Raw genomic sequence first — 55,373 nt, 5'->3', positions numbered from 1 at the left:
AGGCGGTCGGATCCCGGTCGCTCGTTACACTGCACCAGCAATGAGACGGATTGAGCGAGGAGCGCACGTGGGCCTTGTCGTGCAGAAGTACGGAGGCTCCTCCGTAGCCGATGCCGAGGGCATCAAGCGTGTTGCCAAGCGGATCGTGGATGCCAAGAAGAACGGCCACCAGGTGGTCGTCGTGGTTTCCGCGATGGGCGACACGACGGACGAGCTGATCGATCTCGCCGAGCAGGTATCTCCGATGCCTGCCGGGCGTGAGTTCGACATGCTGCTGACCGCCGGAGAGCGGATCTCCATGGCCCTGCTGGCCATGGCGATCAAAAACCTGGGCCACGAGGCCCAGTCGTTCACCGGCAGCCAGGCAGGCGTGATCACCGACTCGGTCCACAACAAAGCGCGCATCATCGATGTCACGCCGGGCCGTATCCGCACCGCGCTGGACGAGGGCAACATCGCCATCGTCGCCGGCTTCCAGGGTGTGTCCGCGGACTCCAAGGACATCACCACCCTCGGTCGGGGCGGCTCGGACACCACGGCCGTCGCGCTCGCCGCGGCGCTGGACGCCGAGGTCTGCGAGATCTACACCGACGTCGACGGCGTCTTCACCGCGGACCCCCGCGTCGTGAAGAAGGCCAAGAAGATCGACTGGATCTCCTCCGAGGACATGCTGGAGCTCGCGGCCTCCGGTTCCAAGGTGCTGCTGCACCGCTGCGTCGAGTACGCGCGCCGCTACAACATCCCGATCCACGTCCGCTCGTCCTTCTCCGGACTGCCGGGCACCTGGGTCAGCAACGAGAATCCGCAAGGGGACGCGCAGGTGGAGCACGCCATCATCTCCGGAGTCGCGCACGACGTCTCCGAAGCCAAGATCACGGTCGTCGGTGTCCCGGACAAGCCGGGCGAGGCCGCGGCGATCTTCCGTGCCATCGCGGACGCCGAGATCAACATCGACATGATCGTGCAGAACGTGTCCGCGGCCTCCACGGGCCTCACGGACATCTCCTTCACCCTCCCCAAGACCGAGGGCCACAAGGCCATCGAGGCGCTGGAGAAGGCGAAGGGCGCGATCGGCTTCGACTCCCTGCGCTACGACGACCAGATCGGCAAGATCTCCCTGGTCGGCGCGGGCATGAAGACCAACCCGGGCGTCACCGCCTCCTTCTTCCAGGCGCTGTCCGACGCGGGCGTGAACATCGAGCTGATCTCGACCTCCGAGATCCGCATCTCGGTCGTCACCCGCCAGGACGACGTCAACGAGGCCGTCCGCGCCGTGCACACGGCCTTCGGCCTCGACTCCGACAGTGCCGAAGCCGTCGTCTACGGAGGCACCGGACGATGACCCGAACCCGGTCCTCCGGCCCGGCACTCGCCGTGGTCGGGGCGACCGGAGCAGTCGGTTCGGTCCTGCTCCAGATGCTGTCCCTGCGGGCGGACGTCTGGGGCGAGATCCGCCTGATCGCCTCCGCGCGCTCGGCCGGCCGCATGCTGGTCGTCCGCGCGGAGGAGACCGAGGTGATCGCCCTCACCGAGGACGCCTTCGACGGCCTCGGACCGGGCGACATCGCCCTCTTCCTCACCCCGGCCGACATCTCGGCCCGGTGGGCCCCCGTCGTCACCGCGCGCGGCACGGTCGTCATCGACCTGTCCGCCGCCTTCCGGGAGGACCTCGAGGTCCCGCTGGTGGTCCCCGAGGTCAACGGGCACGCCGTACGGATCCGGCCGCGCGGGATCGTCGCCGGCCCGGATTGCGTGACCGCCACCATGATCGCGGCCCTGGGCGCGCTGCACTCCGAGTACGCCCTGCGCGACCTGGTCGTCTCCTCGTACCAGGCCGCGAGCGCCGCCGGGCGGGCCGGTTCCGAGACGCTGCGCCGCCAGCAGTCGCTGGTCGCCGGGACCTCCCTGGGCGAGCAGCCCGGGGACGTACGACGCGCCGTCGGCGAGGACACCGGCCCCTTCGCGGCCCCGCTCGCCCTCAACGTCGTGCCCTGGTCCGGTGAGTTGCGCGCGGACGGCTGGTCCTCGCACGAGCTGGCGGTACGCGGGGAGACGCGCCGGATCCTGCAGCTGGAGCAGCTCCCGGTGTCGGTGACCTGCGTCCAGGTGCCGGTGCTGACCGGGCATTCGCTGACCGTGCGGGCCCGGTTCGAGCGCGAGGTGGAGGCCGCGCACGCCCGGGAGATCCTGGAGGCCGCGCCCGGCGTGGTCCTCGTGGACGACCCCGCGGCCGGGGAGTTCCCCACCCCCGTGGACGCCGCCGGGACGGATCCCGCCTGGGTGGGCCGGGTGCGGGTCTCGCTCGACGATCCTTACGCCCTGGAGTTCTTCGTGTGCGCGGACAATCTCCGCAAGGGCGCAGCGCTGAATGCCGCACAGATCGCGGAACTGATCGCAGGTGAATTTGCGTAATTCGCTTTGTAGGATCGGTGCTGATCCCTTGATCAAGGTGATGGCCCGACTGCCGTCTCGATAAAGACGGGGCAATCGGGAAGAGCGGGTACGCATGAGGGCAAGAGGGATTTTGCTGGTGAGGATGCCTCGCGCGTACAACCCTGATGGGGGGACGCGTGTCCAACCGGCGTGGCAGACACACTGCTCGAACCGGCCGTCCGTCCGGCGCAGATCGGGATCATCCCGTCGCGCCGGGGTCTCCGTGCGCCCGGCGGCGGTTTTCCCGTGATCGTGCCCGTCCCGCCGGTGGGGCCGACAGAGGCGCCCGTACGCACGGCCGTGACGATCCGGGGCGGCCTCGTGCCCGCGCCGCGCGACAGCGCTGAGACGGACGGGAGCGGCAACAGCGAGGCGGAGAAGGCGGAGACGGCTGAGACGGCTGTTCCCGCCGAGGTGGTGGCCGGCACCACCGTCGACCACCTCACCGCGACCTATCAGGCGCACTACCGCTCGCTCCTGGGCCTGGCCGCGCTGCTCCTCGACGACACCGCCTCCTGCGAGGACGTGGTCCAAGAGGCCTTCATCCGGGTGCACTCCGCCCGGAACCGGGTCCGCGACCGGGAGAAGACGCTGGCGTACCTGCGCCAGACCGTCGTGAACCTCTCGCGGTCCGCCCTGCGTCGCCGCATCCTCGGCCTCAAGCTGCTCTCGAAGCCGATGCCGGACATGGCCAGCGCCGAAGAGGGCGCGTACGACCAGCTGGAGCGGGACGATCTGATCAAGGCGATGCGTGGACTGCAGCGCAGGCAGCGCGAGGTACTGGTGCTGCGCTACTTCGCGGACATGACGGAGTCCCAGGTCGCCGAGACGCTCGGCATATCGCTCGGCTCGGTGAAGGCGTACGGATCGCGGGGCATTGCCGCGCTGAGGGTGGCGATGGAGGCTGCGCAGTCATGACGGACGACCACACCCCGCCGGGCGGGGTGAGCGGGGAAGAAGAGCTGCGCATCCTCCTGCGCGGGGCCGTCGAGGGCCTGCAGCCCTCCGCGAACGCGCTGGAGCGACTACGGGACGCCGTCCCCGCGCGCCGGACCCGCAACCGTCGGGCCGCCCTCGTCGGCGCCGCCGCGGCCGTGCTGCTCGCCGGGACGACGATCCCGACCGCACTGCACCTGTCCGCCGCCGACGGGGCGGCCACCGACCACCCGGCGATGGCCGGGCACGGCTCGGCCACGGGCGACCAGCACGCCGCACTGCCCTCCGACCCGCACCAGAACGGCTTCGGATCCCTGCCGAGGTCGACCCACTCCTTCGGCGAGATGCCGTCCGCGGGCGGGGGCACCGGGCAGCCGAGCGCCACGGCGGGCCCCCCGGTGAACGGTCTGACGGCAGGCCCGTCGGGCGCCGGGACCTCTGCCGGACCGGCCGGTACCGGCGGCCCGGCGGTCGGCTCGGGCCCGCTGCCGCCGGTTGCGGCGCCGGGAGTGCCCGGATGCGGCGCGGACCAGCTCGGGGTGGTGGGCTCGGCCCGGGCCCCGGAGACCGACGGAAGGGTCTACGGCAGCTTCCGGGTCACCAACGTCTCGGCGCAGGGCTGCGTCGTCAGCGGCCAGGACACCGTGACGGCCGCCCCGGCGCCCGGAACGGGGACCGGCGCGGCCTCCGGGGTCGCCGTGGTCGGCCACACGGCCGGGGATCCGGCGAGCGGGCTGCTGCCCGACCCGGCGGCCGCCGCTCCGGCGCTGGTGCTCCCGCCGAACACGGCGTACGAGGTCCGCTTCGCGTGGGTGCCGTCGGGGGAGACCTGCGCGCCGGCGAACCCGGACGCGGGCGGCAAGGCCCCGCAGAGCGACGCGGCGGGTGCCACGGGCGGTACGGGGAGCGGAACGGGCGCCGAACCGCAGGCGGGCGCGTCCTCGGCCCCGGCCGGTGTGGCCGTCTCGCACACCCCGCAGTCGGGGGCCGCGACCACGCGGACGACGATCCCCGAGGCCTGCGGCGGAACGGTGTACCGGACAGGCGCGATCCCGCTGTCCTAGGGGGTGTCCTGCCCCGGGGCCGGTCCGAGCGAGCGCCCGGGGGCCCTCCCGGACGGCGGGGCTACTGCGCGGCGGGCTCCAGCAGGCCGGCCTCGGCGTCGCGGATGGTCTCCACCTCGCGACGGTAGAGCCGGAACCACATGAAGAGCACGAAGGCGACGAAGACGAACCACTCGCCGGTGTAGCCGAGGTTCTGGAAGGCCTTCAGGTCGAGCCCGGTGTTGGTCGGCGCCTGCGCGGGCACCGGAGTCATCCCGTCCGACGGGGTCTGCACGGTCAGCCAGGCGTCGTACAGGTCGTACGGGACGATGTTGACCAGCGCGGCCGCCCCGATCACCCCGAGCTGCCCGGCCGGCAGCCCGCCCTGGGAGTGGACCCCCTTCGTCCCGGAGTTCTCCGCGGACTGCAGGGCTCCGGCGACCTCGACCCGACCGGTCGGCGGGGCGGGCGCCTTCGCGGGATCCGCCACCCCCGGCAGCCAGCCCCGGACCACCGGGACGGCCTTGCCGGAGTCGGTCTTCAGCAGGGTCAGCACGTAGAACCCGGACTCGCCGTCCAGCCGCCGCTCAGGCACCAGCAGCTGGTCCGCGTACTCCCCGGCCGTGGAGGCCATCCGTCCGGAAGTCGTCTGGTCCACCGGAAGCAGCGAGTCCAGAGGCGCGGCCACCTGGTCCGCGGGCTGCTGCGCGTTCGCTTCCTTGTGGCTGTCGACGCGGTCCTCGAACCGGCCGAGCTGCCAGGACCCCATGTACAGGCAGAAGGGAACGGCGAGCGCGACGAAGACGTTGATCCCCCACCAGCGCGGGGTCAGGAGAAACCGGTGCACCCCACCACCGTACGGGGGGTGCACCGGTCGCCCTCCCGCAGGGTCAGTGCGGCAGGTGCTTCAGCGCGAACTCCAGCTCCATCCGGACCTGCTTGATCCGCTCCTCCACCACCAGCGAACCGTGCCCGGCGTCGTAGCGGTACACCTCGTGCACCGCCCCGCGCGCGGCGAGCCGGTCCACGTAGTTCTCGATCTGGCGGATCGGGCAGCGCGGGTCGTTCACCCCGGCCGCGATGTGGACCGGCGCCGTCACGGCGTCCACGTACGTCAGCGGCGAGGACGCCTCGAACCGGTCCGGGACCTCCTCCGGGGTACCGCCGAAGAGGGTGCGGTCCAGCGCCTTCAGCGCCTCCATCTCGTCGTGGTAGGCCGTCACATAGTCCGCGACCGGTACGGCGGCCAGGCCCACGGCCCAGGCGTCGGGCTGCGTGCCCAGGCCCAGCAGCGTCAGGTACCCGCCCCAGGAACCGCCCGAGAGCACCATGCGCGCCGGGTCCGCGAGGCCGGATGAGACCGCCCACTCCCGGACCGCCGCGATGTCCTCCAGCTCGATCAGCCCGACCCGGTGCTTGAGGGCGTCGGTCCACTCGCGGCCGTATCCCGTCGAGCCGCGGTAGTTGACCCGCACCACGGCGAAGCCGTGGTCCAGCCAGGCCGCCGGGGCCGACGCGAAGGAGTCGCTGTCGTGCCAGGTCGGCCCGCCGTGGATCTCGAAGATCGTCGGGAAGGGGCCCTCGCCGTGCCCCGCCGGCCGCTGCGCCAGCGCGTGGATCCGCCCGCCCGGGCCCTCCACCCACACGTCCTGGACCGGCACCGAACCGGGCGCCCGGAAGCCGGGCGGATCCAGCACGATCCCGCCCGCGGTGGACCGTACCGTCGAGGGCTCGGCGGCCGAGGACCACAGGTACTCCACCGTCCCGTCGGGCCGTGCGGTGGCTCCCGACACCGACCCCGCAGGCGTATCCACGCGGACGAGCTCCCGCGCGGCCAGATCGTAGCGCCACAGCTCGCTGCGCGCCTCGAAGCTGTGCGCGACCAGCAGCGCGGACCCGTCCGGGTACCACTCGGCGCTGACGTCGCCCGGCAGGTCGATCGCGAGCTCCTGCTCGGCGCCGGTGGCCACGTCCCAGACCATCGGCTCCCAGCGGCCGCGCCGCTGGTGACCGACGAGCAGCCGGGTGTCGCCCACGACCGGCGCGAAACCGAGGACCTCCAGGCCCAGCTCCTCGGACCCGCCCCGGGTGTCGTCCAGCTCGGCGACGGTGCTCCCGTCCAGGGCCAGGACGCGCAGGGCGGAGTGCATCGCGTCGCCGTGCTCGGTGTGCTCGACGGCCACCAGGGTGCCGTCGCGGGACAGGTCGCCGACGCCGGCCGACTCCCGGTGCCGGTAGATCACGGTGGGCGCGGAGCCGTCCGGCCGGACCACGTGCACGGTCGAGCCGTCCTCGTCGGTGGAGCGCCCCACGACCGCCGTCCCGTCCCGCCCGATGGCCAGCCCGGCCGGGTACGAGGGCTCCAGGCCCGGGGTGGCCGGTTCGTCGGGGCCGCCCGCGAAGGGCTGGCGCACCCAGGTGCCGAACTCGTCGCCGTCGGTGTCGGAGAACCACCAGATCCACTCGCCGTCGGGGGAGAGGGTGCCGTCGGTGGTGCCGTTGGGGCGGTCGGTGGCCTGCCGCTGCTCGCCGGTGGCACGGTCCCACGCGTAGATCTCGAAGGTTCCGGTCGCGTTGGAGACGAAGAGGGAACGGTCCGGGGCGTCCTCGGCCCAGTCGGGGAGCCCGACGCGCGGTGCCCGGAACCGCTTCTCCCAGTCGGGCATGTCGGGGGTCATCTCGCTGTCGCTGGTCATGCGCCCCATTGTGGCCGCAGCGCTCCCCGGGATGCCGACCGCCGGGAACGGGCGGAGAGTGGAACGCGTCGGCCGTCACGTCCGAGGAGGAACGATCATGGCCAAGAAGGCCCGCACCGGCCACCACAGCCACCAGGACTCCGAGCGCGCGCTGGCGAAGAACACGGCAGCCGAGGCCCGTGCCAAGGCAGCGGTCCGGGACATGCACAGCACCGCCGCGAAGACGCGCGGCATGCAGCAGAAGGCGCAGGCCAAGCGCGGCTAGGCCCGCTCCGCCGGAGGTCTGTCTAGGCTGGCGTCATGCGGATGATCGTCCGGGGCGCCCGGCTGCTGCACACCCACGGCCTGTCCGACGTCGAGGTCGCGGAGGACGGCCGCATCGCGCGGGTGATCCCGTACGACGACCAGAAGGAACCACCGGCCACCGGCATCCTCGTCGAGGCCCACGGCGGCCTCCTCACGCCTCCCTTCGTCGAGCCGCACATCCACCTCGACACGGCGCTGACCGTCGGCGAGCCCCGCCCCAACGCCTCCGGCACCCTCTGGGAGGGCATCGCGTGCTGGAGCGAGCGCAAGCGGACCCTGACCCGCGAGGACGTGATCGCGCGCGCCACGGAGGTGCTGCGCTGGCAGGCCGCCCACGGGGTGCTGCACGTGCGGACCCACTGCGACATCACCGACCCGGACCTCACCGCACTCGAGGCGCTGCTGGAGGTACGCGACCGGGTCCGGGACTTCATGACCCTGCAGATCGTGGCCTTCCCGCAGGAGGGCATCGTCTCCTTCCCGGGCGGCGAGGGGCTGCTGCGCGAGGCCGTCGCCCGCGGCGCGGACGTCGTCGGCGCGATCCCGCACTTCGAGGACACCCGCGAGGACGGCCTGGCCTCCCTGCACACGGCCTTCGCGCTGGCCGAGGAACACGGCTTGCGGGTGGACGCGCACTGCGACGAGATCGACGACGAACAGTCCCGCTTCGTGGAACTGCTCGCCACCCTCGCCCTGCGCTCGGGGCTGCGCGGGCGCGCCACGGCCTCGCACACCACCGCCATGGGCTCCTACAACGGCGCGTACAGCTTCAAACTCCAGCGCCTGCTCGCCCGCTCCGGCATCAACCTGGTCTCCAACCCCTTCGCCAACCTCGGCCTCCAGGGCCGCTTCGACGCCTATCCCAAGCGGCGCGGCCTCACCCAGGTCAAGGAGATGCTGGCGGCCGGGGTCAACGTCGCCTTCGGCCACGACGACGTGATGGACCCCTGGAACGCGCTGGGCACCGCCAACCCCCTGCAGACCGCCCTCGTCGGGTTGTACGCCGCCCAGCTCACCGGCGCCGACGAGATCCCGCTGGCCTTCTCGATGGTGACGGAGCGTGCGGCGCGGGTGCTCGGCCTCGCGGAGACGGAGTACGGGATCACCGCCGGCGCCCCCGCCTCGTTCGTGCTGCTCCCGGCCCCGTCGCCCGAGGAGGCGATCCGCCGCCAGGTCCGCCCGCGGTACGTCGTCTCGCGCGGCACCGTCCTCGCCGAGACCCCGCCCGCCCCGACCCGGCTGAACTGGCCGGGGGAGCCCCCGTCCGAGATCGACTTCAGCCGACGCCTACGCTGACGCCCCATGAAGACGTGGACACTTGACACCGCATCGGCCCGCGCCGCGCACGAGATCGCCTCGGAGTACGCGGACACCGACCTCCTGAACCACTCGGTCCGGTCCTTCGCCTTCGGGGCCCGGTACGCGCGGCAGCACGGGCTGGCGTACGACGAGGAACTCCTCTACGTCAGTGCCCTGGTGCACGATCTGGGCCTGACCCCGCCCTTCGACAGCCACACCCTGCCCTTCGAGGAGGCGGGCGGCCATGTCGCGCGGGTCCTGACGGCGGGCCTGGGCTGGCCCGCGTCCCGTCGGGCGCGCGCCGAGGAGATCATCGTGCTGCACATGCGGGACGACGTGAGCGCCGCCGAGGACGTGGAGAGCCACCTGCTGCAGGTCGGTACGAGCGCGGACGTCTCGGGCCTGCGCGTCGCCGAGTTCGATCCCGCCTTCACCGCCGACCTCCTGGCCGCCTACCCTCGGGGCGACTTCGGCGCCGCGTTCCTCGCGCTCGTCGAGGACCAGGCCGCCCGCAAGCCCGCGTGCGCGGCGGCCGCGTACGTGGCCGGCGGAGCGGCCACCCGGATCGCGGCCAACCCGCTGGACCGGATGCGGGCGTAGGCGGGCGTGGGCGGGCGTGGGCGGGGGCCCGCGGCGGCGGTCGCGTCGCTGCGGGTCACACATATCGGTCACCGGGTCGGATAGCGTGCCCGCATGTCGTGGGACGAGGACGGAACACCGCACCCGCTCGCACTGCGCCGCACCGGCCGCAGCGAACTGGAGCCGGACCGGCTGCCCGAGATGCGGGAGCTGGAGGTGCTCGGCTGGGAGCCTGCGCCCGAGGACCTGCGCTGGGTGTTCCTCCCGTACGTCTGGCCCCCGGCGGACCGCACCTGGATTCCCGACCGCTCCACCCACTGGGCGGTGGACACCGCCCTGGACGGCCACGGCCACATCACCGGCGTGGAGTGCGCCCCGCTGCCCGAGCCCGACCTCCGGGACCTCGACCGCGAGGCCGACGAGGCCCTCGCCGAGCTCGGGCTCCCACCCCGGCCGCGTGGGCGCCTGTGGCTGCTCCGCCCGATCGGCCCCTTCACCACCCTCGGCGCGGTCCTCGACCACCTCGACGACCTCGCCGAGGCGCGCGCCGTGCCGGCCCGGCCCTCCGCGGCCTTCCTCGCCCTGGCCCGTGCCGAACTCGCCGAACTCGCCGCTCCCGAGGAGCGGTGAGACGGGTCAGCCCTTCAGGCGTGCCATCCAGGCTTCGACGTCGGTCGAGGTGCGGGGCAGGCCCTTGGACAGGTTCCGGTTGCCGTCCTCGGTGACGAGGATGTCGTCCTCGATGCGGACGCCGATGCCGCGGTATTCCTCGGGCACCGTGAGGTCGTCGGCCTGGAAGTAGAGACCCGGCTCGACGGTGAGGCACATGCCCGGCTCCAGGGTGCCGTCCACATACGCCTCGCGGCGGGCGGCGGCGCAGTCGTGGACGTCCATGCCGAGCATGTGGCCGGTGCCGTGCAGGGTCCAGCGGCGCTGCAGGCCCAGTTCCAGGACCCGCTCGACCGGGCCCTCCAGCAGGCCCCACTCGACGAGCTTCTCGGCCAGCACGCGCTGCGCGGAGTGGTGGAAGTCCTGATACTTGGCCCCCGGCCCGACGGCCTGGATGCCGGCTTCCTGGGCCTCGTACACGGCGTCGTAGATCTTGCGCTGGATGTCGGTGCGGTCGCCGGCGCGGAACAGGGCCGTCCCGCGCTCCCGTGGCTACCCTGGTCGTGAGGGGTTACTGCCGGGAGGCGATCTCATGGGTCGGCGCCATCACTTCCACATCGACCACGACGGGCACTCGGTCAGCGCCACGGTCCAGACCGGGCACACCGCCGTCGTGGAGGTACTGGTCGACGGCAAGGAGACCGGACACGCCACGACGCACGACGACCACCCCGTGACCGTGCGCGTCGAGCTGCCGACGGATCCACCGATACAGGTCTCCGTCCGCGCGACACCCGGGCCGGGCGTACCGCGCTGCATCTTCGAGGCCCCGGCCATCGAACCGCACATCATGTCCCCGCGCCCCTACTGACGACGGCGACTACGGGCTCCCCTGGTCACGCCAGACGCAGAAAGAGCCGGTGCAGGTTTCCCTGCACCGGCTCTCACCTGGTGTTTCAGCTGTCGGGGTGGCGGGATTTGAACCCACGACCTCTTCGTCCCGAACGAAGCGCGCTGCCAAGCTGCGCTACACCCCGATCGCCGCCTTGCAGCGCTTGCTGCCCTGGCGACATCGATTACTTTAGCGGACCTCTCGCCGGAGACGAAATCCGGTTTTCGCGGAGCGGTCGCGGGGCCAGGGGAGGCGTCGGGCGGAAGCGGTCCGCCGCGACCAGGGCGAGGCCGAGGGCGTAGAAGGCGGCGCCCAGGACCAGGGCGTTCAGGGTCACGCGGGCGTAGCCGTACCGGGCCGCGTCGATGAAGGGGTACGTGTACCGGCGCGCGCTGTCGGGGGCGAGCAGGGCGCCGCGCAGCAGCGCGAAGGTCACGTACGTCAGCGGGTAGGCCAACCACTGGGCGGCGTGGCGCGGGCGCAGGGTGCGCGGGGTCGTCAGGAGGAGGAAGTCCAGGAGGGCACCGGCCGGCGTGACCGTGTGGAGGAGCTGGTTGGCGACGGCCCTGGCGCCGGTCAGCCGGTCGAGCTCCGCGACCACGTTGAAGGGGCTGGAGGGGTTGGCGAGGACCAGGTGGAAGACGAGTCCGGTGATCAGGATGAAGAGCAGGACCCCGCCCCGGTAGAGGGGAGCGACGTCGGGCCGGCGCCGCCAGGCGCGCGCCGCCGACGACCCGAGCACGACCGCGACCAGGATGTTCGTCCAGATCGTGAAGTAGCTCAGGACGACGGGCACGCTCCCGTACGCGCAGTCGATGACCACCCCCACCACGGCCGCGGCGCAGACCAGGGCGCGGAACACCACCGGGACGAGGCGCGACGGGGCGGTCATCCCCGCGGCGTATTACCCCTTCGGGGTCAGGGTCAGGAGCGTCGCCTCCGGCGGGCAGGCGAAGCGGACCGGGGTGAACCGGTTGGTGCCGCAGCCCGCCGAGACGTGCAGGTACGCGCGATTGCCCTCGGCCTCGTGCGTGGAGAGCCCCTTCACCCGCTTCGTGTCCAGGTCGCAGTTGGTGACGAGCGCCCCGTAGAAGGGGATGCACAGCTGCCCGCCGTGCGTGTGGCCCGCGAGGATCAGCGGGTACCGGTCGGCCGTGAAGGACTCCAGGACGCGCAGGTACGGGGCGTGCACCACCGCCATCGAGAAGTCCGCGTCCACCTCCGGGCCGCCGGCGACCTGCGCGTAGCGGTCCCGCTTGATGTGCGGGTCGTCGAGTCCGGTGAAGGCCAGTTCCAGGCCGTCCAGCTTCAGGCGTCCCCGGGTGTTGGTGAGGTTCAGCCAGCCGGCCGCGTCGAAGGCGTCCCGCATCTCCTCCCACGGGTTGTGGACGGCGCCGACGACCGGCTTGTTGCCGTTCAGCCCGTGCCGGCCCTGGGCCTTCTCGAGGAGGTAGCGCCCGGGGTTGCGCAGCCGCGGTCCGTAGTAGTCGTTCGACCCGAAGACGTACACGCCGGGGAAGGACATCAGGGGGCCGAGGGAGTCGAGCAGCTCGGGGATGCCCTCGGTGTCGGAGAGGTTGTCGCCGGTGTTCACGACGAAGTCGGGGCGCAGGCCGGCCAGGGACTGCAGCCAGGCACGTTTCTTGCGCTGTCCGCCGACCATGTGGATGTCGGAGACCTGGAGCACGCGCAGCGGGCGCATCCCCTGGGGAAGGACAGGCACCGTGACCCGGCGCAGGCGGAAGGACCGTGCCTCGAAACCGGCGGCATAGGCCACACCCGCGGCCCCCACCGCAGCGATTCCGGCAGCCGCCTTCAGGGGTACTCCGTAACGCGCACGCATGGACCCATCGTCTCAGACCCGGAAAACGGATGAGCGCCACCGCCCCCGCACCTGGCAGACTCACATCCATGACCACGCTCAAGGCCAAGCTCCAGGAAGACCTCACGACCGCCATCAGGGCGCGCGACGAGCTGCACTCGTCCACGCTGCGCCTGACCCTCTCCGCCATCACCAAGGAGGAGGTCGCGGGCAAGGAGGCACGTGTGCTCTCCGACGAGGAAGTCCTCAAGGTGATCGCCAAGGAGGCGAAGAAGCGCCGTGAGGCCGCGGATGCCTTCGCCCAGGGCGGCCGTCCCGAGCAGGCCGCGCGCGAGACCGCGGAGGGCGAGTTCCTCGACACGTACCTGCCCAAGCAGCTCAGCGACGACGAGCTCGTGGCGATCGTGGCGCAGGCCGTCGAGGAGGCCAAGGCCGCAGGTGCCGAGGGGCCGCGCGCGATGGGTGCCGTCATGAAGCTCGTGAACCCGAAGGTCGCCGGGCTGGCGGAGGGCGGGCGTGTCGCCGCCGTCGTCAAGCAGCAGCTCTCGTAGGTCCACGAAGCACAAGACCCGCAAGAAGGGGAGGGCCCCGGCCGTGTCGGCCGGGGCCCTCCCCTTTCGCATGTCGTGCTGTGCGTCGACCGCTACTGGTCGTCGCGGCCGCCGATCACTCCCTCGGTGAGTCCGGGGAACGGGGGCTGCGGCTCGACGCCGCCGCCCGCGCCGCCCGTGGCTCCACCCGTGGCGCCGCCGTTGGTGCCTCCGTTGGCTCCGCCGGTCTGGCCGCCGGGCCGTCCACCCGGCTTGCCGTCACCGCCGGGCTTGCCGGGTCGGCTCGGGGTCGTCGTGGGCGGCTTGTTCCCGCGCGGGCCGCCGGAGGGGACGGTCGGCTCCGGGATGCCGACCGTGACGAAGTTCCCCGACTCGCGGCCGGAGAGCGCGCCGCTGACCGCGTCCTTCCAGATCGGGCCGGGCAGACCGCCACCGAAGACCTTGTCGAAGGGCTTGCCGCCGATGACGATGTTCTCCATCGTGATCTTCTTCGCGCCGCCCGAGCCGACCCACACCGCGCCGGAGAGGTTCGGCGTGTAGCCGACGAACCAGGCGTTGTAGCGCTCGTCCGTCGTACCGGTCTTGCCGGCGCTGTCGCGGTCGCTCAGACCGGCCCGCTCACCGGTACCGGAGTCGACCACTCCGCGCAGCAGGGTGTTGATGGTGTCGGCCGTCTCGGTGGCCATCGCCCGCTCGCACTTGGACTTCGGCACCGCGAGCGCCTTGCCGTGCGCGTCCGTGATCGACTCGATGGCGACCGGGGTGCAGTAGACGCCGCGGTTGGCGAAGGTCGCGTACGCGTTGGCCATCGTCAGCGGGGAGAGTTCGGCGGAGCCGAGCGCGATCGACGGGGACTCGGGGATCTTGGAGCCGTCGGCCGGGACCACGCCGAGCTTCTGCGTCATCTCCGTCACCGGGCAGAGGCCGATCTCGCCGATCATCTCGACGAAGTACGTGTTGATGGACTTCTCCATCGCCGTCCGCAGCGCGTACGGACCGACCTCGTCCTCGGTCTCGTTCTTCGCCGTCTGGATCTTGCCGTTGATCGGCAGGTTCAGCCACTGGCTGCCGTCACAGCGCGGGATCGGCGTCGGGTACTCCATCTTGTTCGGCGCCTGGTACACCTTGGTCGCCGGCATGCCCCGCTCTATGGCGGCCGCGGCGATGAACGGCTTGAAGGTCGAGCCGACCTGGAAGCCGAAGTTCGAGCCGCCCATCCGCTTGTCCACGGAGTAGTTGATCTGCGTCTCGTTCTTCCCGAAGCCGTACGGCTTGGACTGACCCATCGCCAGCACCCGGCCGGTGCCCGGCTGGACCATGGTCACAGCCGTCGCGATCGAGTCCTCCTGGTAGACGTGATCCTTGATCGACTCGTTGGCCGCGTCCTGCGACTGCGGGTCCAGGGTGGTGCGCACCGTCAGGCCGCCCTGGTTCCAGACCTTCGCCCGGTCCTCGCGCGTCTTGCCGAAGGCCGTGTCGGTCAGGAAGGAGTTGCGCACGTAGTCGCAGAAGAAGCCCGCGCCCTTGACGGCGGTGATGCAGCCGTTCTTGGGCTTGGTCACCTTGAGGGTGACCGGCTTCGCCTTCGCCGCGTCCACCTCCGCCTGGGAGACGTCCTTGGTGTCGGCCATCCGCTGCAGGACGATGTTGCGGCGCTTGGTCGCTTCCTGCGCGTCGTTCACGGGGTCGTACCGGCTCGGCGACTGCACGACGCCCGCGAGCAGCGCGGACTCCTCCAGCGTCAGATCCTTGGCCGGCTTGCTGAAGTAGCGCTGGGCGGCGGATTCGATTCCGTACGCCTGCTGGCCGAAGTAGGTGATGTTGAGGTAGTTCTCGAGGATCTTCTTCTTCCCGAGCTCCTCCTCGACCTGGATCGCGTACTTCAGCTCGCGGATCTTGCGGCCGAGGCTCTTCTCCTGGGCCTCGCGCACCTTGGTCTCGTCGTCGCCGGCTTCTTCGACGAACACGTTCTTCACGTACTGCTGGGTGAGGGTGGAGGCGCCCTGCGCGGCTCCGCCTTCCTGCGCGTTGCGGTTGACCGCGCGCAGGATGCCCTTGAGGTCGACCGCGCCGTGCTCGTAGAAACGCGAGTCCTCGATGGCGACGATGGCCTTCTGCATGTACGGGGAGATCGCCGTGAGCGGGACCACCTGACGGTCGCGCGAATAGACGGTGGCGATCGTGCCACCCTCGGCGTCCAGAATCGTGGTCCGCTGACTCAGCGGCGGAGTCTTGAGATTGGCCGGAATCTCATCGAATCCCTCGACCGTCCCCTTGGCCGCCAGGCCCAGGGCGCCTGCGGCCGGAATCGCCATGCCGGCCAGTACCACCCCGGAGAGGACGGACACTCCGAGGAACTTGGCGGCCTGCTGGCTCCCCGTGAGCCCGCCGCCCGAGCGCTTCTTTCCCATAGGGGGCAGCCTACGTTCTCATTCGCCGGACACACGCGAATGCCTTGGCCTAAGCTGTCCCCAACTGTCACAGCAGTGTGGTGCGACATCAACCCCTCGGCTTGATTTTCACCCTTCCCGAATGGGGTGGACACATGTCCGAATCTAGCCCCTCTGCTGAAGTCGAACAGGTGATTACACCCGAATTGCCGCAATGGTCGGGCATGTCGTCGGATCACTCCGTCGGGTGATCTGCCGCTTACCCATAGTCCGTTCGGACCATTCAAGATTGGGCCCGTCGGGGGTGTTGCACTGTGCTCGCCTTCCGTAACGTCCTCAACTGGCAGCGGTGAATATGCCGCTACCGCCGTGGGGGAGCCTCGATTCGGGAGAGGACGGCGCCGGGATGGGCTGGGTTACCGACTGGAGTGCGCAGGCAGCCTGCCGCACTACCGATCCGGATGAACTATTCGTTCAAGGAGCGGCACAGAACAGGGCCAAGGCGGTGTGCACCGGATGTCCGGTGCGGACCGAGTGCCTGGCCGACGCGCTCGACAACCGTGTCGAGTTCGGCGTGTGGGGCGGAATGACCGAGCGGGAACGACGTGCGCTGCTGCGCCGGCGTCCCACCGTCACCTCGTGGCGACGGCTGCTCGAAACCGCACGTACGGAGTACGAGCGCAGCACGGGCATCCTCACCATGGATGCAGACGCGGAGATCGACGTGTCGTACGAGACATACGCGGCAGCCGGGTAGATCACACGGCCGCCACGACGTACGAACGCCTACGCTCCGGCCGGTACCCCGGCCGCGAGTCGTTCTCCGATGGCCCGTAGCCCGGCGAGGTCGTGCACATCGCCGGGCAGGGCGGCCACTTCTGCCACCGCCACTTCGGGGTGCAGTGAGGTGAAGCGATCGCGTGTGCGCTGTTCACGCGCGATCACCTGCATGCGTTCCGCGTGCAGGCGCAGCAGTCCTGCCGTGATCCGGTCGACGACCGCGGTATCGCCTTCGGTGCCGGGGGAGCCTGTCTCGGGAGGGTTCGCGGTCCGGGTGGTTTCGGTGGGCTCGGAGGGTTCCGCGCCCGAGTCACGAAGTCCAGCTTTCCCGGACTCCTGATCGACAATGCCGCCTTCTTCAAGATTCTCTGCCGCGGCCAACGCCCGCTCGGCGGACAGCTGGTCGGCGCCACTGCCGTGCACCCGGTTCAGTACCAGACCGGCCAGCGGCATGCGTTCGGCGGCCAGCCGCTCCACGAAGTACGCCGCCTCGCGCAGGGCGTCCGGCTCGGGCGCGGCGACCACCAGGAAGGCCGTGCCGGGAGCCTGCAGCAGCCGGAAGGTGGCGTCCGCGCGCGTGCGGAAGCCGCCGAACATCGTGTCCATCGCGGCCACGAAGGTCTGGACGTCCTTCAGCAGCGAGGCCCCCATCAGCTTGCTGAGGGTGCCGGTCATCATCGACATACCGACATTCAGGAACTTCATCCCGGCCCGGCCGCCCACCTTGGCCGGAGCCATCAGCACCCGGATGAACTTCCCGTCCAGGAAGGACCCGAGCCGTTTGGGCGCGTCCAGGAAGTCCAGCGCGGACCGGCTCGGCGGAGTGTCGACGATGATCAGGTCCCAGTCGTCCCGGGCCCGCAGCTGCCCCAGCTTCTCCATCGCCATGTACTCCTGCGTGCCCGCGAAGCCGGCCGACAGGGACTGGTAGAAGGGGTTGGCGAGGATGGCCTGGGCCCGCTCGCCGTCCGCGTGCGCCTCGACGATCTCGTCGAACGTCCGCTTCATGTCCAGCATCATGGCGTGCAGTTCGCCGTCGCCCGCCCCTACGGTCTCCACCTTGCGCGGGGTGTTGTCCAGCGAGCCGATCCCCATCGACTGCGCGAGCCGCCGCGCCGGGTCGATGGTGAGCACGACGGCCTTGCGCCCGCGCCCGGCCGCCCGTACGCCGAGCGCGGCGGCCGTGGTGGTCTTGCCGACCCCGCCCGCCCCGCAGCACACGATGATCCGGGTCTCCGGGTCGTCCAACAGCCGGTCGACCGCCAGCCGCGGCGGAGTGTCCATGCCCACGGTGTCCACCCCCTCGCTCATTCGGCCACCGACTGCTTCCGCAATTCCTTGGCCAGCGCGTAGAGCCCGGCCAGATCCATCCCCGCGCCGAGCAGCGGCAGTTCGTACGTCGGCAGGTCCAGCCCCGCCAGTACGGAGCGCTGCGCGCGCTCCAGCTCCACCCGGCTCGCGTGCTCGCCGGCCTGCGTGAGCAGCGGGTCCACCAGCCGCTCGGCCAGCCCGCCGCGGCGTGCCCCGCCGAGCCCCGCCCGGGACAGCGACTTCGCCACCTCGGCGCGGTGGTCGCCGGCCGCGGTGCGCAGGGTGTCCTCGTCGAGATGGTGCGGTCGGACCATGTTCACGATGACCCGCCCGACCGGCAGGCCGGCCCCGCGCAGTTCCTCGATGCCGTCCGCGGTCTCCTGGACGGGCATCTCCTCCAGGAGGGTGACCAGATGCACGGCCGTCTCGGGGGACTTGAGGACCTTCATGACGGCCTGGGCCTGGTTGTGGATCGGCCCGAACCGGGCCAGGCCCGCCACCTCGTCGTTGACGTTCAGGAACCGGGTGATCCGTCCGGTCGGCGGCGCGTCCATGATCACGTGGTCGTAGACGTACCGGCCGGCCTTGTCCTTGCGCCGCACCGCCTCGCACGCCTTGCCGGTCAGCAGCACGTCGCGCAGTCCGGGGGCGATGGTCGTCGCGAAGTCGATGGCGCCGAGCTTCTTGAGCGCGCGGCCTGCCGAGCCGAGCTTGTAGAACATCTGGAGGTAGTCCAGCAGCGCCCGTTCGGCGTCGATGGCGAGCGCGTAGACCTCACCGCCCCCGCCGGGCGCCACGGCGATCTTCCGTTCCTCGTAGGGGAGTGCCTCGGCGCCGAAGAGCTGCGCGAGCCCCTGCCTGCCCTCGACCTCCACCAGAAGAGTCCGGCCGCCCTCGCGTGCGAGGGCAAGCGCGAGTGCTGCGGCGACCGTGGTCTTGCCGGTGCCGCCCTTGCCGCTGACCACCTGGAGCCTGCTCACAGCGTCCGAGCCTAATTCCTCGGGTTCGACTCCGGGGGTGCCGGGTGGTTCTGCCGGAGTGTTCGGGGGTGAGCTCCGTTACGTCCGGCCCGGATCGGCCGGGTCGGGGCCGGTTCGGGGCCCGGTGCGGACCTGCTCGGGGTCCGCGCCCTGGCCCGGTCGGGGTCCGGGTCGGGGCGGCCCGGCGCCTGCCCGGGTGAGGTGTCCGGCCGTCGGTTCCGGGGGCGGCATGCGGCCCGCACGACAGGCACTACCCTCGCTCCCATGACCAAGAAGTTCGAATATGCGACGGTCCCGCTGCTGGTTCACGCCACCAAGCAGATCCTGGACACCTGGGGCGAGGACGGCTGGGAGCTCGTCCAGGTCGTGCCCGGCCCGAACAACCCCGAGCAGCTCGTGGCCTACCTCAAGCGGGAGAAGGCATGAGCGCTGTAGAGGCGAAGCTGGCCGAGCTCGGCCTGACGCTCCCGGGCGTCGTCCCGCCGCTGGCCGCGTACCAGCCCGCCGTGCGGTCGGGCTCGTACGTCTTCACCGCGGGCCAGCTCCCGATGGTCAAGGGCAGCATGCCGATCACCGGCAAGGTCGGCGCCGAGGTCTCGGCGGAGCAGGCCAAGGAGCTGGCGGCGATCTGCGCGCTGAACGCCCTGGCCGCCGTCAAGTCGGTCGTCGGTGACCTCGACAAGATCGCGCGTGTCGTGAAGGTCGTCGGCTTCGTCGCCTCCGCCCCCGACTTCACGGCCCAGCCCGGCGTGCTGAACGGTGCGAGCGAGCTGCTGGGCGAGGTCCTCGGCGAGAAGGGCGTCCACGCCCGCAGCGCCGTCGGCGTGGCGGTCCTGCCGCTGGACGCCCCGGTCGAGGTCGAGATCCAGGTGGAGCTGGTCGCCGGAGCCTGATCCCTTCGGGGAGGGTTTCGCAGGGACGGGCCGGGTCGCGCACCGCGCGGTTCCCGGCCCGTCCCGCGTGCCGCCCCGGGGCCGGATCGCCCGTGCGAGCCACCCGCGCCGGCCGACCGTGTCGGCCACCCGCGACGGGGGACCCTCGAACATCGGGCCGGATGGCCGTAGCATCCGGCCATGCCGAATGGTCAGCATGGTCAGCAGCAGCCCCCCGCCGGAGGCCAGTGGTACCCGCCGGAGTGGCCCGACCGCATCCGCGCGCTCGCGGACGGCTCGCTCGTCCCGGTGGAGCCGCGGCGCGCCGCCACCGTGATGCTCCTGCGCGACACCCCCGACGGTCCCGCCGTACACATGCTGCGCAGGCGGGCCTCCATGGCCTTCGCCGGAGGCGCGTACGCCTATCCGGGTGGCGGGGTCGATCCGCGCGACGAGGAGCACCAGGTCGGCTGGGCGGGTCCCTCCCGGGAGGACTGGGCGGCCCGGCTCGGAACCGATCCCCTCACGGCCCAGGCCATCGTCTGCGGCGCCGTACGGGAGACCTTCGAGGAGGCGGGCGTCCTGCTCGCCGGTCGGACCCCGGACGAGATCGTCGGTGACACCACCGGAGACGACTGGGAGGCCGACCGGCAGGCCCTCGTGGCGCGGGAGCTGTCCTTCGCGGAGTTCCTCGACCGCCGCGGCCTGCGGCTGCGCTCGGACCTGCTCGGGGCGTGGGCGCGCTGGATCACCCCGGAGTTCGAGCCGCGCCGCTACGACACCTGGTTCTTCGTCGCCGCCCTCCCCGAGGGCCAGCGCACCCGCAACGCCTCCACCGAGGCCGACCGGACCGTGTGGATCCGCCCCGTCGACGCGGCCGCCGGGTACGACAAGGGCGAGCTGCTGATGATGCCGCCCACCATCTCCACGCTGCGGTCGCTGGAGCCGTACGGGAGCGCCGCGGGCGCGCTCGCCGCCGCGGCCGAGCAGGACCTCGCCCCGGTGCTGGCCCAGGCGACCTTGGAGGACGGCGAGCTGGTGCTCAGCTGGCCGGGGCACGACGAGTTCACCAAGCGCGTCCGCCCCGGACGTCCCGCGGGCCCCACAGGTACCGGAGGCCCCGCATGACCGACGCTGCCGCACTGCCCGGACAGCCCCGCGGAGTCGTCACCTCCGGCCCGGCGACCGCCCGCGCGGTGAACGTCCTGGCTCCCAACGCCTCCGCGATGACCCTCGACGGCACCAACACCTGGCTGGTGTCCGAGCCCGGCTCCGACCTCGCCGTCGTGATCGACCCCGGCCCGCTGGACGACATACACCTGCGGGCGGTCATCGCCACCGCCGAGCAGGCGGGCAAGCGGATCGCCCTCACCCTGCTCACCCACGGCCACCCCGACCACGCCGAGGGCGCGGGTCGCTTCGCCGAGCTCACCCGTACGAAGGTCCGCGCCCTGGATCCGGCCCTGCGCCTCGGTGACGAGGGCCTGGCCGCCGGGGACGTGATCCGGACCGGCGGGCTGGAACTGCGTGTGGTGCCGACCCCCGGCCACACCAGCGACTCGCTCTGCTTCCACCTGCCCGCCGACCGGGCCGTGCTGACCGGCGACACGATCCTGGGCCGCGGCACCACCGTCGTCGCCCACCCCGACGGCCGCCTCGGGGACTACCTGGACTCCCTGCGCCGCCTGCGCTCGCTCACCGTGGACGACGGGGTGCACACCGTCCTGCCGGGCCACGGGCCGGTCCTGGAGGACGCGCAGGGCGCCGTCGAGTACTACCTGGCCCACCGCGCCCACCGGCTCGCCCAGGTCGAGACCGCCGTCGAGAACGGCTGCCTGACCCCGGAGGCGGTCGTCGCCCAGGTCTACGCGGACGTGGACCGCTCCCTGTGGCCGGCCGCGGAATGGTCCGTCCGGGCGCAGCTGGAGTACCTTCAAGATCACGGACTGATCCCGGGAGGGCCTGAATGAACACCGTGTTCCTGTTGGTCGTGCTGGTCGCGACGGCCGGATGGATCACCTCGACGGTGACCCTGCGGGTGCAGAGCCTCCAGAACAAGGCGGACCGCATGGAGCGCCGGCTGGCCCTGGTGCTGGACCACTTCGGCATCGAGGAGCCGGAGCCGGCCGGGATGGACGAGGTACGCGCCCACCTCAGGGCCGACCGGCACATCTCGGCGATCAAGGAGTACCGCCGGATCACCGGCGCGGGCCTGGCGGAGGCCAAGCTGGCCGTCGACCGCCTCGCCGAGGCCGAGAAGGCCTGATCCGGCCCCGGGCCGAGGGTCAGCCCCGGCGCGGTGTCTTCGTGCCGTGCCGGGCCGTGTACTCGTCCGCCAGCCACGGCCCGAGGTCCTCGACGTAACCGCGCAGGACCTCGGGGTCCGCGACGGGATCCAGTGCGACGGCGGGCGCGGCCGCCACCTGCGCCGCGCGCTGCGGGTAGTACCTGCCGAAGATCTCCGCGGATTCGCCGAGGTCGCTGGTCCAACCGCCCCACCGCGGCATGACCAGCGTGAAGGCGGTGCGCACCAGGCGCCGGGAGAAGATCCGGCTCAGCGTCCGGTACTCCTCGGGGGTCGAGGCCTCCCGCACCCGCGTCCGCCACCCGGGCAGCAGCTCGGCCAGGTCGCCGTTGGTCTCGCGGGCGAGCAGGCTGTCCGGCCGGTAGCGCGGCAGGTGCTCGGCCAGGTCCGCCCCGAGCAGCGGGGTGCACAGGCAAGCGAGGAACCAGCCCAGGTCGAATCGTTCCGCCTCGCTCAGTACGGCGACCTTGTCCTGGAGCAGGATGCCGACGCCGTCGACCTCGGGGAAGTCCTCGTCGAGCCCGCGGGCGAGCACCTCGGCGGTGTCCCGGTCCTCGTCGGAGGGCTCGTGGTGCAGGACGAGCAGCAGGTCGAGGTCGGACCGCCCGGGCCGGGCCGTCCCGCGCGGCACGGACCCGTAGAGGTACGCGCTGTGCAGCCGTCGGCCGTACGCCTCGGCGGTCCGGGTCCGCGCGGCCGCCACGACGGCCCTGAACTCGCTCCGCACCCGCCCGAGGGACCCCTCACGCTCGAAGTACCCGTACGCGTCCAGCCCTCTGTGCTCCATGACTCCACTGTGCCTGGCCGCCGGTCCGGGGCGGCCCAGCCGACGCCGTGCGTCGGGAGGCAGAGCCACGGGGGCGGTGTCGGGCCCGGAAGACGCGTAGGGGTCCTGCCCGGGTGGGCAGGACCCCTACGAACGGCTGTGGCCGGCGTCAGCGGGAGCGCTTCGCGAGGCGCTCCACGTCCAGCAGGATGACCGCACGGGCCTCCAGGCGCAGCCAGCCGCGGCCCGCGAAGTCGGCCAGGGCCTTGTTCACGGTCTCGCGCGAGGCGCCGACGAGCTGTGCGAGCTCCTCCTGCGTCAGGTCGTGCACCACGTGGATGCCCTCCTCCGACTGCACGCCGAAGCGGCGCGACAGGTCGAGGAGCGCCCGCGCCACACGGCCGGGAACGTCGGAGAAGACCAGGTCGGACATCTGGTCGTTGGTCTTGCGCAGGCGGCGGGCGACGGCGCGCAGCAGCGCGGTCGCGACCTCGGGCCGGGCGTTGAGCCAGGGCTGGAGGTCACCGTGGCCGAGGCCGAGGAGCTTGACCTCGGTCAGCGCGGTGGCGGTGGCGGTACGCGGGCCCGGGTCGAAGAGCGACAGCTCGCCGATCAGCTCGCCGGGGCCGAGGACGGCCAGCATGTTCTCGCGGCCGTCGGGGGAGGTGCGGTGGAGCTTCACCTTGCCCTCGGTCACGACATACAGCCGGTCGCCGGGGTCGCCCTCGTGGAACAGGGCGTCACCGCGTGCGAGGGTCACCTCGCCCATGGAGGCGCGGAGCTCCGCGGCCTGCTCGTCATCGAGCGCCGCGAAGAGCGGGGCGCGCCGCAGAACGTCGTCCACGAGTCTCTCTCCTATGTCGACCAGCTCAGGGGACCGTGCTCCCCATTTTGCCGGACGGCTCAAACAGTGCGATCAATCACAAGGATGCCGGACGGACGGGCGTGCTGTGCGGCGTGAGGCCAATCGGAGTGGTGTTACCTGAGGTCCGGGCGGGTGTCAGCGGCCGGCCTTAGGCTGGCCGGGTGTCCAATAAGCCGGTGAGAGCACAGGCCAAGGGGTCCGCCGGAGTGACGGAGCCCCAAAATTCTGCCGTGGGCGAACATGTCCCAGTGAAGACGTCCGCGAGGGCTGCGGCCACCCCTCAGGGCAAAGTTTCGGCCAAGAAACCGAAGTCGGCCAAGTCGGAATCGCACCTGGCCATGGTGCGCAGGGCGCGGCGCATCAACCGCGAACTGGCCGAGATCTATCCGTACGCCCATCCGGAGCTCGACTTCCGCAATCCCTTCGAGCTGCTCGTCGCGACGGTGCTGTCCGCCCAGACCACCGACCTGCGGGTGAACCAGACGACTCCGGCCCTCTTCGCGGCCTACCCGACCCCCGAGGACATGGCCGCGGCCGCCCCGGAGGATCTGGAGGAGCTGATCCGGCCGACCGGGTTCTTCCGGGCCAAGTCGAGGTCCCTGCTCGGCCTCTCGCAGGCCCTGCGGGACAACTTCGGCGGGGAGGTGCCGGGCCGGATCGAGGACCTGGTGACGCTGCCCGGAGTGGGCCGCAAGACCGCGAACGTGGTTCTCGGCAATGCGTTCGGGTTCGCCACTTAGGTACCACGGTTTACGAGCGCGCTCTCTGCCTAGGGAGGCGGGCCCGAGGGGTCCACTACGAGACCCCTAGGAGTAGGCGTGTTGGACACGTCCCCCGCTGGCATTCCGGCTAGCTTCCTGGCCCGGCCAGTCACCGAGGCCGTAGCCGTCAGCTACGTACGGCAGTCCTCGGCCAAGACCAACAAGACCGAGGCATCCCCCCTCACACAGCGCGCAACCAACGAGACCCGTTCCACCGAACTCAACGCGCGGTTCGTCCGGCACTACCAGGACATCGGCGTTTCCGGATGGGACCCGGACGCACACCGCGAAGGCTTTGAGGAAATGCTCACGGCTGCCCGCGCTGGAGCGTTCAACGTCCTCATCGTCTACGACGTAAGCCGGTTCTCTCGGCGTGAACTGCGCGACGCTGGCCCGGTAGTGTTCGAACTTCACCGGCTCGGAATCACGATCGTCAGCGTCAGCGAGGGCGTATTCCCGCCTAACGACACGATGACGCTGATCTACCTGCTTATGCGGCTCGATGCCGTCAATAAGGAGTCGGCCGTCAAGTCGCAGAAAGTCCGCGACGTAAAGGCAGCGCAGCGCGCCAAGGGGTCGTGGCTGGGGGGACAAACCCCGTACGGTCTCGACGGCGAGAAGTACGCAGAGGGAAAGCTCGACCTTATGCGTCTCGTCCACAATAAGGCCGAGGCCGCAAACCTCCGCCGAATTGGGGCGCTGATCCTCAAGCACATGAACGACCCGGTTACCCGCAAGCCTGGCCAGCGGAACCCCGGCACCCTTTCCGCGCTGTGCGACGACATGAACGCGAATCGCGTCAAGACGCGCGGACAGCGCAAGGGTAAGGAGTGCAAGAATTCCGTCTGGCAAGTAAAGACCCTGAAATGGATTCTGCTTAACCCCGCAATTGCGGGTATGCGGGCTGAACCCATATACAAAGTTCGGGAAAACGGTACCAGGACTAGCACACTCATCGGATACCGGATCGTCCGGGACGAGGACGGCCGCCCCGAAATGATCTGTGAGCCGATCATTCCTCCGGCGCAATGGTTCGTCATTCGGGAATGGCTCTTGAGTCGGGGCCAGGGCGAGGGAGTGGCCCACGGAACGTCTCTCCTTAGCGGGCTCCGGAGTGCTCCCCGGAAACCGGTCCTCGTGTGTGAGTGTGGGAGGCCCGGAAAGGCGCAGAACAGCGGCGAAAAACCTATCTACCTTTGCACCCGAGGAACGACCATTGCGACCAACGGCGAACACTCGGGGCTCAACAGGGTCATGCAAAGCCACCTGGACGACTACGTGGCCCGACGTATCTTCGCGGTGATTGCCAGCGTGGAGAGTGGAGAGGCCAGCGCTGAGGAATTGGAGATTGTGGCCGAGGCGACGCGCATGTTCTCCCGCAGCGTGGAGAACCCCGAGACGGCCGCCGAGCGAACCGTAGTGGTAACCGAGCGGGCCGACGCGAACAACGCGCTAAGCGACCTTTACGACGACCTAGATGCTGGTCTCTATGAGGGGCAGATGGGGCGCGGCCGGTTCAAGGAAAAGAAAGGGCGAATCGAGGCACGGCTCAAGGCGGCCGAGACTCGGCTAGAGGAACTGGCCGACCCGGAAACCACCAAGCTCCCGCTTGATGACTGGCTAGAGGGAGATGAGGGCCCAATGGGCAAGGGTTCGTGGTGGGCAGCAGCGGACATGGCCGACCGGCGCAAGTTCGTTGAACTGTTCGTGGGCCGGATAACCGTCAAGGCCGTAGCGAACTCACACCAAGGCCGAGTGCGCGGCGGGTACAAGGTGGCCGACCGGATCAAGATTGAGTTTGTTCGGCCGGTGGCCGACGGCGACACGGAGGACTGAGGCGGCCTGTAAGGCGCGCTGAGCGGTTCTCAAGGGCTCGGTGGGATAACTCCCGCCGGGCCCTTTTCCATGCCCGCCTACGACCACACAGGAGCGCGGCCGGGGTCGGCCGGCCGGATGTCCTGACGGTCCGTCAGCTACTGCTCTTTACACACAACCTCTCTCAACACCGTAGGCACCTTCCGCCGTGAGGGTGCCTTTCATTTGGCCCTGATTTCGATGCACCGGAAAGGAGTCCGCCCATGCGCGCCGAGTGCGAATGCGGACAGCCCCTCAAAACCTACAGCGGCAGAGGACAGCGTCCGAAGTGGTGCAGTCGCTCATGCCGTGACGCCGCTTACTACCGGCGTAAGACATACGGACCCGTCTACCCCTGGCAGGTCCGAGAGGCAGTCCGCCTACTGGGGCGAAACCAAACTCTGAGTGCTGCCGAAATAGTCATCGAGCTGCGCGAAATCACCGACTTGCTGACTCGCGAGTTCGACGCCGCGCCAACCAAAAGGGCTATGGACGCGCACGGTGCGAGGAGCGGTGCCAGATATTTGTACGCCCTTGCCATGCGCTCACCCGAATTCGTTGAAGAGGTTTGCGCGCACTATCACCGCAACCGCTGAACAGCCCGAGAGGGAAACTGAAATGACCGAAGCGGAAAAGCAGCGCGCCCGTGTAGACGCACTCATTGTATGGGTCGAGGAGCGGCTAGAAACCCTCAACTACTGGGGCGTGACCTCGCTTACCCAAAGCGACCTGATTTTCCCCGACCCGCACCGGACGGCCGACGCCCCCGAGAGCAAGCCGCGTCGTGACCGAACCGCCCGCAATACCGCCGCCGCCCTCGCATTCCTGGAGAACGACAAGTGACCACCTTTGATGACGCCTACTGGGCACGCCAGCGCGAACTACTCAGCATTGACCCCGAAGTCCGGCACGTGAGCTTTGCTCGATTCGTTGCCGACCAGTGCGCCCACGAATTGCGACACGTCCAGCACGTCGGGTGGCACCGATGGAATGGCCGCGTATGGGAGGCAACCGGCGACGACGGCGCGGCTATGCAGGCAATCACGGACGCTGCGCGAGTGCTCATGCGCCACGGTGCCGAGAACTCCAGCGACATGGGTTGGTGCTCGGCTGCGTCTAGCAAGATGCTTGTAAATCACCAGCGGCGCGCGATGGTTTCGGAAATGGCGGTTCTCCCACAGTTCCGCGCCACGGTCGATGAGCTAGACGCACAGCGGCACCTACTCACATTCCGGAACGGCACGGTTGATCTCCGCACCGGCGAACTCCGCCCCCATGATCCGGCCGACATGCTCACGCAGACGGCGAACGTCGATTACGTGCCCGATGCCGAATGCCCGCGCTGGCTCCGATTTGTGGAAGAAGTCTTCCCCGACGACTCGGATATGCAGCGCTATTACCAGACCTTCCTAGGAATGGCGATTACCGGCGAGGTCCGAGAACACGCTCTAGGCGTCTGGTACGGCGAGCACGGCCGGAACGGCAAGGGCACCACCATTCGCACCATGCAAAAGGTGTTCGGGCACGACGTGGTGCATGAGGTGCCGTTCACAATCTTTGAGAACGTACGCGGGCAGTCCGTCCACACCGAGCACGTTGCAGCGCTGCGAGGAAAGCGGCTCATCGTCGCGCAGGAGGGAAACCAGGGCGTCCCCATGAATACCGCCCTACTCAAGAACTGGAGCGGCGGAGACCGAATCAGCGCACGACACCTTCACGGAAAGGTGTTCTCTTTCGACCCCACGTTTACCATCGTGCTCGCTACCAACTACCTGCCGGAATTCGGCTCGGGTGGAGCCGCGCTGTGGGCCCGCACTAAGGCAATGCTTTTCGGCGTCTCCTTTGCCGACCGGCGCGACCCGGACCTAGAGCCGACCATTCAGGGGCCCGAGCGAGAGGGCGTAGCCGCATGGGTGGTGCGCGGTGCCGTCCGGTACTACAGCGAGGGGCTACGTGACCCGCTGGCGGTGCTAGCGGCGACCGACCACCACAAGGAGGAGGTGGACCCGCTGCGACCCCTTGTCGAGGAGGTTTTCGCCTATGACGACAAGAGCGAGGTAAAGCGGTCCGACTTCAACCGGGAGCTGAAGGAGTGGCGCGATGCCAACGGCGATAAGTCGGCCAAGTTCTCCCCGAGCAACGTCAAGAACCACCTAAAGACGAACGGCGTTACCGAGGTCCAGCGCAAGGGAAAGGGCTGGATGTACCAGGGCATTTACCTGCTGTCCGAGCCGCCCGCGCACCTAGCCGAGTCGTTCGGGCCGGGGATTCTCGACCAGACGCAGCGCTGACAGCGAAAGGGACGCTTTAGCGGGAGGCGGTAACAGAAAAGCTGTTACCTGTACCTAGCTCCTATATACGTATGGGGAGAAGGTACAGGTAACAAGAAATGCGTTACCCGCTTCCCGCATTCGCGGCCTTTCCGCTGTACCCCCGTGCCGGCCGTCACGCTTAGATAACGACTAGCGGCCGGGCGTCCATAACTCCAAACCTTTCCGTCCTAGCGCTTTACGTACTGCCTCTCTTAAGAGTGTGGGTGGTACCTCTCGTTTCCCCTCGGTCGGCGCGTGGCCGGTCGGCTCTCCTCGGCCGGTCCACTCCGTCGGCACACCTAAACGTTTAGGTGTGGTAGGCGACCCCTCACAATGCGGCTGCATCCGCAATCCCCTGATTCTTCGGCGAGTCGTAGATACGCGCGCATAGTCGGCGTACTCCTCCCCGATGGGCCCCCTTGCCCGCCACGGTCTATGCAGAGACCCGGCGAGTAAGGGGGCCTTTTCTGTATCCGAAAGGACTCCCCATGGTCGCCCGAGAATGGGCCGATGTGCAGAACAGCAGCGGTTCGACTTCCTACGACCGGAAGTACGCCGAGCGCCGTTCCCGTGGCGTGGTACCCAAAATCAACAGTTCCGATTACTCCGACCACTACGCGGAAAAGGCAGCGGCTCGCGAGGCAGGGCAGCGAGAGGCCAAGGAATACCGGGACGCTGTTGAGTGTGACCGTGAATGGCGCACGCGCTATGAGGCGAAGGAGCGTTACGCGACGGGAAACCCTGAGCCACACTTTCCCGACGCCAGCGACGAGGAATATACCGAGCGCTCTACTGAATGGCGGAACTGGCACGCGCGGAAGGATGAGTATCTGATGCGTGCCGAGGGTGAGCAGATAGCCGCTCGCATTTCCCGCCGCCGATAACCACACCACCCGAGAGGAAACCGAGATGGAACTAGCAAACCAGGACATGCGTATTGCGCTGTCTTACTCTGACGCCGCTAAGAAGCGGATCACCGAACTAGAGCGTGTTGTCCAGCGCGCAAAGCGGCCCGAGGACATTTGGACCGATGAGGCGCAGCTACTCGGCATTGACCCGTGGCATTGTGACCTAGCTCCGGCTGTGGCCGTCGAGCGTTGGGCCAAGGTGCAGGAACTGAGCGGCGCTTGTGACGACCTAGAGACCCGCTGGAACGAGCTGGAGATCGAGGCCGAGGACATTCGCATGAATGCCGCCAAGGCTCATGCTGACGCGCTGCGGAAGGGCGCTAAGGCCCCTGCGGCGGCCGCTAAGGCATTCGAGGCAGACGCGCAGCTAGAGGGGTGTTCGCTGGCACTGCGCGAGACCGTGGCCGACCTGCACCGGGCGCGTGATTCCTATGAGTCGCTGCTAAAGGATCGGGCGTTCCTCGGTCAGTACCGTAAGGCTGTAATCGCTGAGTTCAACGCACAGCGCAAGCGGGCAGCCGAGGCATTCAGTGCTGCGGCCGGTGCAATCAACGAGACTCGCCGTCGATTTGGCGTGCTTCACTCGCTGACCATGGGCGCTCTACTCGATATCCCCGAGGACGCACAGGGGTACCTAGTTCTGAGCGGGCAGGGTTGGGGACAGGCTGACCTATCTTCAGCAATCGGTATCATTTCTCGACAGGTGGGCGAGACCGACCCTTTCCTTTCGGGTGAGTTCCTGACTGCGCCCATGGATGACGTCAACGCTACGGCGATTGAGACGGCCGAGAGGGTCAAGGCCGAGATCGATAAGAGTCGGCAGAACCATTACTCGCCTGACGGGATTGTCAGTAGCCGGAGTATCTGAAGTCATGCTGTGCGGGGTCGGCCCGGATATCCACCGGCCCCGCTCTCTGCCCTACTGCTGCATTCCTTGCGCTGCGATTCCCTGAATTCGTCTCGGGTTTCACGCTAGGTGACGGCCGGCTGGGGCCACGGAAAGTGACCAAGGGGGTGGGGGGTGACCCCCTTTTAGGGCCTTTCCGCACCGCAAGCGTATAGCAGCTCCCTCCCTGTACGGGTTATGGAGTCGCCGAAGCCCCCGGCCGTCACAGCGCGTCATATCGACACCGCCCGCATTCGCTACCGCTGGTTACGTAGCGCGGTGACCACACCTAAACGTTAAGGGGTGCCCCGAGTGTTTGAGATTCCGGAATGCATTCGGAGCGGATGCACGAATCCGCGTCAACCCCGCAGCGGTAAGAGGGCCGTCCAGCCGTGGTGCCGCTCCCGTTGCCGCAAGTGGCATCGAGCCTTTACCGCATTCAGCGAGGGTGGTTCGGCGTATGGCCGGAATGCGGAAACCGATGCTGCGCTGTTCTCTGAAATCCTCGGGGGACTGAACGATCCCCGGAGCCTGCCCGTGCTCGATGAGCTTTTCGACGTGTACGGCCGAGCGTGAGGCCGCGCGGGACGACCCTGGAATTGCGGCTCTCGCTGACCACCTCCTTAACGTTGGGAGGTGCTACTAGCCCCCGATGACTTGCCCCGCTGTGGGTCGGTCGTCGGGGGCTTTTTGTGCCGCTATTGAACGCGTTCAAAAAAGGGTGCGTCTGTTCAGCGCGGAAGCAACCTCGGGGGTGTGACGAGTCGCGCCCGTTCGTGTAGATCACGCGCTGTGTGGTTTTTCAGGTAGGGGCGAATTCGGCTGTGCATTGCGGCTAGGTTTCGATCACACTGTCCGGACTGCACCAGGGGGTATATCTCCAAGACTCGCCCCCACGTTTCGCACGCTGCCTCCAAGCGGCCGACCTCTAGTTGCCGTTCAGCCAGCATGGACAGATAGCGAATGCTCGTCCGCCGGAAAGCGCTGGGGCGCAACCGGTCCGATTCCTTTAGGGATTCGATCGAACCTGCCACGTCGCCCATTTCGTAGCGAACCTGTCCCACGTGGTAGGCCAGCGAGGACGGGTTGTAGGACCCGAAAGTCTTTGACTGCGACTCGGCTTTCTCCATTGCCACTTCGGCTTCCTGAATCCGCTGTAGGGCCATACGTCCGTTGTCCTCCTGCGCGGCTGCGTGCGCCTGTTGTCCGGCAAGAAACGCGCGCATTCGGGGACCGGCCTGCGGGGAAGCGGCAGCGGCAGCATCGGCGAGGCGCATTGCTTCGGCCCCGTGCCCGAGGTCCACGGCCTGAACGCTCATGCCCCGGAGTGTGGTGCAGAACGTGAGGTGATCCTCGGATGCCCCGGCGAGTTCAAGCGCTTTCAGGTAGTAGCGCTGTGCCATTCCGTGAACGCCCTCATCAACCGCCATATACCCCGTGAGATATGAGAGATCCGACGCGGCGGACATCATCGCCTTGCGAACATTTTCCGGAGCATCAGCGCGCAAGTAGGGGGCAACGGTGTTGACCAGATAGGCGGCGGCCATCGGCCGCGCTGTCCGTCCCCCGAACTGGTCGTCAATGTCTGAGAGTCGTTCGGTCATGGCGATGACCGATTGAACGTCGGACATTCCGATGCGCTGTGTCTCGCCCTTCTGGACGGCTTCCATTCGACCGACTACGTCCGGCCAATTGGGCACAGTGAGGGCGACAGAGAACAGACCTACTCCGAGCACGCTCCGGCGCGACGGGTCCATATCTTGCCTCCCCAGGTCTAGCAGCCCTTCCACGGTACTGGGGAGCGCGCTGGAATCTTCGGCGGGAGGGGGCGGGAATCCTGCTTCGCTGTGCGTGATGGGGCGGCCGAGCTTCCGGGCCAGTGCTTCCAAGATCAGCGGGCGGACGGCCTCTTTCGGCATGTGGCCGTTGAGCCACTGATGCACTGAGGGTTCGCGGTATTTGAGAGGCGTCCCCCGCTCGGTGCCCAGCTTGTTGACCTCTTGTGCGAACTGGCGCAGCGTCCAGCCGGTTTCCCGATGCAGCCGGGCAAGCATCTCGTTGGGACTGGCCACCGGTCATCAACTCCCCGCGTCTTCAAACCGCTTAAAGCTCTTAAGTCCTGGCGCTGTCGCAACGGTACCCCTCACCCGTGGTCACGCGGTTGCCTTCTGTGAGCAGCCGAACGAGCACGAGAGGGGCGGCCATGAGCAGCCGTGAAAGCGCACGTGAGCACCCCCGGGACTGGGAGGCGGGGGAAACGGCGCTTGACGTCTCCACAGGCCGCGTAGGCCGCGTCATGGGCCACGTGGGACCGCGCTACCAACTGCGCCCGCTGAACGGTGGCCGGGAGTGGGAGGCCGACCCCGAGAACCTGGAAGCCGCCTACCAGTCAGACGCCCTGAGCGCCGCTGTGGTCACTGCCAACACAAGCCAGCGGATAAGGGAGCGGATGTGAGAGGGCTCCTCAGGTTCACCCCGGAACAGCGCGCGGAGATCGACGCCGGATTGGTGCGGATCTTCGCGGAGCGGGAGGCCCGGGCATGGGAGGCGGCCATATGGCGTGCGGCTCCCGTGCTTGTTCGGTGCGCTGCGGAACAGTTCATCCACCACAAGGAGGCACAGCAATGACGGCAACCGCGAACGACCTTCGGACCGGCCGCGCGCTGGTCAGCTCGGACCTGTTCGACAGCATCGCCGAGTTCACCGTGACCCACTTCGGCTACGACCTGGAGAAGGCGGAGCGCGCGACTGATCAGGCCCTCGCGTTCCTCGCCACGGTCGGCACGGCCACGGTGAAGATGGTCCCGAGTGACGACGTGGACGGCGCGCTGCACTCGTTCATCCTGCACACCGCCGACTACCGCGAGTTCTGCGAGACGTACGCGGGCCGGTTCCTGGAGCACAACCCGCGCCCGGGTGGTGGTGGCCGGGTCCTGGCCGAGGTGCAGGCGACGGCGCACGCGATCAAGGCCAGCGGGTTCATGGTGCTGGATGCGCTGTGGACCGTGAACGGCGAGAACGCGGCGCAGTGTGACTCTGACTGTGGGCGCGACTACCGGGCCGTCTGACTGCTGGCCGAACCAGACAGGTGAAGCGTGGGGCCGGTTGCCAACTACGGTGACCGGCCTCGCTGTTGGAAGGTGGAGCATGATTTTCGATGGCCCGTACAGCCCGCCGGACGGTGCGCTGCAACTGCTCAATCCGGGCCCCGCCGAACTGATCCTTAACCGGCGCGGGTCGTCAGTGTGGAAGGTCAAAACCGAGGTCGGCCCCTACGCGGTGAAAGTCGGCTACCCGAGTCGGACGCACGCATGGACCGCCCTGGCCCCTGCCCGTGAAGCCGCCGTTCTGCGACAGCTCACCCATGAACGGATCTTCAGCGGCGAATGGGAACACGGCACGTGGGGCGCTCAACCATGGCGGCGCGGAGACGCCCTCTACGACCGGTGGGCACCCTGCCGGAAAGGGGCGGCAGAGCCGGACATCGGGGAGGCGCTTTCCTGCGCTGTGGCCCTGTCGGGACTGCACGGAATGGGGTGGGTGCACGGGGATGTGCAGCCCGCACATTTCCTTCTGGGGGAGTCGGGTGGGGCGTTCTTGATCGATCTTGCGCTGTCCAGCGGAGGACGGATTCCTCGGGCGTTCGACTTCCCGTATCGGGGATGTCTCGTCCACTACGAAGCGCCGGAAATCTCGGCCAGCGTGTTGGAGTCGGGAGCGGCAACGCCGACGCAGGAATCCGACGTGTACGCGCTGGGGGCGGCACTGTTCATCAGCGCGACCGGTTGGCGGCATGTGGCTTACCCGGACGACGCTCCCCGAGAGGTCCAGCGGCAAGCCATCGTGGCGGGCCCTCACCGCCCCGTGAACGTCCCCGGAGCGCTGGGCGGACTCATCCCTCACATGCTGACCCGTTCGCCCGCTGACCGGCCTACCAGCGCCGAGGTCTGCGAGAGGCTGAGTGCGGCCCTGTAGAGCTGTGCCGGGCCCTGTCTGTGCGCTTCCCCCATGGCGCATGGGCGGGGCCTTTACGCTGGCCGGTATGGCGGAAGAGACCCGGTTGGCAATGGTCCGGCGGGCGCGGAAGATCAATCGCGCTCTAGCCGATGTGTACCCGTATGCGCACTGCGAGCTAGACCACGTGAACGCGTGGCAACTGTTGGTCGCCACGGTGCTTAGCGCGCAGACGACAGACCTGCGTGTGAACCAAGTGACCCCGGCCCTGTTCACCAAGTACCCGCGTCCGGCTGATCTGGCCGGGGCCGACCCGGCAGACGTCGAGGAGCTCATCCGGCCGACCGGGTTCTTCCGGGCGAAGACTCGGAGCATCACCGGGATTGCCGCTGCGATCATGGCTGACCATGACGGGATGGTCCCGCGCACCCTCGCTGACCTGGTGAAACTTCCCGGGGTCGGCCGGAAAACGGCGTTCGTCGTGACCGGCAACGCGTGCGCCTGCGAGCCCAGCCGGGCGGGTTTTCTTGACCATGGTGCTAAAGTGCACACCCCCTTCGGTGTCCCGGGGATCACGGTGGACACGCATTTCGGCCGGCTGGTGCGCCGCTGGAAGCTGACCGAGCAGGAGGACCCGGAGAAGGTCGAGGCCGAGATCTGCGCGATCTTCCCGAAGAGCGAGTGGACGATGCTCTCGCACCGGGTCGTCTTCCACGGCCGCCGGATCTGCCATTCGCGCAAGCCGGCCTGCGGGGCCTGCCCGATCGCCCCGCTCTGCCCGGCGTACGGAGAGGGCGAGACCGACCCGGAGAAGGCGAAGAAGCTGCTCAAGTACGAGAAGGGCGGTCAGCCCGGCCAGCGGCTGACCCCGCCCCCGGACTACCCGGGCCTCCCGGCCCCGCCGCTGGGCGGGGCTGTGGCGGCGCCGTAGCGGGCGTACGGGGCCGGTGGGGACGAAGGGGCGGGGGAGGGGCGGGAAGGGCGCGGGACGCAGGGGTGCGGGGGCGTGCGGCCCTGTGGACTCGGGGACTCAGGAACGAATCGGTACCCGGACCGCGTTTGCGGTGTGGGAGACGGCGCTTGACAGGACGACGCGGACAGAGGTGCCTATGACGCGCGGTACACGGGACGAGACCGGAACCACGGTGGGAGCCCGCGAGGGCGGCGGCCCTGCCGTCACCACCGACGGCCTGCCCGGATGGCTCGACCCCGTCGTCGATGCGGCCCGGTCCGTCCAGCCGGGGCAGCTGAGCCGCTTCCTGCCGCCCGAGGACGGCCGCGGCCGGCAGTCGGCCGTGCTCGTCCTCTTCGGGGAGGGCTCCCGCGGCCCCGAGCTGCTCCTGATGGAGCGTGCCGGCACCCTGCGCTCGCACGCGGGTCAGCCGTCCTTCCCCGGGGGCGCGCTGGATCCGGAGGACGGTGATCCGCACACCACCGGCCCGCTGCGCGCCGCGCTGCGCGAGGCCGAGGAGGAAACCGGGCTGGATCCTTCCGGCGTGCAGCTCTTCGGCGTGCTGCCCCGGCTCTACATCCCGGTCAGCGAGTTCGTCGTGACCCCGGTCCTCGGCTGGTGGCGTGACCCCAGCCCGGTCGGAGCCGTGGACCTCGCCGAGACGGCGCGGGTCTTCACGGTTCCCGTGGCCGATCTCACGGATCCCGAACACCGGGTCATGACCGTTCATCCGAGCGGCCACCTGGGGCCGGGATTCACCGTCGAATCGGCTCTGGTCTGGGGATTCACCGCCGGAGTGATCGACCGGATCCTGCACTTCGCGGGTTGGGAGCGTCCGTGGGACCGCTCACGGCAGGTCCCGCTCGACTGGCGCGCATGAGACGGTGGCCCACGTGAACGTGCTGGACATCCTGTTGCTGCTCGCCGCCGTATGGTTCGCGATCGTCGGCTACCGCCAGGGGTTCGTCGTCGGCATCCTGTCGGTGATCGGCTTCCTCGGCGGTGGTCTCATCGCCGTGTCCCTGCTCCCACTGGTCTGGGACCGGGTGACGGACAACGGCACCCAGGTGTCCACCACGGTCGTCGTGATCTCCGTGGTCGTGATCATCATCTTCGCCTCGATCGGCCAGGCCCTGACCACGCATCTCGGGAGCAGACTCCGCCGCAAGATCACCTGGTCACCGGCGCGCGCGCTCGACGCGACCGGCGGTGCCCTGGTCAACGTGGTCGCGATGCTGCTCGTGGCGTGGCTGATCGGGTTGTTGGTGGCCCAGACCGCCCTGCCCAGCGTGGGCAAGGAGGTCCGTAACTCCAAGGTCCTCCTCGGCGTGTCGCGGGTGCTGCCCGACCAGGCGGACACCTGGTTCTCGGACTTCAGCTCCACCCTCGCGCGCAACGGCTTCCCCCAGGTGTTCAGCCCGTTCTCCAACGAGCCCATCACCGAGGTGAAGGCCCCCGACCCGACGCTCGCCGGCAGCCCCGTGGCCGAGGTCGCGAAGCGCTCGATCGTGAAGGTCGTCGGTACCGCGCCGAGCTGCAGCAAGGTGCTGGAGGGCACGGGCTTCGTCTTCGCGCCCGGCAAGGTGATGACCAACGCGCATGTGGTCGGCGGGGTCAGCGAGCCGACCGTGCAGATCGGCGGCGAGGGCAAGCTGTACGACGCCAAGGTCGTGCTCTACGACTGGGCGCGCGACATCGCCGTCCTGGACGTGCCGAAGCTGAAGGCCCCGGTGCTGGAGTTCTCCGAGAAGGACGCGGCGAGCGGCAACGACGCGATCGTCGCCGGCTTCCCGGAGAACGGCGGGTACGACGTCCGGTCGGCCCGAGTCCGCGGGCGGATCAACGCCAACGGCCCGGACATCTACCACCGGGGCACCGTCCGACGGGACGTCTACTCGCTGTACGCGACGGTCCGCCAGGGCAACTCCGGCGGACCGCTGCTGACGCCCGACGGCAAGGTGTACGGGGTCGTCTTCGCGAAGTCCCTCGACGACCCCAACACCGGTTACGTGCTGACGGTCGACGAGATCCGCGACGACATCCGGGTCGGCCAGAACGCCGTACGACGGGTCGACAGTCAGGGCTGCGCGCTCTGAGCCGACGCCCCGCCGGGTCCCTACGTCCGTGGATGGCGCAGGCGCGCGGAGACCCAGCGGGCCCGTCGGCGCAGGATGAGCGGAATCCCGAGGCGGGGGTCGTGGCCGTGCCGGCCGGCCCTCTCGTAGGTGCCCGGCGTAGCTGCCGAGCGGCGTTCGTGCGCGGTGTCACCGTAGTCGTGCGTCCAGCTCATACTCCGAGCTGTGCCCGTGCCCCAAGGTCCGTAATCCCGTCAGGGGCGGCCAATTGGCCTATGCGCCAGGCAATTGAATGCTCGTAGGACAAGCGCACGACCGAACTCCCGTCCGTTCAGGGGGCGGTCGCCGATCCGAGGCCCGTCCCGCCGGCCGTCGCGCGGCCCGCTCGGGCGGCGGGGCGATCTGAAGTCCCGTCAGCGGTCCGGTTCGGGGTCCTTGAGCCAGTTGACGAGCTCGGACGAGAAGGCGACCGGGTCCTCCTCGTGCGGGAAGTGGCCCAGCCCGTCGAACAGCCGCCACCGGTAAGGGGCTTCGACGTACTCCCCGGAGCCGGCGGCGCTGCGCGTACGCATCACCGGGTCCAGCGAACCGTGCAGATGGAGCGTCGGCACGCGTACCGGACGCTTCATCCGCCGGTTGAACTGGATCCCGTCGGGCCGCGCCATCGACCGCATCATCCAGCGGTACGGCTCGATCGAGCAGTGCGCGGTGGACGGGATGCACATGGCCCGCCGGTACACGGCCAGATCCTCGTCCTCGGGCGGCCGCGGCCCCGACCAGTCCCGGATCAGCTCCCCTACGAGCGCTCCGCCGTCGGCGACGAGCTGCCGCTCGGGAACGAACGGCCGCTGGAAGCCCCAGATGTGGGAACTCGCCCGGGTCTGACCGAAGTCCGACAGCATCGCCGAGCGCCAGCGGCGCGGATGCGGCATGGAGGAGACCACGAGCCGGCGCACCAGCTTGGGCCGCATCACGGCCGCCGTCCAGGCGAGGTACCCGCCCAGGTCATGCCCGACGAGCGCGGCGTCCGGCTCGCCGAGGGACCGTACGACTCCGGTGATGTCGAGCGCCAGGTTGGCGGGGTCGTAGCCGCGCGGGGTGCGGTCGCTGCCGCCCACCCCACGCAGGTCCATCGCGACCGCCCGGTACCCGGCGTCGGCGAGCGCGGTCATCTGGTGCCGCCAGGTCCACCAGAACTGCGGGAAGCCGTGCAGCAGCAGCACCAGCGGCCCGTCACCGAGTTCGGCGACGTGGAAGCGGGCGCCGTTGGCGGCGACGTCCCGGTGCATCACCGGCCGTGCGCCCGGAAGGTCGAGCCGTACCGCCGTGGCAGCTGTGGGAGGAACGCTGGAGTCCGGCGTGGGCGCTGTCATGAGGACGAGCGTGCCACACCCACAGCCTTGTCACTCACCGGCCGCGGGTGCGGCTTGACGGTCTGGACCAGTGCGGCGGTCTGCTTGACGGAGGCGATGGACTTCTCCGGCGGCTTGACCTTCTTGAACTTGCGGACGCCGATCAGCACGAACAGGCCCGCGATCAGCAGGAACGCGCCGCCGACGATGAGGAAGGACCATGCGAGTCCGAGCCCGAGGTTGTGGATCCCGTACGCCGCGGCGAAGGTCAGCACCGGAACGGAGAAGAGAGCGAGCAATCCCGCGGCCACCATCGAGGCGGAGCCGCTGCCCACGCGCTTGACGTCCTCGCGGATCTCCGCCTTGGCGAGGGCGATCTCGTCGTGCACCAGCGCGGACATCTCGGCGGTGGCCGAGGCGACCAGTTGGCCGAGTGTGGGCTCGGCTCCCTGCGCCTCTTGGTCCACTGCGCTCATCGCTCTCTCCCTCTGTCGTCTGCTGCCGGGCGGCGCGGCTGTCCTGCGTCGTCAGTCAGATCATGCCGGACGGTCGCCCTCGGCGGTGGACCCGGCTGCTGTTCGGAGCGCGGCGGCGGCCGCTTCCTCGGCCCTGCGGCGGTGTTCCGCGGCCCGGTCCTCGTAGATCCGGGCCATGCGCCGGTGGTACTCGGGGTTGTGCTCCTCGTAGATGTCCGGGATGCCGTCGTGGTCGTCGTCGCGCTCCTCGGCCTCGGTGAGCGCCCGGTACTTGCTGTTGCGGAGCTTGAGCATGACGCACGCGATCACGGCGGCGATCAGGGAGCCGATCAGCACGGCGGCCTTGACCTCGGAGGTGAGGACGGCATCGTCGGCGAAGGCGAGTTCGCCGATCAGGAGGGAGACGGTGAAGCCGATGCCGGCGAGCGAGGCCACGGCGAGCACGTCCGGCCAGGCGAGGTCCTCGTTCAGTTCGGCCTTGGTGAAGCGGGCGGCCAGCCAGGTGCCGCCGAAGATGCCCACCGCCTTGCCGATGACGAGGCCGAGCACCACGCCGAGGGCCTCGGGCCGGGTGAACACCTGGGCGATGGCCTTGTCGGAGAGCGAGACACCGGCGGAGAAGAGGGCGAAGAGCGGTACGGCGAGACCGGCCGACAGCGGCCGGACCAGGTGCTCGATGTGCTCACCGGGGGACTGCCGCTCGCCTTCGCGGCGGGTGCAGCGGAGCATCAGGCCCATGGCAACGCCGGCGATGGTGGCGTGGACGCCGCTGTTGTACATCAGGCCCCAGATGACCAGGGCGAGCGGGACGTAGACGTACCAGCCGTGCACCTCGCGGCGGAGCAGGAACCAGAAGAGGGCGAGGCCCACGAACGCGCCGCCGAGCGCCAGGAAGTCGATGTCGCTGGTGAAGAACACCGCGATGATCAGGATGGCGAAGAGGTCGTCGACGACCGCGAGGGTCAGCAGGAAGGCGCGCAGGGCCGACGGCAGCGAGGTGCCGATGACGGCGAGCACGGCCAGCGCGAAGGCGATGTCGGTGGCGGTCGGGACGGCCCAGCCGTCCGTGGAGCCGTTGCCCAGGACGTTGACGATGACGTAGACCACCGCGGGGGCGACCATGCCGCACAGGGCGGCGATCACCGGGAGGGCGGCCGCGCGGGCGTCGCGCAGGTCGCCCGCGACGAGTTCGCGTTTGAGCTCGATGCCGGCGACGAAGAAGAAGACGGCGAGGAGGCCGTCCGCCGCCCAGTGCTGGAGCGAGAGGTCCAGGCCCAAGGCGGCGGGGCCGATGTGGAAGGACCCGACGCTGGAGTAGCTCTCCGAGATGGCGGGGATGTTCGCCCACAGGAGGGCGGCGATCGCGGCCACGAGGAGCAGCACGCCGCCGACGGTCTCGGCGCGCAGGGCATCCCCGACGAAGCGGAACTCGGGCAGTGAGAGGCGGCCGAGCAGCTTGGGGCTCTTGTGGTCGGTGGGGCTGGGCGCGGCCACGAGAGGGCACCTCCGGGGGGCGGTTGGACGGCATGGCGAAGCTCATTGCCGACCAGACTTCCCGGCGCACCCTGTGATGTTTCTTTACGCTTTGAATATTTTACAGGGCGCACGCGAGGACGGATCCGGTGATCATCACTTTAAGTGCGAAAGGGACACCCGGCGCGGTGCGCCGGATGCCCCTTTCGGTGTGTCTCGGTGTGACCCAGGCCGTGTGACCCAGGCTGTGTGACTCAGGCCGTGTGACGCGGGCGGTGCGCCTCGGCCCGTGACTCGATCGGCGCCTCCGCCCGTGCCTCAGTCCTCGCTGCCGGCGGCCGGCAGCTTGCTCTGGATCAGGTCCATGACCGAGGAGTCGGCGAGCGTGGTGACGTCACCGACCGCGCGGTTCTCCGCCACGTCGCGCAGCAGACGACGCATGATCTTGCCCGAGCGGGTCTTCGGCAGCTCCTGGACCGGCAGGATCCGCTTCGGCTTGGCGATCGGGCCCAGCGTGTTGCCCACGTGGTTGCGCAGGTCCGCGACCAGGTTCTCGGTCTCGGAGGCGCTGCCGCGCAGGATGACGAAGGCCACGATGGCCTGACCGGTGGTCTCGTCGTTCGCGCCGACCACGGCCGCCTCGGCGACCGACGGGTGCGAGACGAGCGCCGACTCGACCTCGGTGGTCGAGATGTTGTGGCCGGACACCAGCATCACGTCGTCCACCCGGCCGAGCAGCCAGATGTCGCCGTCGTCGTCCTTCTTGGCGCCGTCACCGGCGAAGTACTTGCCCTCGAAGCGCGACCAGTAGGTGTCGATGAACCGCTGGTCGTCGCCCCAGATCGTGCGCAGCATCGACGGCCACGGCTCGGTGAGGACCAGGTAGCCGCCCCCACCGTTCGGGACCTCGCGCGCCTCGTCGTCCACGACGGTGGCGGAGATTCCGGGCAGGGCGCGCTGTGCGGAGCCCGGCTTGGTGGCGGTGACGCCCGGCAGCGGGGAGATCATCATCGCGCCGGTCTCGGTCTGCCACCAGGTGTCCACGATCGGGCAACGGTCGCCGCCGATGTGCTTGCGGTACCAGATCCAGGCCTCGGGGTTGATCGGCTCGCCGACCGAGCCCAGCACGCGCAGGCTCGACAGGTCGAACTTCGCGGGGATGTCGTCGCCCCACTTCATGAACGTACGGATGGCGGTGGGTGCCGTGTAGAGGATGGTCACCCCGTACTTCTGGACGACCTCCCAGAACCGGCCCTGGTGCGGGGTGTCGGGAGTGCCCTCGTACATCACCTGGGTGGCGCCGTTCGCGAGCGGCCCGTAGACGATGTAGGAGTGGCCGGTCACCCAGCCGATGTCGGCGGTGCACCAGTAGACGTCGGTCTCCGGCTTCAGGTCGAAGACGGCGTTGTGCGTGTACGCGGCCTGCGTGAGGTAGCCGCCGGAGGTGTGCAGGATGCCCTTGGGCTTACCCGTGGTCCCCGAGGTGTAGAGGATGAAGAGCGGGTGCTCGGCGTCGAAGGGCTGCGGGGTGTGTTCGGCGGACTGCCGGCCGACCACCTCGTGCCACCAGACGTCGCGGCCCTCGGTGAAGGCGGTGTCCTGGCCGGTGCGGCGCACGACGAGCACGTGCTCGACCTGCGGACACTTGGCGACGGCCTCGTCGATGGCGGGCTTCAGGGCGCTGGGCTTGCCGCGGCGGTAGCCGCCGTCGGCGGTGATGACCAGCTTGGCGTCGGCGTCCTGGATGCGGGAGGCGACGGCGTCGGCGGAGAAGCCGCCGAAGACCACGGAGTGCGCGGCGCCGACGCGGGCGCACGCGAGCATCGCGACGACCGCCTCGGGGATCATCGGGAGGTAGACGGCGACCCGGTCGCCGGCCTCGACACCCAGCTCGGTCAGGGCGTTGGCGGCCTTGGAGACCTCGTCCTTGAGCTCGGCGTAGGTGATCGCGCGGCTGTCGCCGGGCTCGCCCTCGAAGTGGAGGGCGACGCGGTCGCCGTTGCCGGCCTCGACGTGGCGGTCCACGCAGTTGTACGCGACGTTGAGCTTGCCGTCCGCGAACCACTTCGCGAAGGGCGGGTTCGTCCAGTCGAGCGTCTCGGTCGGCTCGGTGGCCCAGGTCAGCCGCCGGGCCTGCTCGGCCCAGAAGCCCAGCCGGTCCGCGTCGGCCTGTGCGTACGCAGCCTCGGTCACGTTGGCGGCGGCGGCCAGATCGGCGGGCGGTGCGAACCGCCGCTCCTCCTTGAGCAGATTGGCCAGGCTCTCATTGCTCACGACATCTCCCTTTCCCAGGGTGTCCGTTGTGTCCCCGGGCATAGCTCATCAGTCAGCGGCCCAGGTGACAAGGGGTAGCCGGAAATTGGTTTAGACCTATATCACGATCCGGGCCGCGCGAGAACGGAGTGCGAATGGCCCCTCCCCGCCGCAGGGGCGGGAAGGGGCCAAACGATTGCACGAATACGGGAGGGTATCGGTTCAGGCGTGCTGGCCCACGCTGTCGAAGATCCGACAGTCGAAGAAGTCCTCGCCCTCGGACAGCAGATACGCCTGCGCCTCGCCCACGTGGAAGTACATCCCGTGCAGCTCCAGGGTGCCCTCGGCGAGCCGCCTGGCCACCGATTCATGGGCCCGCAGATGCTCCAGCTGCTGGACCACATTGGTCAGGCACAGCTGCTCCACCGCGTCCGCCGGGAGCCGGCCCGAGATCCGGGCCCAGGCGTGGTGGCGGCTGGCCATCCGCTCCAGGCTGGGCAGCCCGTGCTTCAGCCAGCGCCGCAGCGGGGTCATCGGGGCACCGGGCGTGGAGGAGAGCAGGGCCTGCATGGCGCCGCAGCCCGAGTGCCCGCACACCGTGATGCTGTCGACCTTCAGTACGTCCACGGCGTACTCGATGGCCGCGGCGACGGAGTCGTCGGTGGACTCCGCGCCGGGGAGCGGGACCAGATTGCCGACATTGCGGACGGTGAACAGGTCGCCCGGGCCGCTGGCCGTGATCATGCTGGTCACCAGCCGGGAGTCCGCGCAGGTGAGGAAGAGCTGGGAGGGCCGCTGCCCCTCGCGGGCGAGCCGGGCCAGCTCGTCCCGCACGTGGGGTGCGGTGTCCCGCTGGAAGGCGCTGATCCCGCTGGCCAGTTGACCCGCGCCGCGCCGCCGGGGCGCGCTCGGGCCGGCCTTCTCGGTGGCTTCCGCCTCCGCCTCGGTGGCCGCCGCGGCTGCCTCGGCCGCGGCGGCGGCAGTGATCGTACGGGTGCCCGCGGGGCGGTGGTCGCAGTGGTTCTGCCACGGTGTCCAGGGGCGGCAGCACTGGTGCACCCCGCGTTGCGGCGCGCGGCGGGACCGGTCCCCGTGGTGGCTCGTGTCGGCGGGCCGACCGTGGGGCCCGTCGGCGGGCGCGGCCACGGGCGCGGCCTCGGGCAGTCGGGCCGACGATCCGGCGCGGCCGGTCACCTCCAGCGAGCCGCCGTGCGCCAGATGGGAATCCTGCCAGTCGTGCAGTGTCTCGTAGGCCGCGTGGTCCATGAACGAGCCGTCCAGCTCGACCACCGCGTGCCCGTCGTGCGGAATCTGGTTCAGCACCCGGCTCAGCCGGGGCACCGCGAGGAAGGTCAACTGCCCGCGCGCCCGCACCCGGTGGACCCCGTTGTCCAGTCGCTCCACGGTGATCCGGGTCCGCGCGAGCCGGTGCAGGGCCAGCGCGACGGCCACCGCGATACCGATGGCCACGCCTTCGAGGACCCCGCCGAGGACCACGGCGACGATGGTCGTGCCGTAGACCAGGATCTCCCGGTGCCGGGTGACACTGCGCAAGTGCGTGATGCTCACCATCTGCACGCCGACCGCCATCACCAGGGCGGCCAGCGTGGCGAGCGGGATCAGGTCGAGCACCGGGACGAGCAGGCCTGCCGCCAGCACGACCCAGAGGCCGTGCAGCATGGTCGATCTCCGGCTGACCGCACCGGACTTGACGTTGGCCACACTTCGGACGGCCACACCCGAGACGGGCAGTCCGCCGAGCGCGCCGGAGACGATGTTCGCCGCACCCTGCCCCCACAACTCGCGGTTGAGGTCGGCGCGCGGCGGGCGGTTGTCCGTACCCCGCTCGGAGGCGATCAGCTTGTCCGTCGCGACCGCGGAGAGCAGGGACTGCACGCTGCCCACCAAGGCGATGGTCAGGACGGCGGCGAGGATGCCGAGGACGGGGCCCTCGGGCAGCTCGGGCAGGGCGTGGCTGCGCCAGGACGGCAGGTCCACCCGGGGCAGCGCGAGCCCGGACAGCGAGGCGGCGGCGGTGGCCACCGCCACGGCGGCCAGTGCGGCGGGGGCCTTGCGCAGGACCCGGCCGGCCCGCCCCGGCAGCCACGGCCAGGCGAGCAGCACGGCGAGGGTCAGGGCGCTGACGCCGAGTGCCGCGGGGTGTAGATCGGCCAACTGGGCGGGCAGCCCCAGCACGTTGGCCACGGCAGAGCTCTGGGGATTGCCGCCGAGCACGATGTGCAGCTGGGCGAGAGCGATCGTCACGCCGATCCCGGCGAGCAGGCCGTGCACGATGGCGGGGCTGACCATGAGGGCGGACCGGGCCGTGCGCAGCGCGGCGAGGCCGAGCTGGCACACGCCGGCGAGAACGGTGATGGCGCAGGTGGTGCGCCATCCGTAGTGCTGGATCAACTCGGCGGTGACCACGGTGAGTCCGGCGGCGGGCCCGCTCACCTGGAGCGGAGCGCCACCGAGCCACCCGCCGACGATCCCACCGACCGCCGCGGCGACCAGCCCCGCCTGGAGCGGGGCGCCAGTGGCCAGCGCGATGCCGAGCGAGAGCGGCAGGGCGATCAAGAAGACGGCGATGGAGGCGGAGAGGTCTGTCGGGAAGTCTTTGCGGATCTCCCGGGTCGTACGGGTGGGGGAAGTGACTGTCATGGGTTCCCGTCTCCTCGGAGGAGGGATGAAGCGGCGGGAGTCTCAACACTCGGTAAATGGATGGTAATGGAGAGTAAAGGTGAGTGGTGAATAATACGGGCAAATGGCCTACGAATTAGCACTCAAGGGTGATTAAGCATCTTGTACGGCTTGTCATACCTTCTCCCGAGCGGACCGCATGGGACGTTGCGGCGCGGAAGACCTGCGATGGAACTGCGAGGGAGAGGTGGGGCGGATGATCGCCGCCACGAAGAAGATCGCCGGCGGCCTGGTCGCCACGGCGCTGGTCCTGGGGGCCGCCGGGTGCAGCACCTCGGAACCCGCCAAGTCCCCGGCTCCCGGGGCCCCGAACGCGCTGAAGGGAGCGGCCGCCCCGGAGGCCCCCGGCAGCGTCAACCGGCCCATCGGCGACGGCTCGACCGTGTACACCGGCATGCAGCCGAACGTGCAGAAGCCGCACAAGCTCAAGCCCGGCGAAAAGCCGCCACAGTTCGTGGTGTTCTCGTGGGACGGGGCCGGAGAGGACAGCCAGAAGCTGTTCTCGCACTTCCGGGAAGTCGGCAAGAAGTACAACGCCCGCATGACGTACTTCCTGAGCGGCGTCTACATGCTCCCGGAGGAGAAACGTTCCCTCTATACGGCGCCCCAGCACGAGCCCGGCCGCTCAGACATCGGCTTCGGTGACCTCCAGGGCATCAAGGACACCGCCACCCAGGTCCGCGCGGCCTGGCTGGAGGGCAATGAGATCGGCACCCACTTCAACGGGCACTTCTGCGGCCCGGACGGCGGCGTCGGCACCTGGTCCGTGGAGGAGTGGAAGAGCGAGATCAACCAGGCCAAGTCGTTCGTCAAGACCTGGAAGACCAACTCCGGCCTCAAGGATCAGGAAGCGCTCCCCTTCAACTACGACAAGGAGCTCATCGGCGCCCGGACCCCGTGTCTGGAAGGCCAGAAGAACTTCATGCTGGCGGCGAAGGACATGGGCTTCCGCTACGACTCCAGCGGCATCAGCAAGCAGATCTGGCCCAAGAAGACGGACGGGCTCTGGGACATCCCGCTCCAGCTGGTGCCCATGCCGGGGCGTGCCTTCGACACCCTGAGCATGGACTACAACTACATGGTCAACCAGTCAGGGACGACCTCACAGGGTGACCCCTCCCAGCACGCGTACTGGGGCGACCAGATGCGCGACGGCCTGCGCGAGGCCTTCGACCGGGTCTACCAGGGCAACCGCGCACCGCTGATCATCGGCAATCACTTCGAGTCCTGGAACGGCGGCACCTACATGCGCGCCGTCGAGGAATCCATCAAGACGATGTGCACCCAGAAGGAGGTCCGCTGCGTCCCGTTCCGCGAGCTGGCGGACTGGCTGGACGCGCAGGACCCGAAGGCCCTGGAGTGGATGCGCACCCTCGACGTCGGCGAGGCGCCGAAGGAGGGCTGGGCGAAGTTCCTGACCGCGGGGCCGCCGGCGGCGCCGCCCGCCCCCGCGGGCGTCAAGCCGGCTGCGGAGCCGGCCGGGGAGAGTGCGGACGAGGGCTGACGAGCGCCTCGGCCCCCTCGCCCAGGACGAAATCGGGGTCGATCTGGTCCGCCAGGTCGATCCCGGTCTTGGCGTTGCCCCAGCTCTCCGCGTTCTTGAGGTGGAAGCTCACCATCTGCTCCGTGTACCGGGACCAGTCGCGGTGCGCGTACGAGTCGTCGGCGGCGTCCTGGAGCTCCTGGAGGGCGAACCGGTTGGACGCCTCCAGCAGCTCGAAGGGGGCGGGGCGGCCCTTCTCCATCGCACGCACCCAATCGGAGTGCCCGACGGTGACCAGCAGGTCCTCGCCCACCTCGTCCTGGAGGAACTCGATGTCCTCGGGTCCCTGCACCTTGTTGCCGATGACCTTGAGCGCGACCCCGAAGTCCCGCGCGTACTCCTTGTACTGGCGGTAGACGGAGACGCCCTTGCGGGTCGGTTCGGCGACCAGGAAGGTCACGTCGAAGCGGGTGAACATGCCCGAGGCGAAGGAGTCCGAGCCGGCCGTCATGTCGACGACCACGTACTCGTCCGGGCCGTCGACCAGGTGGTTGAGGCAGAGCTCGACCGCTCCGACCTTGGAGTGGTAGCAGGCCACACCCAGGTCGGCCTCGGTGAACGGTCCGGTGGCCATGAGCCGTACGGGCTCCCCGTCGAGCAGGAGCGTGCGCGCGCAGGCCCCGTACACCGGGTTGTCCTCGGTGACGCGCAGCAGGCGCGAGCCGCGGCCGGGCGGGGTGGTCTTGATCATCGTGTCGGCGGACGCGATGCGCGGGTTGGAACCCCGCAGGTACTCCTTGATCAGGGGCAGGTGCGCGCCGAGGGCGGGCAGCTCGGCTGCCGCCTCCTCGGTGAGGCCCAGCGCGGCGCCCAGGTGCTGGTTGATGTCGGCGTCCACCGCGACGACAGGGGCTTCGTTGGCGGCGAGGTGGCGGATGAAGAGGGAGGACAGGGTCGTCTTGCCGCTGCCGCCCTTTCCTACGAAAGCGATCTTCATGTTCACCAAGCGTAGTGGTTCGATAGCACTGTGTTGTCAAGGTGAGTGAAGAAGACCACTCCAAGGAGGGGTCGGTGCTATGGGTGCGCAGTGCGTAGGCTCCCTACTTATGAGTAGCGCTTCTGACCCGCTGGCCCCCCTGGCCGGGCTGCCTGGTGTCGCCGAGTCCGTGGATTCCGTACGCAAGGCCGTGGACCGCGTCTACGGGCACCGGGTGATGCGCCGCCGCAGCGGTGAGATCACCTCGGAGGCCGCCCTGCGCGGCGCCCGCGGGAGCGCGGCGCTCTCCGGTGCGGACTGGGCGCTGGAGGAGGTGCGCCGCCGGACCGACTTCGGGTCGGAGTCGGAGGCGCTGACGGTCGGCGCGGCGCTGCGGCTCACGGCCGAGGCCGGCCAGCTGCTGAGCATCTGGCGGCAGTCGCCGCTCCGGGTCCTGGCGCGGCTGCATCTGGTGGCGTGCGGGTCGACGGCGGACGGCGACGTGGTGGGCCGCCCCCGGCTGGCGGGCGAGCCGGTGACGGAGCCCCTGGTCGAACTCCCGCTGCCGAGCGCGGAGGAGGTGGCGGGTCGTCTCGACGGGCTGTCCCGCCTGATCATCGCGGGCGGCTCCGCCCCGGCCCTGATCACGGCCGCGGTGGTGCACGGGGAACTGCTGGCGCTGCGTCCGTTCGCCTCGTACAACGGGCTGGTCGCGCGGGCGGCCGAGCGGATCGTCCTGATCAACAGCGGTCTGGACCCCAAGGCCATCTGCCCGGCGGAGGTCGGCCACGCGGAGCAGGGGAGCGAGGCCTATCTGGCCGCCTTCGAGGGGTACGTCTCCGGGACCGGGGAGGGCATGTCCGCCTGGATCGCGCATTGCGGCCGGGCGATCGAACTGGGTGTTCGTGAGTCGACGGCGGTCTGTGAAGCCCTGCAGCGCGGCGCGGCCTGAGCCGCCCGTTTTCATCCGTTCGGCCCCGCGGCAGGGCTGTTCGGCCTCGGGACCGGGGCGTTCGGGTCTTCGTCCGAGACGGTCGGGACCCTCTTCGAGGCGTTCAGGCCCCGGACATGGGTTGCGGCGACACCGTCTTGCTTTGGTGTCGCCGCTGGCATTTACGCCCAGTTACCAAGCGTCCTCGATAGTTGCCCATCAGGTCGGGGTCTTTGCCCGTTACCTGGTGCGGCTGGCCCGTAATCGACGGGTCGACGTCGCGTGGGTGCTCGGCGCTCATGCTTCGGTCCGTGGGCCTTACTGCGTCTTAAAGATGATCCTCTCGGATGTTCTTTGGTCTCGCGGGCCGTTGCTTTATTTGTACTCCGCTTCGGAGCCATGCGAAACCCCTGGCTCCACTTTTTACTTTCCGGGGCGATCAAGGGCGAACCGGACAGGCCTTATCCGTGCAGGTCAGGACATTCAGGCAGAGCGGGTCGCGGCCAGGGCATGCGAGCGGCGCCGGCTCGCGTACCAGACCAGCCCGGCCGTGGCGGCTGCCGCGCCCACGGCCGCCGCGGCGACCAGGGCGGGTCGGGTCGGCATGGACAGCCCGGGAAGGCGCTGCTTCAGCCGCACGGGCCGGTTGAAGACCAGGACCGGCCACTCGCGCGCCACGGCTTCCCGCCGCAGCGCCCGGTCGGGGTTGACGGCGTGCGGATGTCCGACCGCTTCGAGCATCGGGATGTCGGTGGCCGAGTCGCTGTAGGCGTAGCACCGGGTGAGGTCGTACCCCTCGGACTCCGCGAGTTCGCGTACGGCCTCCGCCTTGGTGGGTCCGTAGGCGTAGTACTCGATCTCGCCGGTGAAGCAGCCGTCCTCACCCACGACCATGCGGGTGGCGACGACCCGGTCCGCGCCGAGCATCTCTCCGATGGGCTCGACGACTTCCGCGCCGGAGGTGGACACGATCACCACGTCGCGGCCCGCGGTGTGGTGGGCCTCGATCAGGGACGCGGCCTCGTCGTAGATGATCGGGTCGATGAGGTCGTGCAGGGTCTCGGCGACGATCTCCCGCACCTGCTGCACGTTCCACCCCTTGCAGAGGGCGGACAGGTACTCCCGCATCCGTTCCATCTGATCGTGGTCGGCGCCGCCGGCCAGGAAGATGAACTGCGTGTACGCGGTGCGCAACACGGCTCGCCGGTTGATCAGGCCGCCTTGGTAGAAGGACTTGCTGAACGTCAAGGTGCTCGACTTCGCAATGACCGTCTTGTCCAGGTCGAAGAAGGCTGCGGTGCGAGGCGAGGAGTGCGGCAAGGGCTGATTTTCCACGCCTCGAGCATATGCGCCCACCATTCGGCGTAAGGTGTGGCGCGTGGGTTTGCCTGAGAAGGCTCTCGGGTACACCATGGAAGTCACGGATCGTTCGCGACCGTGCTAACCCGGTCTGGCTCCTCCCCCCCCGAGTCGGACCGTGGGGACGACCCCCGCTCTCCCCCCCGGCGGGGGTCGTCGCATGTCCGGACGCGGTTCGCGTCCCTGCCTTCGGCCCCAAGTGACCATCCTCCGGCCCTTCCTCTTGTGCGGGGCCGACGTGGCGAAGGCCCTCACCCCCTCAGACTCGTGACGGTGCGTAGTGGTTCCGCCGCGCTCCGGAACTCACCTGAGAGGGTGAGCGGGTTATTCACAACCGATGGGTTGTCCACAGTTATCCGACAAGATCCACTTCTTTTTCCTGATCGCTGCACGGTGATTCCAGCCGCGAAGTCCGTGGCGGAAGCATTTGCAGTGAGAAGGGGGCGGAGATCGTGGCCCGATCGAAGTCGTGTGAAACGCCGGAGTCCGTGGTCGGCGGAAGGGGAACAGGGGTCGGGACGGGTCTCGGAGCCGGATCCATGGCCGGATCCGTACCGGGTGGCGGACGGCCGCTGATCATCACCGAGGACCCGCTGCTGCTCGACGATCTGCTGCGGTTGTGTGCCGCGGCCGGTGCCGAGCCGCATGTGCACCACGCGGTTCCCGAGCCGGGCGGGGCCGCCGCGGCGGGCGGGGAGACCGGGAGCACGGGATGGGAGTCCGCGCCGCTCGTGCTGGTGGGTGACGACGCCGCCCGGCGGGTGCGCGGGGCGCCGCGCAGGGCCGGGGTGTTCCTCGTCGGCCGGGACCTGGACGACCCCCATGTGTGGCAACGGGCGGTGGAGATCGGTGCCGAGGAGGTGCTGAGGCTCCCCGACGCCGAGAGCCGGCTCGTCGACCGCCTCGCCGATGTCGTGGAGGGGGCCGGACGGCCCGCCCTCGCCGTGGGGGTGATCGGCGGCAGCGGCGGCGCCGGAGCCTCCACCCTCGCCTGCGCGCTCGCCGTGCGGGCCGCCCGCGCCGGAGAACGGACCATCCTCATCGACGGCGACCCGCTGGGCGGCGGCATGGACGTCCTGCTCGGGGGCGAGAGCGCCGAAGGGCTGCGCTGGCCGGACTTCGCGGCCTCGCGGGGCCGGGTCGGCGCGGGAGCGCTGGAGGAATCCCTGCCCGAGCTGCACGACCTTCGCGTGCTCAGCTGGGACCGCGGGGACCGGGTGGTGGTCCCGCCCGCCGCGATCCGGTCCGTGGTGGCCGCCGCACGCCGCCGGGGCGGGGTGGTGGTGGTCGACCTCCCGCGGCGGGTCGACGAAGCCGTGGCCGAGGTGTTGGCCCAGCTCGACCTGGTGTTGATGGTGGTGCCGGGTGAGCTGCGGTCGGTGGCCGCCGCGGGCCGGGTGGCGGCCGGGGTGCGGATGGTGGCCCGGGACGTGCGGGTCGTCGTACGGGGACGCTGCCCGGGCGGCCTCGACCCGGAGTCCGTGGCAGGGCTGTTGGGGGCACCGCTGGCCGGTGAGGTGCCGGTCGAGGTGGGGCTCCCGGGGCGGGTGGCCGAGGGAGAACCGCCGGGGACGCAGAGGCGGGGCGCGCTGGCCCGCTTCTGCGACGGCTTCTGGCAGCGGGCCCTCGGCTCCGCCCAGGGGGTGCCGGCATGAGCGCGGTGCTCCTGGACGCGGTGCGCCGGCGGCTCGCGGAGACCGGGGCGGAACCGACCCCGGCGCGGGTGGCGGCGGCCCTACGGGCCCAGGGCAGGCTGCTCGGGGACGCCGAAGTGCTGGGCGTCGCCGCCGAGTTACGGTCCGAGCTGGTCGGCGCGGGCCCACTGGAGCCCCTGCTCGCCGATCCGGAGGTCACCGATGTCCTGGTGGCGGCCCCCGACCGGGTCTGGGTGGACCGCGGTGGCGGGCTGGAGCTGACCGGGGTGACCTTCGCCGACGCCGAGGCGGTGCGCAGACTCGCCCAGCGGCTGGCCGCCGTGGCGGGCCGGCGCCTGGACGACGCCCGGCCCTGGGTGGACGCCCGGATGCCCGACGGGACCCGGCTGCATGCCGTGCTGCCCCCGGTCTCGGTGGGCACGGCCTGTCTCTCGCTGCGGGTGGTGCGGCCGCGGGCGTTCACGCTGGAGGAGCTCGTCGCCGCCGGGACATTGCCGCCAGGCGGACACCGACTGCTCCGGGACATGGTCGAGGCCCGGCTGTCCTTCCTCGTCTCCGGCGGCACCGGAACGGGCAAGACCACCCTCCTCAGCGCCCTGTTGGGGTTGGTCGGCCCCGGCGAGCGGATCGTCCTGGCCGAGGACTCGGCCGAGCTGCGCCCCGACCATCCGCATGTGGTGCGGCTGGAGACTCGGCCGGCCAACCAGGAGGGAGCCGGCCTCGTCACCCTGGCGGACCTGGTCCGCCAGGCACTGCGGATGCGACCCGATCGGCTGGTGGTGGGCGAGGTGCGGGGCGCCGAGGTGGCGGACCTGCTCGCCGCCCTGAACACCGGGCACGAGGGCGGCTGCGGGACGGTCCACGCCAATGCCGCGGCGCATGTCCCGGCGCGGCTGGAGGCGCTCGGGACGGCCGCCGGGCTCGACCGGGCGGCCCTGCACAGCCAGTTGGCCGCGGCGCTGACCCTGGTGCTCCACCTGGTCCGGGACCGGGAGGGGCGGCGCCGGCTGGCCGAGGTGCACGTGCTGGAGCGGGACGCCGCCGGGTTGGTGGTCACCGTGCCGGCGTTGCGCTGGGCGGCTCGGGGCTTCGTACGGGAGCGCGGCTGGGAACGGCTTCGCCCGCTGCTGCGGGGCGTCCGGTGAATGCGGGGGCGGGGCTGCCGGTACCCCTGTTCGCCGGGATGTTGTGCGCCGGGGCGGCCGCCTGGGGGCTCGCCGGCGGCGACCGGGTGTCCCGCCGCGCCCGGGTGCTGCTCGCCGCGGGCGGTCCGGCCGTCCCGGTCGGTCCGCTCCACCGGGAGCGGCTGCTGATCGCCGTACGGGTGCGGGCGGCGCGATGGCGGGAGTGGGCCTGCCTCGCGGCGGGGCTGCTGGTCGCGGTGCTCGGCGGGTCGGTGATCCCGCTGGTGGCGGGGGTGGCGGCGGTGCCGCTGGTCCGCCGGTGGCTGCGGGTACGGGCGCGGGAGCGGGCCCGGACGGCGCGGGCTGCCGAGGTGGTCGCCCTGTGCGGGGCGGTGGTGGGTGAGCTGCGGGCAGGAGCCCAGCCCGGGCAGGCGCTGACGGCCGCGATGCGCCGGACGGCCGTCGGTCCCGGCGGGCCGGGTGCGGCGGAGGCGGGGGTGCTGGCCGCAGCGGCCTTCGGCGGAGACGTGCCCATAGCGTTGCGTCAGGCGGCGCGGGAGCCCGGGGCGGAAGGACTGGCCGGGATGGCGGCCTGCTGGCGGGTGTCGGTGGACGGCGGTGCGGGACTGGCCGCCGGACTGGAACGCCTGGAGGGGGCCTTACGGGCCGAGCGGGACCGGCAGGAGTCGCTGCGCGCCCAGTTGGCGGGGGCGCGGTCGACGGTGTTGGTGCTCGCCCTGCTGCCGCTGGTGGGCCTGCTGATCGGCACCGGGCTGGGCGCGGATCCGCTGCGGGTGTTGCTGCACACGCCGATGGGGTGGGGGTGCCTGCTGGCGGGCGGGGTGCTGGAGGCGCTGGGGCTGTTGTGGTGCCGGCGGATCGTCAAGGCGGGGGAGCGGTGATGGTCGGCTTCGTCGTCCACAGGCTGGGGATCACCGTCTGCCTGGCCGCGGTCGCGCTGTGGCTGGTGTCGGCGGTGACGGCGCGGGTCCGGACACGGGCGGCCGGGCGCAGGACCGCAGCCCTGCTGGGGGCTGGGCCGAGACCTCGCGGTCCGGTGCTCGGCTCCGCGCTCAGAGGCGCGGTGGCCGCGTGGGCCGGTCCGGCGGGGGCGCTGCTGGCGGGCTGGGTGCTCGTGGGCGGGGTGACGGGTGTGGCCGTCGGTGGCCTGGCCGCGTTCGGTGTGCGGCGGTGGCGGGCGAGGGCGCGACCGTCGGCCGGGATGGATCCACGGGAGGCGGAGCGTCAGTTGCCGTTCGCCGCCGATCTGTTGGCCGCGTGCCTGGCGGCCGGGGCGAGTCCGGTGGAGGCCGCCGAGGTGGTGGGGGAGTCGTTGGGCGGCCCGGTCGGTGACCGGCTGGCGCGGGCCGGCGCGGAGCTACGGCTCGGCGGTGAACCGGGCGCCGGGTGGGGGAGGTTGGCGGAAATACCGGGTGCCCGGGCGCTCGCCGACTGCCTGGAACGGGCCGCGCGGACGGGGGCGCCCGCGGCGGAGGGGGTCTCCCGGCTCGCGTCCGCGCTGCGGGAGGACCGGTCCCGCACGGCGGGAGCGCGGGCGCAGCGGGCGGCGGTGCTCGTCACCGCGCCGGTCGGGCTGTGTTTTCTCCCCGCTTTTCTCGCGATCGGGGTCGCGCCGGTGGTGATCGGTATGGCCTCGGGACTTCTCTCGAACACCTGAAGTCGCATTGACCACAGGTATCAACAGCTGAAATCCACAGGAGGTTGTCATGAGGATCATCTGGTTTCGTGTACGGACGGCACTGAGGGCGCGCGGGGGCGACAAGGGGATGTCCACGTCGGAATACGCGATGGGCACCATCGCGGCCTGCGCATTCGCGGCCGTCCTCTACAAGGTGGTGACGAGTGAAGTCGTCGCCACAGCCCTCCAGTCGACCATCGGAAAGGCGCTCGATGTGCCGTTCTGAGGGTGGGTCACGGAGCGCCCGGGGAAAGTCGGACCGGGGATATGTGACGGCGGAGGCCGCCTTGGTGATCCCGGCGCTGGTGCTGTTCGCAGCGCTGCTGGTGTGGGCGCTGATGGCGGCGGCCGCGCAGATCCGGTGTGTGGACGCGGCCCGGGCCGGTGCCCGGGCGGCGGCCAGGTCGGAGCCGGTGGAGGTGGCGGAGGCGGCGGCCCGGGCGGCCGCCCCACCCGGGGCGCGGGTGGAACTGGAACGGGTGGGCGACCTCTGGCGGGTCCGGGTGGTGGCCCCGGCGCCGGGGCCGGGCGGGCTGCCGGTGCGGCTCGGCGCGCAGGCGGTGGCCCTGGCGGAGGACAGCGTGGGGCCGCCGCCGTGAGCCGGGACCGGGGTTCGGCCACGGTCTGGGCGGCGCTGGTGGCGACGGTGCTGGGGGCGGTGTTCGGCGGGGTGCTGCTGCTCGGCCAGGCCGTGCTGCCGCTGCTGACCCGCTCGGGTGCGGCCCGTAGCGGCGAGGTCGCCACCGTGGCGGTCC

54 protein-coding genes, 1 tRNA gene and 1 pseudogene are annotated in these 55,373 nt (G+C 70.0%); 36 read left to right on the top strand and 20 right to left on the bottom strand.

The window, feature by feature from the left end:
- Positions 1–67 precede the first annotated feature (67 nt).
- From AB8A24_RS21955 to AB8A24_RS21940, 4 genes are all read left to right on the top strand, one after another.
- Positions 68–1,342: an aspartate kinase gene (locus AB8A24_RS21955; protein ID WP_030726444.1), complete on the top strand. Its 1,275-nt coding sequence runs from the start codon at positions 68–70 to the stop codon at positions 1,340–1,342.
- Positions 1,339–2,412, top strand: coding sequence for an aspartate-semialdehyde dehydrogenase (locus AB8A24_RS21950; RefSeq protein ID WP_328962323.1), 1,074 nt, complete (start codon positions 1,339–1,341; stop codon positions 2,410–2,412). The genes AB8A24_RS21955 and AB8A24_RS21950 overlap by 4 nt, the downstream gene beginning before the upstream one ends.
- 171 nt (positions 2,413–2,583) lie before the next feature.
- Entirely contained in the window at positions 2,584–3,351 is a 768-nt protein-coding gene (locus AB8A24_RS21945) for a SigE family RNA polymerase sigma factor (protein WP_328962322.1), read from the top strand.
- Positions 3,348–4,433, top strand: coding sequence for a hypothetical protein (locus tag AB8A24_RS21940; protein ID WP_369477233.1), 1,086 nt, complete (start codon positions 3,348–3,350; stop codon positions 4,431–4,433). The genes AB8A24_RS21945 and AB8A24_RS21940 overlap by 4 nt, the downstream gene beginning before the upstream one ends.
- Before the next feature lie 61 nt (positions 4,434–4,494).
- On the opposite strand, the gene AB8A24_RS21935 is transcribed toward AB8A24_RS21940, so the two are convergent.
- Both AB8A24_RS21935 and AB8A24_RS21930 read right to left on the bottom strand, forming a co-directional pair.
- Complete coding sequence (locus AB8A24_RS21935; protein ID WP_328962320.1) at positions 4,495–5,259, bottom strand: SURF1 family protein; 765 nt, start codon at positions 5,257–5,259, stop codon at positions 4,495–4,497.
- A gap of 43 nt (positions 5,260–5,302) precedes the next feature.
- The gene (locus AB8A24_RS21930; protein WP_328962319.1) at positions 5,303–7,108 is read right to left on the bottom strand and encodes a prolyl oligopeptidase family serine peptidase; all 1,806 of its coding nucleotides are present in this window, start codon (positions 7,106–7,108) and stop codon (positions 5,303–5,305) included.
- Positions 7,109–7,205: 97 nt separating this feature from the next.
- Here AB8A24_RS21930 and AB8A24_RS21925 point away from each other — a divergent pair, with 97 nt between their 5' ends.
- From AB8A24_RS21925 to AB8A24_RS21910, 4 genes are all read left to right on the top strand, one after another.
- Complete coding sequence (locus AB8A24_RS21925) at positions 7,206–7,373, top strand: hypothetical protein (RefSeq protein ID WP_158781069.1); 168 nt, start codon at positions 7,206–7,208, stop codon at positions 7,371–7,373.
- Between the two features lie 35 nt (positions 7,374–7,408).
- On the top strand, positions 7,409–8,710 hold the full coding sequence (gene codA / locus AB8A24_RS21920) for a cytosine deaminase (RefSeq protein ID WP_266382479.1): 1,302 nt from the start codon (positions 7,409–7,411) through the stop codon (positions 8,708–8,710).
- Between the two features lie 6 nt (positions 8,711–8,716).
- A complete protein-coding gene (locus tag AB8A24_RS21915; protein ID WP_328962318.1) occupies positions 8,717–9,313 on the top strand; it encodes an HD domain-containing protein in 597 nt (198 codons plus the stop codon).
- A gap of 93 nt (positions 9,314–9,406) precedes the next feature.
- Positions 9,407–9,922, top strand: a complete 516-nt coding sequence (locus tag AB8A24_RS21910; protein ID WP_161288246.1) for a DUF5956 family protein — start codon at positions 9,407–9,409, stop codon at positions 9,920–9,922.
- A 6-nt stretch (positions 9,923–9,928) separates the two neighbouring features.
- Here the strand turns inward: AB8A24_RS21910 and AB8A24_RS21905 are convergent, their stop codons facing one another.
- Positions 9,929–10,432, bottom strand: a complete 504-nt coding sequence (locus tag AB8A24_RS21905; protein ID WP_369477250.1) for a M24 family metallopeptidase — start codon at positions 10,430–10,432, stop codon at positions 9,929–9,931.
- Positions 10,433–10,493: 61 nt separating this feature from the next.
- On the opposite strand from AB8A24_RS21905, the gene AB8A24_RS21900 reads away from it, so the two are divergent.
- Positions 10,494–10,772, top strand: a complete 279-nt coding sequence (locus AB8A24_RS21900; RefSeq protein ID WP_328962317.1) for a hypothetical protein — start codon at positions 10,494–10,496, stop codon at positions 10,770–10,772.
- Positions 10,773–10,864: 92 nt separating this feature from the next.
- On the opposite strand, the gene AB8A24_RS21895 is transcribed toward AB8A24_RS21900, so the two are convergent.
- From AB8A24_RS21895 to AB8A24_RS21885, 3 genes are all read right to left on the bottom strand, one after another.
- Positions 10,865–10,938 (bottom strand) — tRNA-Pro (locus AB8A24_RS21895).
- 39 nt (positions 10,939–10,977) lie between these two features.
- Positions 10,978–11,685, bottom strand: coding sequence for a Pr6Pr family membrane protein (locus AB8A24_RS21890; RefSeq protein WP_328962316.1), 708 nt, complete (start codon positions 11,683–11,685; stop codon positions 10,978–10,980).
- 12 nt (positions 11,686–11,697) lie between these two features.
- On the bottom strand, positions 11,698–12,636 hold the full coding sequence (locus AB8A24_RS21885; RefSeq protein WP_328962315.1) for a metallophosphoesterase: 939 nt from the start codon (positions 12,634–12,636) through the stop codon (positions 11,698–11,700).
- Positions 12,637–12,704: 68 nt separating this feature from the next.
- Here AB8A24_RS21885 and AB8A24_RS21880 point away from each other — a divergent pair, with 68 nt between their 5' ends.
- Positions 12,705–13,166 (top strand): GatB/YqeY domain-containing protein, encoded by a 462-nt coding sequence (locus AB8A24_RS21880; protein WP_030726692.1) that lies wholly within the window; start codon positions 12,705–12,707, stop codon positions 13,164–13,166.
- Between the two features lie 92 nt (positions 13,167–13,258).
- Here AB8A24_RS21880 and AB8A24_RS21875 read toward each other — a convergent pair whose 3' ends face one another.
- Entirely contained in the window at positions 13,259–15,577 is a 2,319-nt protein-coding gene (locus AB8A24_RS21875) for a transglycosylase domain-containing protein (RefSeq protein ID WP_328962314.1), read from the bottom strand.
- 385 nt (positions 15,578–15,962) lie between these two features.
- On the opposite strand from AB8A24_RS21875, the gene AB8A24_RS21870 reads away from it, so the two are divergent.
- Positions 15,963–16,313 (top strand): WhiB family transcriptional regulator, encoded by a 351-nt coding sequence (locus AB8A24_RS21870; RefSeq protein WP_030009547.1) that lies wholly within the window; start codon positions 15,963–15,965, stop codon positions 16,311–16,313.
- A gap of 29 nt (positions 16,314–16,342) precedes the next feature.
- Here AB8A24_RS21870 and AB8A24_RS21865 read toward each other — a convergent pair whose 3' ends face one another.
- Entirely contained in the window at positions 16,343–17,647 is a 1,305-nt protein-coding gene (locus AB8A24_RS21865) for an ArsA family ATPase (protein WP_369477227.1), read from the bottom strand.
- Complete coding sequence (locus AB8A24_RS21860) at positions 17,644–18,627, bottom strand: ArsA-related P-loop ATPase (protein WP_266382440.1); 984 nt, start codon at positions 18,625–18,627, stop codon at positions 17,644–17,646. Before AB8A24_RS21860 ends, AB8A24_RS21865 begins: the two co-directional genes overlap by 4 nt.
- 264 nt (positions 18,628–18,891) lie before the next feature.
- On the opposite strand from AB8A24_RS21860, the gene AB8A24_RS21855 reads away from it, so the two are divergent.
- The 5 genes from AB8A24_RS21855 to AB8A24_RS21835 all read left to right on the top strand — a co-directional run bounded on the left by AB8A24_RS21855 (position 18,892) and on the right by AB8A24_RS21835 (position 21,765).
- On the top strand, positions 18,892–19,053 hold the full coding sequence (locus AB8A24_RS21855; RefSeq protein WP_007264966.1) for a DUF4177 domain-containing protein: 162 nt from the start codon (positions 18,892–18,894) through the stop codon (positions 19,051–19,053).
- Positions 19,050–19,520, top strand: coding sequence for a RidA family protein (locus AB8A24_RS21850; protein ID WP_030755866.1), 471 nt, complete (start codon positions 19,050–19,052; stop codon positions 19,518–19,520). Before AB8A24_RS21855 ends, AB8A24_RS21850 begins: the two co-directional genes overlap by 4 nt.
- A gap of 180 nt (positions 19,521–19,700) precedes the next feature.
- Positions 19,701–20,627: an NUDIX hydrolase gene (locus AB8A24_RS21845; RefSeq protein WP_369477223.1), complete on the top strand. Its 927-nt coding sequence runs from the start codon at positions 19,701–19,703 to the stop codon at positions 20,625–20,627.
- Complete coding sequence (locus tag AB8A24_RS21840; RefSeq protein ID WP_030726710.1) at positions 20,624–21,469, top strand: MBL fold metallo-hydrolase; 846 nt, start codon at positions 20,624–20,626, stop codon at positions 21,467–21,469. Before AB8A24_RS21845 ends, AB8A24_RS21840 begins: the two co-directional genes overlap by 4 nt.
- Positions 21,466–21,765, top strand: a complete 300-nt coding sequence (locus AB8A24_RS21835; RefSeq protein ID WP_030726713.1) for a hypothetical protein — start codon at positions 21,466–21,468, stop codon at positions 21,763–21,765. The genes AB8A24_RS21840 and AB8A24_RS21835 overlap by 4 nt, the downstream gene beginning before the upstream one ends.
- Positions 21,766–21,784: 19 nt before the next feature.
- Here AB8A24_RS21835 and AB8A24_RS21830 read toward each other — a convergent pair whose 3' ends face one another.
- Together AB8A24_RS21830 and AB8A24_RS21825 are read right to left on the bottom strand one after the other, a co-directional pair.
- Positions 21,785–22,591, bottom strand: coding sequence for a nucleotidyltransferase domain-containing protein (locus AB8A24_RS21830; RefSeq protein WP_369477222.1), 807 nt, complete (start codon positions 22,589–22,591; stop codon positions 21,785–21,787).
- A gap of 148 nt (positions 22,592–22,739) precedes the next feature.
- Positions 22,740–23,414, bottom strand: a complete 675-nt coding sequence (locus AB8A24_RS21825; RefSeq protein ID WP_003981529.1) for a Crp/Fnr family transcriptional regulator — start codon at positions 23,412–23,414, stop codon at positions 22,740–22,742.
- Between the two features lie 269 nt (positions 23,415–23,683).
- Between AB8A24_RS21825 and nth (AB8A24_RS21820) the strand changes: the two are divergent.
- From nth (AB8A24_RS21820) to AB8A24_RS21795, 6 genes and pseudogenes are all read left to right on the top strand, one after another.
- A pseudogene (gene nth, locus AB8A24_RS21820) lies at positions 23,684–24,163 on the top strand (endonuclease III); the annotation flags it as partial.
- A 90-nt stretch (positions 24,164–24,253) separates the two neighbouring features.
- Positions 24,254–26,032: a recombinase family protein gene (locus tag AB8A24_RS21815; RefSeq protein WP_369477217.1), complete on the top strand. Its 1,779-nt coding sequence runs from the start codon at positions 24,254–24,256 to the stop codon at positions 26,030–26,032.
- Between the two features lie 636 nt (positions 26,033–26,668).
- Positions 26,669–26,893, top strand: coding sequence for a hypothetical protein (locus AB8A24_RS21810; protein WP_369477215.1), 225 nt, complete (start codon positions 26,669–26,671; stop codon positions 26,891–26,893).
- On the top strand, positions 26,890–28,341 hold the full coding sequence (locus tag AB8A24_RS21805) for a phage/plasmid primase, P4 family (protein ID WP_369477213.1): 1,452 nt from the start codon (positions 26,890–26,892) through the stop codon (positions 28,339–28,341). The genes AB8A24_RS21810 and AB8A24_RS21805 overlap by 4 nt, the downstream gene beginning before the upstream one ends.
- 509 nt (positions 28,342–28,850) lie before the next feature.
- Positions 28,851–29,246: a hypothetical protein gene (locus tag AB8A24_RS21800; protein ID WP_369477212.1), complete on the top strand. Its 396-nt coding sequence runs from the start codon at positions 28,851–28,853 to the stop codon at positions 29,244–29,246.
- 25 nt (positions 29,247–29,271) lie between these two features.
- Positions 29,272–30,138: a hypothetical protein gene (locus tag AB8A24_RS21795; RefSeq protein WP_369477210.1), complete on the top strand. Its 867-nt coding sequence runs from the start codon at positions 29,272–29,274 to the stop codon at positions 30,136–30,138.
- Positions 30,139–30,887: 749 nt separating this feature from the next.
- Here AB8A24_RS21795 and AB8A24_RS21790 read toward each other — a convergent pair.
- Positions 30,888–32,210: a tetratricopeptide repeat protein gene (locus tag AB8A24_RS21790; RefSeq protein WP_369477248.1), complete on the bottom strand. Its 1,323-nt coding sequence runs from the start codon at positions 32,208–32,210 to the stop codon at positions 30,888–30,890.
- A gap of 149 nt (positions 32,211–32,359) precedes the next feature.
- Here AB8A24_RS21790 and AB8A24_RS21785 point away from each other — a divergent pair, with 149 nt between their 5' ends.
- The 6 genes from AB8A24_RS21785 (at position 32,360) to AB8A24_RS21760 (ending at position 37,158) form a co-directional block, all read left to right on the top strand.
- Positions 32,360–32,611 (top strand): hypothetical protein, encoded by a 252-nt coding sequence (locus AB8A24_RS21785; RefSeq protein WP_369477209.1) that lies wholly within the window; start codon positions 32,360–32,362, stop codon positions 32,609–32,611.
- Between the two features lie 169 nt (positions 32,612–32,780).
- Positions 32,781–33,224, top strand: coding sequence for a hypothetical protein (locus tag AB8A24_RS21780; protein ID WP_369477208.1), 444 nt, complete (start codon positions 32,781–32,783; stop codon positions 33,222–33,224).
- Positions 33,225–33,303: 79 nt separating this feature from the next.
- Positions 33,304–34,131: a protein kinase gene (locus tag AB8A24_RS21775; protein WP_369477207.1), complete on the top strand. Its 828-nt coding sequence runs from the start codon at positions 33,304–33,306 to the stop codon at positions 34,129–34,131.
- A gap of 40 nt (positions 34,132–34,171) precedes the next feature.
- Positions 34,172–35,041: an endonuclease III gene (nth, locus tag AB8A24_RS21770; RefSeq protein WP_369477206.1), complete on the top strand. Its 870-nt coding sequence runs from the start codon at positions 34,172–34,174 to the stop codon at positions 35,039–35,041.
- Between the two features lie 178 nt (positions 35,042–35,219).
- A complete protein-coding gene (locus tag AB8A24_RS21765; protein WP_369477204.1) occupies positions 35,220–35,942 on the top strand; it encodes a CoA pyrophosphatase in 723 nt (240 codons plus the stop codon).
- A 13-nt stretch (positions 35,943–35,955) separates the two neighbouring features.
- Positions 35,956–37,158 carry a MarP family serine protease gene (locus AB8A24_RS21760; protein ID WP_161296560.1) on the top strand — a complete coding sequence of 401 codons (1,203 nt, stop codon included), beginning with the start codon at positions 35,956–35,958 and terminating at the stop codon, positions 37,156–37,158.
- 20 nt (positions 37,159–37,178) lie between these two features.
- On the opposite strand, the gene AB8A24_RS21755 is transcribed toward AB8A24_RS21760, so the two are convergent.
- The 6 genes from AB8A24_RS21755 to AB8A24_RS21730 form a co-directional block, all read right to left on the bottom strand.
- Positions 37,179–37,352 (bottom strand): hypothetical protein, encoded by a 174-nt coding sequence (locus tag AB8A24_RS21755; protein WP_167745540.1) that lies wholly within the window; start codon positions 37,350–37,352, stop codon positions 37,179–37,181.
- 198 nt (positions 37,353–37,550) lie between these two features.
- On the bottom strand, positions 37,551–38,510 hold the full coding sequence (locus AB8A24_RS21750) for an alpha/beta fold hydrolase (RefSeq protein WP_030726741.1): 960 nt from the start codon (positions 38,508–38,510) through the stop codon (positions 37,551–37,553).
- Positions 38,507–38,965 (bottom strand): phage holin family protein, encoded by a 459-nt coding sequence (locus AB8A24_RS21745; protein ID WP_328962308.1) that lies wholly within the window; start codon positions 38,963–38,965, stop codon positions 38,507–38,509. The genes AB8A24_RS21750 and AB8A24_RS21745 overlap by 4 nt, the downstream gene beginning before the upstream one ends.
- Before the next feature lie 60 nt (positions 38,966–39,025).
- A complete protein-coding gene (nhaA, locus tag AB8A24_RS21740; RefSeq protein ID WP_328962307.1) occupies positions 39,026–40,459 on the bottom strand; it encodes a Na+/H+ antiporter NhaA in 1,434 nt (477 codons plus the stop codon).
- Positions 40,460–40,756: 297 nt separating this feature from the next.
- On the bottom strand, positions 40,757–42,754 hold the full coding sequence (gene acs, locus AB8A24_RS21735) for an acetate--CoA ligase (protein WP_328962306.1): 1,998 nt from the start codon (positions 42,752–42,754) through the stop codon (positions 40,757–40,759).
- 159 nt (positions 42,755–42,913) lie between these two features.
- Complete coding sequence (locus tag AB8A24_RS21730; RefSeq protein WP_369477201.1) at positions 42,914–45,352, bottom strand: SulP family inorganic anion transporter; 2,439 nt, start codon at positions 45,350–45,352, stop codon at positions 42,914–42,916.
- Between the two features lie 235 nt (positions 45,353–45,587).
- Between AB8A24_RS21730 and AB8A24_RS21725 the strand changes: the two genes are divergently transcribed.
- Complete coding sequence (locus AB8A24_RS21725; protein ID WP_369477199.1) at positions 45,588–46,895, top strand: hypothetical protein; 1,308 nt, start codon at positions 45,588–45,590, stop codon at positions 46,893–46,895.
- Here AB8A24_RS21725 and AB8A24_RS21720 read toward each other — a convergent pair.
- Positions 46,849–47,871, bottom strand: coding sequence for an ATP-binding protein (locus tag AB8A24_RS21720; protein ID WP_328962303.1), 1,023 nt, complete (start codon positions 47,869–47,871; stop codon positions 46,849–46,851). The genes AB8A24_RS21725 and AB8A24_RS21720 overlap by 47 nt on opposite strands.
- A 109-nt stretch (positions 47,872–47,980) precedes the next feature.
- Between AB8A24_RS21720 and AB8A24_RS21715 the strand changes: the two genes are divergently transcribed.
- Positions 47,981–48,802, top strand: a complete 822-nt coding sequence (locus AB8A24_RS21715; RefSeq protein ID WP_328962302.1) for an oxidoreductase — start codon at positions 47,981–47,983, stop codon at positions 48,800–48,802.
- 462 nt (positions 48,803–49,264) lie between these two features.
- Here AB8A24_RS21715 and AB8A24_RS21710 read toward each other — a convergent pair whose 3' ends face one another.
- Positions 49,265–50,140: an HAD-IB family hydrolase gene (locus AB8A24_RS21710; protein ID WP_328962301.1), complete on the bottom strand. Its 876-nt coding sequence runs from the start codon at positions 50,138–50,140 to the stop codon at positions 49,265–49,267.
- Between the two features lie 539 nt (positions 50,141–50,679).
- On the opposite strand from AB8A24_RS21710, the gene ssd reads away from it, so the two are divergent.
- Genes ssd through AB8A24_RS21680 form a run of 6 tightly spaced genes read left to right on the top strand, consistent with a single transcriptional unit; the run spans position 50,680 to position 55,217 of the window.
- The gene (gene ssd / locus AB8A24_RS21705; RefSeq protein ID WP_328962300.1) at positions 50,680–51,795 is read left to right on the top strand and encodes a septum site-determining protein Ssd; all 1,116 of its coding nucleotides are present in this window, start codon (positions 50,680–50,682) and stop codon (positions 51,793–51,795) included.
- Positions 51,792–52,940: a TadA family conjugal transfer-associated ATPase gene (locus AB8A24_RS21700; protein WP_078909226.1), complete on the top strand. Its 1,149-nt coding sequence runs from the start codon at positions 51,792–51,794 to the stop codon at positions 52,938–52,940. The genes ssd and AB8A24_RS21700 overlap by 4 nt, the downstream gene beginning before the upstream one ends.
- 38 nt (positions 52,941–52,978) lie before the next feature.
- Positions 52,979–53,821 carry a type II secretion system F family protein gene (locus AB8A24_RS21695; protein WP_328965903.1) on the top strand — a complete coding sequence of 281 codons (843 nt, stop codon included), beginning with the start codon at positions 52,979–52,981 and terminating at the stop codon, positions 53,819–53,821.
- On the top strand, positions 53,821–54,597 hold the full coding sequence (locus tag AB8A24_RS21690) for a type II secretion system F family protein (RefSeq protein ID WP_328962299.1): 777 nt from the start codon (positions 53,821–53,823) through the stop codon (positions 54,595–54,597). Before AB8A24_RS21695 ends, AB8A24_RS21690 begins: the two co-directional genes overlap by 1 nt.
- Before the next feature lie 49 nt (positions 54,598–54,646).
- Complete coding sequence (locus AB8A24_RS21685) at positions 54,647–54,844, top strand: DUF4244 domain-containing protein (protein ID WP_161296578.1); 198 nt, start codon at positions 54,647–54,649, stop codon at positions 54,842–54,844.
- Positions 54,831–55,217 carry a TadE family type IV pilus minor pilin gene (locus AB8A24_RS21680; RefSeq protein WP_328962298.1) on the top strand — a complete coding sequence of 129 codons (387 nt, stop codon included), beginning with the start codon at positions 54,831–54,833 and terminating at the stop codon, positions 55,215–55,217. The genes AB8A24_RS21685 and AB8A24_RS21680 overlap by 14 nt, the downstream gene beginning before the upstream one ends.
- Positions 55,218–55,373: the final 156 nt, after the last annotated feature.

Source organism: Streptomyces sp. BF23-19, assembly GCF_041106355.1.
Taxonomy (GTDB): Bacteria; Actinomycetota; Actinomycetes; order Streptomycetales; family Streptomycetaceae; genus Streptomyces; species Streptomyces virginiae_A.
Note: the sequence above shows the minus strand (reverse complement) of the source record. Positions and strands in the feature narration are given on the sequence as shown.

Excerpts from the sequence above, each read along its gene's own strand:
- AB8A24_RS21720 (WP_328962303.1), bottom strand. The coding sequence starts at position 47,871 with ATGAAGATCGCTTTCGTAGGAAAGGGCGGCAGCGGCAAGACGACCCTG.
- AB8A24_RS21680 (WP_328962298.1), top strand. The coding sequence starts at position 54,831 with ATGTGCCGTTCTGAGGGTGGGTCACGGAGCGCCCGGGGAAAGTCGGAC.
- AB8A24_RS21745 (WP_328962308.1), bottom strand. The coding sequence starts at position 38,965 with ATGAGCGCAGTGGACCAAGAGGCGCAGGGAGCCGAGCCCACACTCGGC.
- codA (WP_266382479.1), top strand. The coding sequence starts at position 7,409 with ATGCGGATGATCGTCCGGGGCGCCCGGCTGCTGCACACCCACGGCCTG.
- AB8A24_RS21795 (WP_369477210.1), top strand. The coding sequence starts at position 29,272 with ATGGAACTAGCAAACCAGGACATGCGTATTGCGCTGTCTTACTCTGAC.
- AB8A24_RS21725 (WP_369477199.1), top strand. The coding sequence starts at position 45,588 with ATGATCGCCGCCACGAAGAAGATCGCCGGCGGCCTGGTCGCCACGGCG.
- AB8A24_RS21755 (WP_167745540.1), bottom strand. The coding sequence starts at position 37,352 with ATGAGCTGGACGCACGACTACGGTGACACCGCGCACGAACGCCGCTCG.
- AB8A24_RS21850 (WP_030755866.1), top strand. The coding sequence starts at position 19,050 with ATGAGCGCTGTAGAGGCGAAGCTGGCCGAGCTCGGCCTGACGCTCCCG.
- AB8A24_RS21750 (WP_030726741.1), bottom strand. The coding sequence starts at position 38,510 with ATGACAGCGCCCACGCCGGACTCCAGCGTTCCTCCCACAGCTGCCACG.
- AB8A24_RS21830 (WP_369477222.1), bottom strand. The coding sequence starts at position 22,591 with ATGGAGCACAGAGGGCTGGACGCGTACGGGTACTTCGAGCGTGAGGGG.
- AB8A24_RS21790 (WP_369477248.1), bottom strand. The coding sequence starts at position 32,210 with ATGCTTGCCCGGCTGCATCGGGAAACCGGCTGGACGCTGCGCCAGTTC.
- AB8A24_RS21885 (WP_328962315.1), bottom strand. The coding sequence starts at position 12,636 with ATGCGTGCGCGTTACGGAGTACCCCTGAAGGCGGCTGCCGGAATCGCT.
- ssd (WP_328962300.1), top strand. The coding sequence starts at position 50,680 with ATGGCCGGATCCGTACCGGGTGGCGGACGGCCGCTGATCATCACCGAG.
- AB8A24_RS21700 (WP_078909226.1), top strand. The coding sequence starts at position 51,792 with ATGAGCGCGGTGCTCCTGGACGCGGTGCGCCGGCGGCTCGCGGAGACC.
- AB8A24_RS21730 (WP_369477201.1), bottom strand. The coding sequence starts at position 45,352 with ATGACAGTCACTTCCCCCACCCGTACGACCCGGGAGATCCGCAAAGAC.
- AB8A24_RS21940 (WP_369477233.1), top strand. The coding sequence starts at position 3,348 with ATGACGGACGACCACACCCCGCCGGGCGGGGTGAGCGGGGAAGAAGAG.
- AB8A24_RS21785 (WP_369477209.1), top strand. The coding sequence starts at position 32,360 with ATGAGCAGCCGTGAAAGCGCACGTGAGCACCCCCGGGACTGGGAGGCG.
- AB8A24_RS21875 (WP_328962314.1), bottom strand. The coding sequence starts at position 15,577 with ATGGGAAAGAAGCGCTCGGGCGGCGGGCTCACGGGGAGCCAGCAGGCC.
- AB8A24_RS21780 (WP_369477208.1), top strand. The coding sequence starts at position 32,781 with ATGACGGCAACCGCGAACGACCTTCGGACCGGCCGCGCGCTGGTCAGC.
- AB8A24_RS21685 (WP_161296578.1), top strand. The coding sequence starts at position 54,647 with ATGAGGATCATCTGGTTTCGTGTACGGACGGCACTGAGGGCGCGCGGG.
- AB8A24_RS21880 (WP_030726692.1), top strand. The coding sequence starts at position 12,705 with ATGACCACGCTCAAGGCCAAGCTCCAGGAAGACCTCACGACCGCCATC.
- AB8A24_RS21810 (WP_369477215.1), top strand. The coding sequence starts at position 26,669 with ATGACCGAAGCGGAAAAGCAGCGCGCCCGTGTAGACGCACTCATTGTA.
- AB8A24_RS21715 (WP_328962302.1), top strand. The coding sequence starts at position 47,981 with ATGAGTAGCGCTTCTGACCCGCTGGCCCCCCTGGCCGGGCTGCCTGGT.
- AB8A24_RS21775 (WP_369477207.1), top strand. The coding sequence starts at position 33,304 with ATGATTTTCGATGGCCCGTACAGCCCGCCGGACGGTGCGCTGCAACTG.
- acs (WP_328962306.1), bottom strand. The coding sequence starts at position 42,754 with ATGCCCGGGGACACAACGGACACCCTGGGAAAGGGAGATGTCGTGAGC.
- AB8A24_RS21930 (WP_328962319.1), bottom strand. The coding sequence starts at position 7,108 with ATGACCAGCGACAGCGAGATGACCCCCGACATGCCCGACTGGGAGAAG.
- AB8A24_RS21890 (WP_328962316.1), bottom strand. The coding sequence starts at position 11,685 with ATGACCGCCCCGTCGCGCCTCGTCCCGGTGGTGTTCCGCGCCCTGGTC.
- AB8A24_RS21695 (WP_328965903.1), top strand. The coding sequence starts at position 52,979 with ATGTTGTGCGCCGGGGCGGCCGCCTGGGGGCTCGCCGGCGGCGACCGG.
- AB8A24_RS21910 (WP_161288246.1), top strand. The coding sequence starts at position 9,407 with ATGTCGTGGGACGAGGACGGAACACCGCACCCGCTCGCACTGCGCCGC.
- AB8A24_RS21845 (WP_369477223.1), top strand. The coding sequence starts at position 19,701 with ATGCCGAATGGTCAGCATGGTCAGCAGCAGCCCCCCGCCGGAGGCCAG.
- nth (WP_369477206.1), top strand. The coding sequence starts at position 34,172 with ATGGGCGGGGCCTTTACGCTGGCCGGTATGGCGGAAGAGACCCGGTTG.
- AB8A24_RS21925 (WP_158781069.1), top strand. The coding sequence starts at position 7,206 with ATGGCCAAGAAGGCCCGCACCGGCCACCACAGCCACCAGGACTCCGAG.
- AB8A24_RS21900 (WP_328962317.1), top strand. The coding sequence starts at position 10,494 with ATGGGTCGGCGCCATCACTTCCACATCGACCACGACGGGCACTCGGTC.
- AB8A24_RS21870 (WP_030009547.1), top strand. The coding sequence starts at position 15,963 with ATGGGCTGGGTTACCGACTGGAGTGCGCAGGCAGCCTGCCGCACTACC.
- AB8A24_RS21710 (WP_328962301.1), bottom strand. The coding sequence starts at position 50,140 with ATGGTGGGCGCATATGCTCGAGGCGTGGAAAATCAGCCCTTGCCGCAC.
- AB8A24_RS21800 (WP_369477212.1), top strand. The coding sequence starts at position 28,851 with ATGGTCGCCCGAGAATGGGCCGATGTGCAGAACAGCAGCGGTTCGACT.
- AB8A24_RS21865 (WP_369477227.1), bottom strand. The coding sequence starts at position 17,647 with ATGAGCGAGGGGGTGGACACCGTGGGCATGGACACTCCGCCGCGGCTG.
- AB8A24_RS21690 (WP_328962299.1), top strand. The coding sequence starts at position 53,821 with ATGGTCGGCTTCGTCGTCCACAGGCTGGGGATCACCGTCTGCCTGGCC.
- AB8A24_RS21915 (WP_328962318.1), top strand. The coding sequence starts at position 8,717 with ATGAAGACGTGGACACTTGACACCGCATCGGCCCGCGCCGCGCACGAG.
- AB8A24_RS21835 (WP_030726713.1), top strand. The coding sequence starts at position 21,466 with ATGAACACCGTGTTCCTGTTGGTCGTGCTGGTCGCGACGGCCGGATGG.
- AB8A24_RS21950 (WP_328962323.1), top strand. The coding sequence starts at position 1,339 with ATGACCCGAACCCGGTCCTCCGGCCCGGCACTCGCCGTGGTCGGGGCG.
- AB8A24_RS21765 (WP_369477204.1), top strand. The coding sequence starts at position 35,220 with ATGACGCGCGGTACACGGGACGAGACCGGAACCACGGTGGGAGCCCGC.
- AB8A24_RS21855 (WP_007264966.1), top strand. The coding sequence starts at position 18,892 with ATGACCAAGAAGTTCGAATATGCGACGGTCCCGCTGCTGGTTCACGCC.
- AB8A24_RS21840 (WP_030726710.1), top strand. The coding sequence starts at position 20,624 with ATGACCGACGCTGCCGCACTGCCCGGACAGCCCCGCGGAGTCGTCACC.